Annotated in this window: 50 protein-coding genes (1 of these 50 running past the window's edge); 14 read left to right on the top strand and 36 right to left on the bottom strand. The window is 38.4% G+C overall.

Features of this window, described 5'->3' with window-relative positions:
• From IEU65_RS07985 to IEU65_RS07970, 4 genes are all read right to left on the bottom strand, one after another.
• A protein-coding gene (locus tag IEU65_RS07985; RefSeq protein ID WP_010280378.1) for an FtsX-like permease family protein crosses the window boundary here: on the bottom strand, window positions 1-1,567 show its 5' portion. The gene continues 398 nt to the left of window position 1, outside the view; only the first 1,567 of its 1,965 coding nucleotides appear in the window; the start codon lies at window positions 1,565-1,567; its stop codon lies beyond the left edge, outside the window.
• A 1-nt stretch (window position 1,568) separates the two neighbouring features.
• Complete coding sequence (locus tag IEU65_RS07980) at window positions 1,569-2,324, bottom strand: ABC transporter ATP-binding protein (protein WP_010280380.1); 756 nt, start codon at window positions 2,322-2,324, stop codon at window positions 1,569-1,571.
• Window positions 2,325-2,385: 61 nt separating this feature from the next.
• Window positions 2,386-3,312, bottom strand: a complete 927-nt coding sequence (locus tag IEU65_RS07975; protein WP_242455658.1) for a sensor histidine kinase — start codon at window positions 3,310-3,312, stop codon at window positions 2,386-2,388.
• Window positions 3,313-3,409: 97 nt separating this feature from the next.
• The gene (locus tag IEU65_RS07970) at window positions 3,410-4,087 is read right to left on the bottom strand and encodes a response regulator transcription factor (RefSeq protein WP_010280383.1); all 678 of its coding nucleotides are present in this window, start codon (window positions 4,085-4,087) and stop codon (window positions 3,410-3,412) included.
• A gap of 191 nt (window positions 4,088-4,278) precedes the next feature.
• Here IEU65_RS07970 and IEU65_RS07965 point away from each other — a divergent pair, with 191 nt between their 5' ends.
• Window positions 4,279-4,818, top strand: coding sequence for a GNAT family N-acetyltransferase (locus IEU65_RS07965; protein WP_010280386.1), 540 nt, complete (start codon window positions 4,279-4,281; stop codon window positions 4,816-4,818).
• An 83-nt stretch (window positions 4,819-4,901) separates the two neighbouring features.
• On the opposite strand, the gene IEU65_RS07960 is transcribed toward IEU65_RS07965, so the two are convergent.
• Entirely contained in the window at window positions 4,902-6,932 is a 2,031-nt protein-coding gene (locus IEU65_RS07960) for a KUP/HAK/KT family potassium transporter (RefSeq protein ID WP_010280388.1), read from the bottom strand.
• A gap of 249 nt (window positions 6,933-7,181) precedes the next feature.
• On the opposite strand from IEU65_RS07960, the gene IEU65_RS07955 reads away from it, so the two are divergent.
• The 3 genes from IEU65_RS07955 (at window position 7,182) to IEU65_RS07945 (ending at window position 9,773) form a co-directional block, all read left to right on the top strand.
• Window positions 7,182-7,724, top strand: a complete 543-nt coding sequence (locus tag IEU65_RS07955; RefSeq protein ID WP_010280390.1) for an NADPH-dependent FMN reductase — start codon at window positions 7,182-7,184, stop codon at window positions 7,722-7,724.
• Window positions 7,725-7,912: 188 nt separating this feature from the next.
• Entirely contained in the window at window positions 7,913-8,692 is a 780-nt protein-coding gene (locus IEU65_RS07950; protein WP_010280392.1) for an SDR family oxidoreductase, read from the top strand.
• A 100-nt stretch (window positions 8,693-8,792) separates the two neighbouring features.
• Window positions 8,793-9,773 (top strand): LacI family DNA-binding transcriptional regulator, encoded by a 981-nt coding sequence (locus tag IEU65_RS07945; protein WP_010280394.1) that lies wholly within the window; start codon window positions 8,793-8,795, stop codon window positions 9,771-9,773.
• 96 nt (window positions 9,774-9,869) lie between these two features.
• Here IEU65_RS07945 and IEU65_RS07940 read toward each other — a convergent pair whose 3' ends face one another.
• The 4 genes from IEU65_RS07940 to IEU65_RS07930 form a co-directional block, all read right to left on the bottom strand.
• Window positions 9,870-10,430, bottom strand: coding sequence for a hypothetical protein (locus IEU65_RS07940; protein WP_010280395.1), 561 nt, complete (start codon window positions 10,428-10,430; stop codon window positions 9,870-9,872).
• A 21-nt stretch (window positions 10,431-10,451) separates the two neighbouring features.
• The gene (locus IEU65_RS10480) at window positions 10,452-10,586 is read right to left on the bottom strand and encodes a hypothetical protein (RefSeq protein ID WP_010280396.1); all 135 of its coding nucleotides are present in this window, start codon (window positions 10,584-10,586) and stop codon (window positions 10,452-10,454) included.
• Window positions 10,587-10,772: 186 nt separating this feature from the next.
• On the bottom strand, window positions 10,773-12,035 hold the full coding sequence (locus IEU65_RS07935) for a glycoside hydrolase family 32 protein (protein ID WP_010280398.1): 1,263 nt from the start codon (window positions 12,033-12,035) through the stop codon (window positions 10,773-10,775).
• 16 nt (window positions 12,036-12,051) lie between these two features.
• The gene (locus IEU65_RS07930) at window positions 12,052-13,998 is read right to left on the bottom strand and encodes a sucrose-specific PTS transporter subunit IIBC (RefSeq protein ID WP_010280401.1); all 1,947 of its coding nucleotides are present in this window, start codon (window positions 13,996-13,998) and stop codon (window positions 12,052-12,054) included.
• A gap of 160 nt (window positions 13,999-14,158) precedes the next feature.
• On the opposite strand from IEU65_RS07930, the gene IEU65_RS07925 reads away from it, so the two are divergent.
• On the top strand, window positions 14,159-15,130 hold the full coding sequence (locus IEU65_RS07925; RefSeq protein WP_010280403.1) for a LacI family DNA-binding transcriptional regulator: 972 nt from the start codon (window positions 14,159-14,161) through the stop codon (window positions 15,128-15,130).
• A 61-nt stretch (window positions 15,131-15,191) separates the two neighbouring features.
• Here the strand turns inward: IEU65_RS07925 and IEU65_RS07920 are convergent, their stop codons facing one another.
• The 11 genes from IEU65_RS07920 to IEU65_RS07875 all read right to left on the bottom strand — a co-directional run bounded on the left by IEU65_RS07920 (window position 15,192) and on the right by IEU65_RS07875 (window position 32,720).
• Window positions 15,192-15,926 carry a GntR family transcriptional regulator gene (locus IEU65_RS07920; RefSeq protein WP_010281803.1) on the bottom strand — a complete coding sequence of 245 codons (735 nt, stop codon included), beginning with the start codon at window positions 15,924-15,926 and terminating at the stop codon, window positions 15,192-15,194.
• A gap of 118 nt (window positions 15,927-16,044) precedes the next feature.
• Window positions 16,045-17,478: a 6-phospho-beta-glucosidase gene (locus IEU65_RS07915; RefSeq protein ID WP_010281804.1), complete on the bottom strand. Its 1,434-nt coding sequence runs from the start codon at window positions 17,476-17,478 to the stop codon at window positions 16,045-16,047.
• A gap of 13 nt (window positions 17,479-17,491) precedes the next feature.
• A complete protein-coding gene (gene celB / locus IEU65_RS07910) occupies window positions 17,492-18,847 on the bottom strand; it encodes a PTS cellobiose transporter subunit IIC (RefSeq protein ID WP_010281805.1) in 1,356 nt (451 codons plus the stop codon).
• 24 nt (window positions 18,848-18,871) lie between these two features.
• Window positions 18,872-19,363 (bottom strand): hypothetical protein, encoded by a 492-nt coding sequence (locus IEU65_RS07905; RefSeq protein ID WP_010281806.1) that lies wholly within the window; start codon window positions 19,361-19,363, stop codon window positions 18,872-18,874.
• Between the two features lie 270 nt (window positions 19,364-19,633).
• Window positions 19,634-25,042, bottom strand: a complete 5,409-nt coding sequence (locus tag IEU65_RS07900) for a S8 family serine peptidase (protein ID WP_010281807.1) — start codon at window positions 25,040-25,042, stop codon at window positions 19,634-19,636.
• Window positions 25,043-25,322: 280 nt separating this feature from the next.
• Window positions 25,323-27,548, bottom strand: coding sequence for a beta-glucosidase BglX (bglX, locus tag IEU65_RS07895; RefSeq protein ID WP_148422862.1), 2,226 nt, complete (start codon window positions 27,546-27,548; stop codon window positions 25,323-25,325).
• Window positions 27,535-28,497, bottom strand: a complete 963-nt coding sequence (locus IEU65_RS07890; RefSeq protein WP_010281825.1) for a PTS sugar transporter subunit IIC — start codon at window positions 28,495-28,497, stop codon at window positions 27,535-27,537. Before IEU65_RS07890 ends, bglX begins: the two co-directional genes overlap by 14 nt.
• Window positions 28,497-28,826, bottom strand: coding sequence for a hypothetical protein (locus tag IEU65_RS10510; RefSeq protein WP_308738173.1), 330 nt, complete (start codon window positions 28,824-28,826; stop codon window positions 28,497-28,499). Before IEU65_RS10510 ends, IEU65_RS07890 begins: the two co-directional genes overlap by 1 nt.
• 113 nt (window positions 28,827-28,939) lie before the next feature.
• Window positions 28,940-29,803, bottom strand: coding sequence for an AraC family transcriptional regulator (locus IEU65_RS07885; RefSeq protein WP_010281827.1), 864 nt, complete (start codon window positions 29,801-29,803; stop codon window positions 28,940-28,942).
• Between the two features lie 155 nt (window positions 29,804-29,958).
• Window positions 29,959-30,444 (bottom strand): Rrf2 family transcriptional regulator, encoded by a 486-nt coding sequence (locus tag IEU65_RS07880; RefSeq protein ID WP_010281828.1) that lies wholly within the window; start codon window positions 30,442-30,444, stop codon window positions 29,959-29,961.
• A 59-nt stretch (window positions 30,445-30,503) separates the two neighbouring features.
• On the bottom strand, window positions 30,504-32,720 hold the full coding sequence (locus IEU65_RS07875) for a YhgE/Pip domain-containing protein (RefSeq protein ID WP_010281833.1): 2,217 nt from the start codon (window positions 32,718-32,720) through the stop codon (window positions 30,504-30,506).
• A 216-nt stretch (window positions 32,721-32,936) separates the two neighbouring features.
• Between IEU65_RS07875 and IEU65_RS07870 the strand changes: the two genes are divergently transcribed.
• The 3 genes from IEU65_RS07870 to IEU65_RS07860 all read left to right on the top strand — a co-directional run bounded on the left by IEU65_RS07870 (window position 32,937) and on the right by IEU65_RS07860 (window position 36,744).
• The gene (locus tag IEU65_RS07870; protein ID WP_010281837.1) at window positions 32,937-34,220 is read left to right on the top strand and encodes an MFS transporter; all 1,284 of its coding nucleotides are present in this window, start codon (window positions 32,937-32,939) and stop codon (window positions 34,218-34,220) included.
• Between the two features lie 36 nt (window positions 34,221-34,256).
• Window positions 34,257-35,666: a glycoside hydrolase family 32 protein gene (locus IEU65_RS07865; RefSeq protein ID WP_010281841.1), complete on the top strand. Its 1,410-nt coding sequence runs from the start codon at window positions 34,257-34,259 to the stop codon at window positions 35,664-35,666.
• A gap of 115 nt (window positions 35,667-35,781) precedes the next feature.
• Window positions 35,782-36,744 (top strand): LacI family DNA-binding transcriptional regulator, encoded by a 963-nt coding sequence (locus IEU65_RS07860; protein ID WP_148422866.1) that lies wholly within the window; start codon window positions 35,782-35,784, stop codon window positions 36,742-36,744.
• An 18-nt stretch (window positions 36,745-36,762) separates the two neighbouring features.
• On the opposite strand, the gene IEU65_RS07855 is transcribed toward IEU65_RS07860, so the two are convergent.
• The 6 genes from IEU65_RS07855 to IEU65_RS07840 all read right to left on the bottom strand — a co-directional run bounded on the left by IEU65_RS07855 (window position 36,763) and on the right by IEU65_RS07840 (window position 39,766).
• On the bottom strand, window positions 36,763-37,242 hold the full coding sequence (locus IEU65_RS07855; RefSeq protein ID WP_010281845.1) for a glutathione peroxidase: 480 nt from the start codon (window positions 37,240-37,242) through the stop codon (window positions 36,763-36,765).
• 75 nt (window positions 37,243-37,317) lie between these two features.
• Complete coding sequence (locus IEU65_RS07850; RefSeq protein WP_010281849.1) at window positions 37,318-38,178, bottom strand: fructosamine kinase family protein; 861 nt, start codon at window positions 38,176-38,178, stop codon at window positions 37,318-37,320.
• 83 nt (window positions 38,179-38,261) lie between these two features.
• A complete protein-coding gene (locus IEU65_RS10475) occupies window positions 38,262-38,396 on the bottom strand; it encodes a hypothetical protein (RefSeq protein WP_010281853.1) in 135 nt (44 codons plus the stop codon).
• A 265-nt stretch (window positions 38,397-38,661) separates the two neighbouring features.
• Window positions 38,662-38,982 carry a hypothetical protein gene (locus tag IEU65_RS10400; RefSeq protein ID WP_242455657.1) on the bottom strand — a complete coding sequence of 107 codons (321 nt, stop codon included), beginning with the start codon at window positions 38,980-38,982 and terminating at the stop codon, window positions 38,662-38,664.
• Window positions 38,951-39,313, bottom strand: a complete 363-nt coding sequence (locus IEU65_RS10395; protein WP_010281862.1) for a hypothetical protein — start codon at window positions 39,311-39,313, stop codon at window positions 38,951-38,953. Before IEU65_RS10395 ends, IEU65_RS10400 begins: the two co-directional genes overlap by 32 nt.
• A gap of 204 nt (window positions 39,314-39,517) precedes the next feature.
• Window positions 39,518-39,766: a GlsB/YeaQ/YmgE family stress response membrane protein gene (locus tag IEU65_RS07840; RefSeq protein WP_031941091.1), complete on the bottom strand. Its 249-nt coding sequence runs from the start codon at window positions 39,764-39,766 to the stop codon at window positions 39,518-39,520.
• A 310-nt stretch (window positions 39,767-40,076) separates the two neighbouring features.
• On the opposite strand from IEU65_RS07840, the gene kdsA reads away from it, so the two are divergent.
• Together kdsA and IEU65_RS07830 are read left to right on the top strand one after the other, a co-directional pair.
• On the top strand, window positions 40,077-40,928 hold the full coding sequence (gene kdsA, locus IEU65_RS07835) for a 3-deoxy-8-phosphooctulonate synthase (protein ID WP_010281869.1): 852 nt from the start codon (window positions 40,077-40,079) through the stop codon (window positions 40,926-40,928).
• The gene (locus tag IEU65_RS07830) at window positions 40,912-41,868 is read left to right on the top strand and encodes a KpsF/GutQ family sugar-phosphate isomerase (protein ID WP_010281873.1); all 957 of its coding nucleotides are present in this window, start codon (window positions 40,912-40,914) and stop codon (window positions 41,866-41,868) included. The genes kdsA and IEU65_RS07830 overlap by 17 nt, the downstream gene beginning before the upstream one ends.
• Window positions 41,869-41,917: 49 nt before the next feature.
• Here IEU65_RS07830 and IEU65_RS07825 read toward each other — a convergent pair whose 3' ends face one another.
• From IEU65_RS07825 to IEU65_RS07800, 6 genes are all read right to left on the bottom strand, one after another.
• Window positions 41,918-43,588, bottom strand: a complete 1,671-nt coding sequence (locus IEU65_RS07825; protein ID WP_010281877.1) for a glycerophosphodiester phosphodiesterase family protein — start codon at window positions 43,586-43,588, stop codon at window positions 41,918-41,920.
• A gap of 14 nt (window positions 43,589-43,602) precedes the next feature.
• Window positions 43,603-44,919: a chloride channel protein gene (locus IEU65_RS07820; protein WP_031941092.1), complete on the bottom strand. Its 1,317-nt coding sequence runs from the start codon at window positions 44,917-44,919 to the stop codon at window positions 43,603-43,605.
• Window positions 44,920-45,102: 183 nt separating this feature from the next.
• Entirely contained in the window at window positions 45,103-45,582 is a 480-nt protein-coding gene (locus IEU65_RS07815; protein ID WP_010281885.1) for a DUF1440 domain-containing protein, read from the bottom strand.
• A gap of 157 nt (window positions 45,583-45,739) precedes the next feature.
• Window positions 45,740-46,699, bottom strand: a complete 960-nt coding sequence (locus IEU65_RS07810; protein WP_010281889.1) for a nucleoside hydrolase — start codon at window positions 46,697-46,699, stop codon at window positions 45,740-45,742.
• A 1-nt stretch (window position 46,700) separates the two neighbouring features.
• Window positions 46,701-47,633, bottom strand: coding sequence for a ribonucleoside hydrolase RihC (gene rihC / locus IEU65_RS07805; protein WP_010281894.1), 933 nt, complete (start codon window positions 47,631-47,633; stop codon window positions 46,701-46,703).
• 20 nt (window positions 47,634-47,653) lie between these two features.
• On the bottom strand, window positions 47,654-48,877 hold the full coding sequence (locus tag IEU65_RS07800; protein WP_010281897.1) for a NupC/NupG family nucleoside CNT transporter: 1,224 nt from the start codon (window positions 48,875-48,877) through the stop codon (window positions 47,654-47,656).
• Window positions 48,878-49,021: 144 nt separating this feature from the next.
• Here IEU65_RS07800 and rbsR point away from each other — a divergent pair, with 144 nt between their 5' ends.
• The 4 genes from rbsR to IEU65_RS07780 all read left to right on the top strand — a co-directional run bounded on the left by rbsR (window position 49,022) and on the right by IEU65_RS07780 (window position 52,728).
• The gene (gene rbsR, locus IEU65_RS07795) at window positions 49,022-50,023 is read left to right on the top strand and encodes a ribose utilization transcriptional repressor RbsR (protein WP_010281901.1); all 1,002 of its coding nucleotides are present in this window, start codon (window positions 49,022-49,024) and stop codon (window positions 50,021-50,023) included.
• Between the two features lie 148 nt (window positions 50,024-50,171).
• The gene (gene rbsK, locus IEU65_RS07790) at window positions 50,172-51,119 is read left to right on the top strand and encodes a ribokinase (protein ID WP_010281905.1); all 948 of its coding nucleotides are present in this window, start codon (window positions 50,172-50,174) and stop codon (window positions 51,117-51,119) included.
• Between the two features lie 2 nt (window positions 51,120-51,121).
• Window positions 51,122-51,814 carry a ribose-5-phosphate isomerase RpiA gene (gene rpiA / locus IEU65_RS07785; RefSeq protein ID WP_010281914.1) on the top strand — a complete coding sequence of 231 codons (693 nt, stop codon included), beginning with the start codon at window positions 51,122-51,124 and terminating at the stop codon, window positions 51,812-51,814.
• Window positions 51,814-52,728 (top strand): DMT family transporter, encoded by a 915-nt coding sequence (locus IEU65_RS07780; protein ID WP_010281929.1) that lies wholly within the window; start codon window positions 51,814-51,816, stop codon window positions 52,726-52,728. The genes rpiA and IEU65_RS07780 overlap by 1 nt, the downstream gene beginning before the upstream one ends.
• A 53-nt stretch (window positions 52,729-52,781) precedes the next feature.
• Here the strand turns inward: IEU65_RS07780 and IEU65_RS07775 are convergent, their stop codons facing one another.
• The 4 genes from IEU65_RS07775 to IEU65_RS07760 form a co-directional block, all read right to left on the bottom strand.
• Window positions 52,782-53,978, bottom strand: a complete 1,197-nt coding sequence (locus IEU65_RS07775) for an SAM-dependent methyltransferase (RefSeq protein ID WP_168441515.1) — start codon at window positions 53,976-53,978, stop codon at window positions 52,782-52,784.
• Window positions 53,979-54,190: 212 nt separating this feature from the next.
• Complete coding sequence (locus IEU65_RS07770) at window positions 54,191-54,439, bottom strand: hypothetical protein (protein ID WP_188352243.1); 249 nt, start codon at window positions 54,437-54,439, stop codon at window positions 54,191-54,193.
• A gap of 2,285 nt (window positions 54,440-56,724) precedes the next feature.
• Complete coding sequence (locus IEU65_RS07765; protein WP_010277757.1) at window positions 56,725-57,093, bottom strand: hypothetical protein; 369 nt, start codon at window positions 57,091-57,093, stop codon at window positions 56,725-56,727.
• Window positions 57,093-57,362 carry an AbrB/MazE/SpoVT family DNA-binding domain-containing protein gene (locus IEU65_RS07760; protein WP_010277753.1) on the bottom strand — a complete coding sequence of 90 codons (270 nt, stop codon included), beginning with the start codon at window positions 57,360-57,362 and terminating at the stop codon, window positions 57,093-57,095. Before IEU65_RS07760 ends, IEU65_RS07765 begins: the two co-directional genes overlap by 1 nt.
• Between the last annotated feature and the right edge of the window lie 309 nt (window positions 57,363-57,671).

Here is a 57,671-nt window from a genome sequence, read left to right as displayed (position 1 = left end):
TTTTTAGCACTGACATAGTTTCTGATTTACTGTCAACAATAATATTTTGTTCACCCTTAAATGTTTTTAAGAACTTGTCTTTTTGCTTGTCTGAGCCTTTGATATCAAACAAAAGTTGGTTAGTATACGAAATAGATTGTTTATTCTCACCCAAATCATTGAATGCTGAACCAATTTTGTCTGTCACAGTCTTAGACGGTATCACAATAATCATTGAGTGAGTCATGCTAGCTTGCATACTTGGCACGCCATCGATTTTAGATAAATGTTTTTTGACATGATAGCTTTGATTCAAGAATTTGATCGTATTATTCTTAAATGTACCTTGCCGATCATAAGCATAGACTTCGTTTGCCGCTAATGTCCCACCATGTTGATTTGTCAACTGATTAAATTGTTGGATTGTCATAAATAGAAAGTCTGACAAATTATCAGCTCTTGTAACTGTTGTACCACTTAACGGCATGGCATGACCACTGCTGGTTAAATAACCCGTGATTGGATTACTGATTTCCATGTGATACATTTTACTGAGCACCACATTATTATCAGCAGCAGCTTGTTTCACCTTATTTTCCGATATGCTTTGATTAGCCACGTTAGTCATCATAACATCACGTGGAAACTGTTTATTGACATAATCTTGCTGTCCTACAAACATTGATACCGTCGTGACAATCACAACTAATGCCATTGTAGTGAGCAACGAAATACTTGCCAAGCCGGTGGCATTTTGTCTCATCCGAAACAACATATTAGAAACAGTAATGAAATGATCTGTTTGATAGTAGTAATTGGTGTGCTTTTTCATTGTTTTTAGCACAATAGTAGATGCCACAATAAATAGCAAATATGTCGCTATTACAACCATGATTACAGCTAAGAAAAAAATTCTCATTGCCTTTAAAGGGGAGTTGACAGTTAGTGAAATATAGTACCCCCAACCCATCAGTACAATCCCCAAACCAAATAATAGCCAATGACTTTTAGGTTCACGATCACCCTTTTGTGACGCTTGAAGGAGCGATATTGTTTTCAACCGCCAAATCACCAAAATATCACTTAATAGCAGCAGCATAAATACTAAGCCAAAGAATATCGTGACGAAAATGATTGCACCTAAAGCAATGTTGAGTTGAAAGTTATTGCCCCCAACTAATTTAATAAACAGCAATAATAATAGTTTACTAAACAGCACACCAGTCACAACCCCAATCACTGTGACAATCATGTAGTTGATCAATTGTTGTCGCCAACTAATTTTGATGAGATCTCTTTTTTGCATCCCTAAAATGCTGAATAGCCCAAATTCCGATTGTTTGCGTTTATTTAAAAAGCTGTATGTATATAGCAAAAAAATGACAGACAACAGACCAATAACGATTTGTCCAAACATAAGCAACTCTATGACTGAGCTACTCGCTCTTAGTGTTTGGACACCTTTTGAATAAATCAATAATTGAATGACCAAGTTCAAAGCCACCGCAGCAGTACCAGCCAACATAAATGGTAAATATTCTAACTTATTTTTGACAATTGATTGCCAAGCTAATTTCCAATATAACATGTCACATTGCTCCCCCAAACAAATTTGTTGTGGCATCATTAATCGTAATTAACATTTCTTGATCATTACGATTACCACGATAAATTTGATGAAAAACCATCCCATCCTTGATAAATAAAACGCGCTTAGCACAGCTTGCCGCTAACGCTGAATGCGTCACCATCAGAATTGTCTGATTACTTTCATTGTACTTCCTAAATAGCGACAAAATTTCAGCCGCATTTTTTGAATCCAGTGCCCCAGTTGGTTCGTCACCTAGTAAAATATCAGGATTGGTAATCAAAGCGCGGCCAATCGCCACTCGCTGCATTTGTCCGCCTGATAATTCAAATGGATATTTATTAAGCAAATCTTGAATACCTAATTGTTCCGATAATCGGTGCAATTTTTCTGCTTTATTTTTTGTTCTGTTTGCCAAAACGAGTGGTAAATAAATATTGTCTCTGACTGACATTGTATCTAGTAAGTTAAAATCTTGAAAAACGAAGCCCAAGTGATCACGTCGATAGCTTGCCAATGCTTTATCAGATAAGGTAGTTAAATCCTCGTTATTAAGCATAATTGTCCCTGTTGTTGGCTTGTCTAATGTTGCAATACAGTTTAACAACGTTGATTTTCCGGAACCAGATTCACCCATAATTGCAATAAATTCACCAGCTTCAACTTCAAAATTGACGTCAGCCAATGCCGTAACCGTATTGTTTTTAAATTTACCTCGATACTCTTTTTTGAGATGCTCAACTTTTAGTAATGTCATAAAATGAATTCCCCCTTGTTATGTCTATATTCATTTTAAATGAAAAAAGAGGTGATTTACCTTACACCTCGCCATTTAATCTTACAGTTTCGTAAGATTGTGTTTTTGTCTGTTTAAAGTCAATGGTGACCTTAGTACCTTTTCCCACAACAGACGCAACTTTAATATCATGCCCGAGTTCGGATAGTATTTCTTTCACCATAAACAGACCTAGCCCACTACTGTTATTTTCAAGCCGACCATTTAGTCCCGTATAACCTTTGTCAAATAATCTCGGCAAATCACTGGCTGCAATGCCAATACCAGTATCTTCAATCACTACTTGATGCTGATTAACAAACATCACTTGAATGCGACCTTGTGGTGTATACTTAATCGCATTAAAAACAGTTTGTTCTAAAACAAATTGCACCCATTTAGGATCACTCACAACTGTAAAATCATCGCCCACCATTGAAACCGATAGATTTTGGCGGATGAAAAACAATTTATACGCTTTAATCACATCACGCACAATTGCCTGCAAATGGATAGGTTTGAATGTCAAGTCTTGATGTAAATTCTTGAGACGAATAAATTGTAACATCATATTCAAATATTGATTCACAATGAGCAATTGGTTACTCGTTTCATATTTTTCAATCGTATCGGTTTGATTCATCAAATCCAACACAGACAATGGCACTTTAATTTGATGTGCCCACATGGCATAGTAATCTTGAATGTCTTGCATGGCGTTAGCCTGAGTAGCTAACGCTTTTTTCTGCTGAAGTGCCTGTTGTTTGAGCAAATTTTGGTACAAATGAGTCACGGAAGAAATTGCTGGTAAGCTTAAATTATCGACCGACAAGCAATCATCTGACAAAATATTTTTTAAAGTTTTTCGTGTTTGGAACCATCGCCAAAACAATAACAATGTCATACCAAATAAAAAATACAAGCCCACATAAAGTGCATCAATTACAGCATCAATATCTAGAGAGCGCATCACAACACTCCAAAATAAAGCCCCAAAAATGAAAACAAAAAGCAGGTAAAAATACCAATAATCCAGCAAAAATAACCAAATTGATTGCAAACATTTTTTAATCATTTAACGACAACCCTTTCCCTTTAACCGTGACCAAAAATTTTGCAAATCCGATTGTTGCAGTTTTTTGACGTAAACGTGCCAAAGTCACTGACAACGTATTGCGATCAATAAAAATATCATTGTCCCATAAATTTGACATAATATCTTCGCGAGACACCACTTGATATTGATGACTAAATAATAAGTGTAACAACTTGGTTTCATTTCTAGTCAAAGTTACTGAGTGTGTTCCCGTTCTGAGTTGATCATCAATAATATCTAAACTAAAATCTTGAAATTTTAGAACGCTTCGATCAGACACAAACGTATATTCACGACGCAAAAGCGCATTAATTTTAACAATCAACAATTCAATATTAAATGGCTTGGTGACATAGTCATCACCACCAAAATTCATCGCCAAAATTTGATCTGTGTTGTCATCACGACTGGATAAAAATATAATTGGAACCACACTATCCTTTCGGATTGCTTGTGTCCAAAAAAAGCCATTATGATACGGTAAATTAATATCCATTAAAATTAAATGCGGCGCAAATTGATCAACTTCTGTTTTGACATGATTGAAATCATGGCACGCTTCAATTAAAAATCCCCAACTTGATAATGATTTTTTTAATAAATTAACAATTTCATGATTATCCTCGACTACAAATATTTTAAAACCCATGGCACTCCCACTTTTTTCATCTTATTGCAAAACGCCGGGCTTGTATTTCGCCGACATTATTGTTAAATTATAGTTATCGTTTTTACTATACCTATTGTAATATATGATATACCAAATTGTGACCTTTCCGGTCATCTGTTAGTTATCATTTATCACAAATAACCCATACCACAGGAGAAATTATCCAAAGCATGACACCCATTGTAACAGAACGACTGATTCTTAAACCATTGCAAATAGATGACTACGAAAGTTGGTTTAATGGTTTTTCTAATCGCTATCCTGCCCAAAGTCCTTATGATGAGGGCAAGTTAGACATGAGCATTTGTACAGCAGATTGGTTTGCCGACTTAGTTGGTAAGCATAATCGATTACGTGAAACTGACGATATTTTGATTTTGGCTATCTTTGATAAAAATCACAATCACATCGGCATGATTGATGTTGCAACGCTAGCTAGAGCAAATATGGCCTGGGGAGAATTAGGCTACTTTATCCATAATCAACTATGGCGTCAAGGCTTTGCCTTTGAAGCGTTATCTGCACTCATGCCCTACCTTGCTGACACAGCAGGATTTCATCGTATTGAAGCTCATGTTGCATTGGAAAATTATCCTTCTCAAAACTTACTCAAGAAATTAGGCTTTTCATTTGAAACAGTTCGAAAAGGCTTCATGTTAGAAAATAATAAGTGGACCGATAAAGCAGTCTTTTATCGTAATCTCAATTAAAAAAGAGTGGCACATTGAACGTGTCACTCTTTTTTAATTGAGATTGTAGAACTAGTATCCCGTTTACAGCAAATTAAATTGATTCAATCATTGTCTTTTTTGACGACATTCTTCAAATCACTTTGAATTAATTTGACTTTTTTATTATTATCCAAAAATAATGGTACAGTTTCTTCAATAACATCACTTAACTCAAGCCCATAAAAGCTACTTGGTTTAACAGTGTGGCCTTGCAACCATAAGCGACCACCAATCAAGAAACGATCCCAAGGATGAATGTTTGGTAAACGCAATAAATCAGCTGAATATTGATTAGCAATAACATACTTAAAATCACTCACACTACCGTGCTTATCAATCGCATATCTTGGAAACTGAGGTTTTAGAACTTCTTTTTTAATTAAGTCGTTAGCAATTTGTTTGATATACAGATGAATTTGCGGCTCAACTTTAAAACCAAGCCTGAATGTGACATGCACCATATTTGTTGTCCCCATCATATCAACTGCGTAACTTTTTTCATAAGGATCCGTTGCTTCACGAACGGTGACAAACCAGTAAACAGCAGCACGCTTGGGCTTGGATCCTATCAATGAGTAAATAACGGATCGCTTCAACATGTAATTTTGATGGACGTTAGCAATATAAACAAGATTTGTCGCAAATAGCGGCTCATTTTCATCTTCAGATAAGTTGACTAACTGTTTACGATAATCTCGCAAAGACAAATAATCATCTTTTTTGGCAATTTGTTCACGACGTTTATTACCATAAAACCAAACGGTCATCATTATCAAAATAGCCAACATGATAATCAAGGTGGCATATCCACCGTGTAAAAACTTACCAAGACTAGCAATCAAAAAGACAACTTCAATGAAGCCAAACACAATCGCAAACAAGCTTGCCACAAGGCTTGACTGATACTTCCTCACAAATTCAAATAGTAGCACTGTTGTCATCAACATGGTAATTGTAATTGACAGACCATAAGCTGCCTCCATATTGTGCGAAGTTTGAAATACCCATACAATAATCAAGCCTATCACACACAAAATCCAATTTACAGTGGCAATATACATTTGACCACGAGCGTCACTAGGATAAAATGTCCTTAGTCTTGGGATTACTTTGAGATTAATTGCCTCACTAACTAGAGTATAGGCACCAGAAATCAACGCTTGCGATGCAATTACTGCCGCTAAAGTTGCTAATATAACCCCGACAAGCCGCCAAGAATGAGGCAAAATCTCAAAAAACGGATTTGAGGCTTGCTTCAGAAGGTTTGCTTGGCTGCTATGGGTCATAATCCACGCCCCTTGTCCCATATAATTTAAAATCAACATTGTATAAACAAACGGCCAGCTAATATAGATATTGTGCTTACCAACGTGACCCATATCTGAATAAAGTGCCTCAGCACCAGTGGTAGCCAAGAAAACACTTCCTAATATAAAAATACCAGTTTTATTTTCTGGGCTCATAAGTACCTGTATCGCATAAACGGGCGACAGTGCTTTCAGGATCGATAAATCACTAAAAATATTAATCAAGCCAAAGAAACCAATAAAAAGGAACCACACTAACATAACCGGCCCAAATAAATTACCAATCTTCTTGGTACCTGCCCGCTGAAATGTAAAAATAATCACCAAAATAACTGTTACGGTAACCATGACAATAAATTGATCATTTGGAAAGGATAAAATGCCAAATCCTTGCCCTTTTAAACCTTCAATTGCTGTTGTTACGGTAACGGCAGGCGTCAGCGTCCCGTCTGCTAACAAAGCTGATCCACCAATTAAAGCTGGAATCAACAGCCATTTTTTATTGACACTTTGAACACGACTATAAAGCGCAAAAATGCCCCCCTCCCCATGATTATCAGCACGTAATGCAATCAAAACATATTTAATGGTCGTAATCAACATCAGTGTCCAAAACACCAAAGAAACCGAACCAATAACAAACTCATTTAAATGCTGAGTACTTCTTGCACTATTCAAGATGGAATTCATCGTATACAATGGCGACGTACCAATGTCGCCATAAACGATACCCAAAGCAATTAGTGCGCCCGCAGACGACCATTTAGTCTTTTTTTCTAAATCCATTTGTGATTCCCCTCTTAATTATGGATACTTTACTAATTTACGATTTGTCAATATTATAACAGTATTTATGATTGGTAGACCAATAACATTGTCATAGTTTGATATGTTACTTGTGGTCATTTAGTTTGTATTAAAAAGTCAACTACTGTCCCTGTACTGCTTTTGTCGTGAAAATAACCAGAAAATGCTTGCAAAATCATATTACAAGTTTTATACTTACTTTTAGTAACTAGAAAGAGGTAAACACCCATGACAAAATTTGGTATCGTAATTGGTTCAATTCGCAAAAATTCTTATTCAAAAGGTGTCGCAGATGCACTTGTTGCTGGACTTCCTGAGGACGCAGACGTTACTTATTTAAATATCAGTAATCTACCCATTTATAATCAGGACTATGATGAAAACTCACCAGAAGTTTACACAGCATTTAGAGAACAAGTGGCAGCACAAGACGCATTCATCTTTGTCACACCAGAACATAATCGTAGCATTCCAGCTGCATTGAAAAACGCATTGGATATTGCATCACGACCTTGGGGGCAAAATTCTTGGGCAGGAAAGCCTGCATTAGTCGCCTCACAATCAATTGGTGGGACAGCTGGTGTTTTAGCACATCATGTCTTACGTCAATCATTGGTATTTTTAGATATGCCAACTCTACAACAACCAGAACTTTACATTGGTAACACAGGCAATTTAGCTGATGAAACTGGTCAAATTACAAATGACGACACAAAAGCGTTCTTGGCAGGCGCTGCCCAGAAGTTTGTGACATTTGCTGACAAGTTTTAATCATCATATCAAGCCAAGCAAAAGCTAACCCTTACAGGGTTAGTTTTTTTGATCACTACCAAATGATACACTCGACCAAATCAATTACTTGAATAATAACGAACATCATAGTATGATTTGTTTATAAGGTTTACGTAAGCGTTTACGTAACTATAACTCACTGCTACTTAATAAAAAGGAGAATGGTTATGCACACAAAAGATTTTGGACTCGATACTTTTAGTCTTGCTGGTAAAACTGCCTTAGTTACTGGTGGTGCATCAGGATTAGGTCGTTATTATACGGAGGCACTGAGTGCGGTAGGCGCTAATATTTTAGTCATTTCTCACAGTGAAAATGGTTGGTCTGAAACAAAAAAAGTGGTTGAATCGAATGGTCAGACTGTCCACTTCCTAAAACTGGATATTACAAGCAAAAATGTTGGGGATGCTGTGACAAATTTTGTTAATGATCACGGTAGTAAGTTAGATATTTTAGTTAACAACGCTGGTCTTCAAATACGACACGAGTGGCAAGCATTTCCTGACGATGATTGGGACGCTGTCATCAATTTGAACCTCAACGCAATGTATCATATTTCAAAAGCTGCTGCGTTGATAATGGCAAAAGCTGGTGGTGGTAAAATAATCAATATCGGTTCAATGCAATCATATCGTGCTGGTAAATTCATTTTCCCATACACAGCCAGCAAACACGGTGTGATTGGCTTAACAAAAGCATACGCAGATGCTTTGGCTCCGGATAATATTCAAGTCAATGCCATTGCACCCGGATATATTGACACACCAATGACCAAGGCTTTGCAAGAAGATAAAACACGAAATGAAGAAATTTTGAATCACATTCCTGCAGGTCACTGGGCCAATCCTAAAGAATTAATGGGAACAGTTGTCTTTTTGGCCAGCCATGCATCCGACTATGTAACCGGTGTCACACTGCCAGTCGACGGTGGTTATCTGCTCCGTTAATTTTGAATAATACTTTTCAAACTTATCACAACGTTATGGTAAACTTAAAAAAGCAATACATTGTTTTGTGTATTGCTTTTTTTAAACGGAGATTATTTTTATGACAAATCAACAAAAACTGACCATTAGCGACATTGCCAAACTGGCTAATGTGTCGATCGCAACTGTTAGTCGATACCTCAATGGTCAACTGAACCAAATGTCTGAAACTACGGCTCAAAAAATCAAAAAAATAATTACTGAAACTGACTATATTAGAAATTCGGCTGCAGTTCAACTCGCAAAAAAACGATCAAACTTAGTCGCTGTTGTTGCCTCTAACATCGATGAGTATTTTTCGTCTGAATATTTTAAAGGGATTGTTTCAATTTTAAGTGCTTTTGGATATATCGGTGTCTTGCTGGATTCTGATTCCAATCTAAAAACAGAAAAAGCACATTTAGAGTCCGTCTATAATCAAAATTTTGCTGGGATTATTTTACAACCACTGACAACAGATAGTGCAGTAATTCGTAAATTTTTGAACAATAATATGCCAATTGTCCTAATTGATCGTGAGTTTGCTGATTTAGAAATGAGCTCGGTAACAACCAATAACTTTGAAATTGCAAAGTATGCTATGTCCCAACTTTCTCCTGATTCTTTTTCTAGTGTGACTGTGATTACCGAACCGGTGAAAAAACTGTCGACACGGGTAGCACGTGTTGCAGGTATTAAAACCGTGTTTGATCAAGTTAATGTCATTGAAACGCAGTCCGAGCATTTTGATGTGAATAAGCTATCAGAAACAGTTGATCTAAACAATCCCAAAAATTTACTAGTGGTTTTGAAGGAACGCTTATTGATTCAGTTATTGACACACCCTTCTTTTTTAACGCAAGCGCATCAGACGCAAAATATAACTGGCTTCATCGATACTGCGATGCCCCGTTATCTTGCACCGAATTTCAAATTCATTCAGCAATCACCCTATTTGATGGGGGCTTCTGCTGCGGAAATACTCATCAAACATCTATCGTCAGAAAACAATGATTACCACCAGACTATTCAAAACATTATCATCCCCTCACACTACAAATAAAGAATTATCAAAATGTCATAACAAAGCATTTCTTCTCCCAACAGGGTCGAGAAGAAACATAAAAAGCCGACATCAGTAGCCTGCTTTGACCAAAACTTACACGCGCGCATTGCTACCAATGATTTGTAACGGCATGAAAAATTTCGTCCGTTTGGCCAACTCTTCAAATAACTGATTGTCTAATTCACCTAATTGTGCCAAATGTGTCATTAAACTCATTTCATCAACGAGATGAAATTTTTTAAAATTTAGGGTTGACATAAATTTGCCCAACGCTTGAATATCATCATTTAACATAAAAAATGGTTTTTCATTGGCTACTAAGTGAACATAAAGCGTATAACGAGAAGATAACAGTGCCAAAGGCGCATTCCGAACTGCAGAACGGTAAATACCTATTTCTAAAAATGTAATCTGATCGGTTGAAAAAGTTGCAAAAACATGCTTGGTTTCATCGCCAATCTTAATCTCATCATTTTTCAATTCAAGTACTCCGATTGGAAATGGATTAGAAGCTAACACTTTTGAAAATAAGCTATTTGATTGTGGCTGTTGCGGAAATAATTCACCATCTATATTAAAATCAATAAATGTTAATTTTTTGTCAATATTATTGGGTATGTCCATCATTGTTATCTGTTGCATAGTATGTGTCATGTGTTTTCTCCCTGATAGCCATTACTTATTGTGACGATTACGCCATGCCCTGATTCCCAGCATCACCATTGTCACTAAAACAACAGCAAACAAAAAATAACGCATTAATTCGCCAACTCGAAAGCCTTCCTCGTATGCACTCACCAAAAATAACATAATGTTTCTCCTGTTCTCTCATTAAAATATCACCAATAATGATATTTTATGACATATAATATCAACTCAACTACAATTATGTAATCGGTTTCATAAAATGTCAAGATATTCTTGTACACATTGTATAGTTAAAAAGGACATCAGTTCTCATTCGAGCTGATGTCCTTTTATCAATAATGCTAACCTTCAAAAATATCGCGCCGTTAACGTTAGTTGATCGTTATCCGTGTAAACCTCAATAATATCTTTATCAACTACCAACAGCACTTCATCCAAATTACCGGTCACTTCACGACTTTCATATTGGTCACTTTCCCATTGCTTACGCGTCATGGTTAATCGATTTTCTTGACGTGATAAGGTTAAATCATCGCCGAAATTTATCAGCCAGTCAGCTTGTGTGTGCAACGCGTATGCGCCCACACCACTAACGTCTTCTGGCTTTACAGATATCGGCTGCACTAATTCAGCGATTGGTGCTTGGGTTAATTTGTTGTCATCAGTAACGTGCAAAACTCTTGGTAATGACAAGACATGAACCCAGTTGTCCTCTGCGATAGTCGGCACCTTGCTTTCACGCTCTGGGGTCATCATTCCTGCCCATCCCCACATAATACGGCGGCCATCTGGGGCGTTTAATGTTTGGGGCGCATAAAACTCAAATCCACGATCGACTTCTTCAAATGATGTTTCAGGTGTGAAATGAGCCGTTTTTTCATCAAAATGTCCCACCACATAACCAGTGTTATGAATATTTTCGTACCGGTGATTAATTTTATCCGGCGCAAGACCCTGTGGCGAGAACATGAGCACTTGTTTGCCATCAACTTCAATTAAATCAGGACACTCAAGCATGTAACCACGCACCTCAGTTAATTCACCGGTAATCAATGAGCCTCTAAATTGCCAGTTTTCAAAATTAGTTGATTCGTAAACAATAATGTCACCAATATTATTATCAGGACGTGCACCTAATATCATGAAAAAGTGTCCATTTTGACCTTGCCAAACCCTTGGATCACGTACATCTTTTGTAAATCCTTCAGGATGAGGAAACAATTGACCTAACCTAGTGAAATTAAGCCCGTCATCACTCACCGCCCACATTTGATGTGAGGCGACACTATGCCCAGCTTCGTCACGTACATTACCGGTATAAAAAACATACAACCGATTATCTTTAACAAATGCTGTACCAGAATAGATGCCAGCAGCATCTTCAGCCAATGACGGCTTCAAGGCTGTCTCAACACGTTCCCAAGTGATTAAATCTTTAGAAACAAAGTGTCCCCACTCTTTATACTTGTGATTACAAGCCTTTGGATTCCATTGAAAGAAAACATGATATTTTCCTTTGAAATAAACCAAGCCATTGGGATCATTTAGTAATCCCTGTGTTGGATATAAATGAAATTCCTCTCGGGAAATTGTATCGTTCTTTACTAACATTGAAACCTTCCTTTTGTTATTGTGCCTTAGGTACGATTGTCAAAATATCATCTGTCGTAATCACTTGATTTCCATATGGTGCATCAACGATTACCTGCTCAAAATTATTTGTGTTTGTCACTAAGACCATTGTCGTTACGGGATAGCCAGCGTCTTTAATAATAGCTGCATCAAACGTTCCTAGTTTATCACCTTTCGAGACAGTTTGTCCTTGTTTGACAAAGCTCTCAAAGCCTTTACCATCTAAATTAACGGTATCGATACCAATATGAATTAAAATTTCAACCCCATCTGCTGTGGTTAAGCCATAGGCGTGTTTGGTGGCATAAGCAACAGTAATTGTACCATCTGCCGGTGCGACTATTGTCCCATCAGCTGGTTCAATCGCAGCACCTTTACCCATCATACCACCGGCAAAAACAGGATCATTGACAGTCGCCAAATCAACTAATTGACCAGAAACTGGGGCACTAATTTCAAAACCATCAACAGTTGAAGCATCAGCTGAAACATCTGTGGTTGCTTGTGATGCATCATTATTTTGATTTGGCATGTGTGACTTACCATACGTTAATGTCACAACAAACGAGACAATGAAAGCAACTGCTACTGCTAAGAAGAAACCAACCCATTTATTAGCTGGAATAGCAATAAAACCAATCAAGCCGGCAGGACCAAGTGATGATGACATCACGTGGAATAATCCCATAACCAAAGCCGCAATTCCTGACGATCCTAACGCAATAAAGAATGGGAACTTATACTTCAAATTGACACCAAACATCGCAGGTTCAGTAATACCAAGCATTGCCGAAGCACCTGCTGATGAAGACAACGCACGAACTTTTTCATTTCCTTTACTCAAGAAGTAAATGGCAAATGTAGCAGCGCCTTGCGCGACGTTTGCCACAGTAGCAATTGGGAAAATAAAGTCGCCACCCGTTTTTGCAACGTTGGCCAACAACTGCGTCTCAATTGCTGGGAAACTCTGATGAAGTCCTGTAATCACGATAGCTGAGTAGAATGAACCAAAGACACCATAGCCAATAAAGCCAAATGTTGTCACTAACCACGTCAACCCGTCTGTAATACCGTTAGATACTGTCCGTAAAACTGGACCAAGCACAATAAAAGTGATAAATCCTGTAATAATTAAGGCTAACATTGGCGTGAATGTAAAATCAATTGCGCCTTTCAAGTGCTTATGGAAAAACTTTTCCAATGTAGCCAGAATGAAAGCAACACCAATCACTGGCAACACTTGTCCTTGATAACCTGCCTGTGCGACGGATAAACCAAACAAATCCCAAGTTGGCATTTTTCCTGTCGCAACTGCTTCAGCAACATTATAACCATTAACCAGACTTGGCATCACCAACATCATGCCGGCAGCGGCACCAAGAATTTCATTACCACCAAATCGGCGTGTCGCTGTGATACCAATCAAAATTGGTAAAAATGCAAATGGCGCTGAAGCCATCAAGTTGACCATCTCAGACACTCCCGTAATGCTGGGATACATGCCTACCAATGATTTTGGGCCAAACATATTGGGCTGCGTTAAAATGTTGTTCAAGGCCATCAATAAACCACCAGCCACCAACGCTGGAATCAATGGCACGAAAATATCAGATAAGACCTTAACCAAATCCATTAAAGGATTCTTTTTACCAGAAGCCACAGCTATTTTTTTGAGATCGTCAGTTGAAGCCTGCTTAACACCAGTTAATTTAACAAATTCATCATAAACACCATTAACATCTCCTGGACCAACAATGATTTGATATTGACCATTGGCATTAAATGTTCCTTTTAAATCTGGATCATTATCCAAAGCAGCTTGGTCAATATTTTTAACATCCTTCACTACCAAACGTAGTCTCGTCGCACAATGTGCTGCGGCTACGATATTGTCCTTCTTGACTGCTTGCGCAACACGCTCAGCCACTTTCCTATAATCCATATTCTACTCCTTTTTTCAAATACTGATGAGATATTTGGAACCGTTTCCATTTCCTTAACAATTACATTGTAACCGCTTTCAATGATTAATGCAATCTTTTTTTTTAAATTAATTTTTAGAACTGAAATATTGTCTTGCGTATTTATGGTACGATAACCTTATGGAAAAAAAGATTACAATTGCAGACATTGCCAGAATGGCTAACGTCGCAAAAAGCACCGTTTCACGTTACTTAAATGGTGGCTCTGTAAGTGAAAAAACACGTCGCAAAATCGACACAATTGTTTCAGATTATAATTACCAGCCTAATGCTTTGGCGCAAAATTTGAAATTAAAAATTAACCACACTGTCGGGGTCATTGTCCCCCGTTTAGATTCAACAGCACAGGTGGAAATGTTGCGTGGTTTGGATGCTGCCAATGATGAGGACACTTTTTTAATTGTCAACACTTATCAATCGGTCGCGCGCGAGTTAGCGGCGATAGAAAAGTTGCGTAACCAGCATGTCAGTGGTCTAATCATTTTAACCGCTAATATCACTGATGACATTCGTGACGCACTGAAAGCTTTTGATGTACCAGTCGTCATTCAGGGTCAAGATGAAGGTGATTTTCATCGCGTCTTAATGAATGACCGTCAAGCCGGTGACATAGTTGGGCAGTATGCCATGTCTTTAACCCCCAAAAAAGTATTATTGCTGACAATACCTGAACAACAAGATTGGTCCATTGGCCATGAGCGTTTTACTGGGGTTTATCATGCTTTAGCAGACTACGACGTCACCACTATTCATACCAAATTTAACATTGACGAGGCTAGAAATGATGCATTACGTGTCATGTCTGAGAATACGTTTGATTTGGTGATTGGTGCCACTGATCGAATGACAATTGGTGCATTACAAGCTGGTATTGCCACTCATCAATCAGCCAAATATATTGGATTTGGAAAATCTGATTTAAGTACAACTGTCACCCCTCATCTCACTAGCTTTGAATATGACTTCTATGAAACAGGTAAGCTAATGTATAATCTGTTGAAAAATGTTCGTGAAAATAACCCTTCAGAAAAGCAACGTCTTGTGTTTGATGGACAGTTAGTTGAACGTGAATCAACACAAAATTTTTATTGATTATTCCAGCAAAAAATGCTATGCGCAAATCATGGTTTGCGCATAGCATTTTTTGTATTCATTAAATCTTTTTAAATAAAAATAATTTAGTGTCTCGAGCATCATACCCTAACTTTGAAAAGGCAAAAAGTTGTCCAGAACTCAAATAAGAATCATCTCGCACACTCAATGTGGGGCTTTGCTCAGGCCTATCAAAAAAAGCTGCCATTTCTTGACTCATTGATCCAGCTTCAATAATAGTATCTTGAAAGCCGACTTTTAAAGCATCATTTTCTTCTACAAAATTAAATAATGAGCCGTAAAGCGCTGTTTCTGGAATTTGATGAACAATGTTTCGCAAATAATAAGACTGCTCAAAAATAAATGGCTTATCGTCAGCATATCTAAATCGTCGCACACTCCACAGCGGGATGTTCGAATCTAATTGAGTGCCGATGGGTAGAAAAGCGGCTTCTGCAACTGTCGTGGCCTGTATCGTGGCATGCTTAGTTGTTAAATGACGCCCTTGACGCGCCATTTCATCAGTCATACCGACAGGATTTTGTAACGAAATGGCATGATTGTTCATTCGTGGTCTCACAAATGTACCAATACCATGCGCTTGGAAAGTATAACCCATTTGGCTTAGCTTTTTCAGCGCTTGTCTTAGTGTATACCTTGTGACTTGATAGGTTGCCATTAATTCAGGCTCTGGAGGCAATTGCATTGTGCCGGAACCGGTCGGTAACTGTTGGATGTCATCCATTATTTTTTTGACTAATGTGTCTGTTGCAACAGAACGCTCTCCCTTTGCCATAAAATTTTCCTTCCAGATTTCGTATTTTCTGACGCACTATCATCCATTATGCCTGAATTTAGCGTAAAACAAAAGACTTATTGTTCGGAGAGGTCGCCACAACAAGTCTTTGCTCAACTTAATTCAAATTATCACCATTTGTTGTAATCACCTGATTAAACCATGCGAAGGAATCTTTTTTCAATCGTTTTAAACTACCCTCGCCGGCATCATTTTTATCAACATAAATCATGCCATATCGCTTATCCATTTGTCCGGTCCCTGCTGATACCAAATCGATGAAGCCCCATGGCGTGTAGCCAATCAGATTAACACCATCAACATTGATAGCCAACGCCATCTGCTCAATGTGTTGGCGTAGGTAGTCAATACGATAGTTGTCGTGAATTTGACCATCTTCAACCTTATCAAATGCACCCAATCCGTTCTCAACGATAAAGAGTGGCAATTCATAACGATCAGTCAGCCAATTTAGCATATATCGTAAACCAACAGGATCAATCATCCAACCCCAATCTGAAGCAGCCAATGTTGGATTTGGAATTTCTGTTTTGTCATCTCGTGTTGTAAAGTCAGCACGCTCATCAGCGACTGCTTGCACAACGTGGGAAGCATAATATGAAAAGCCGAGGTAATCCACTGTACCAGCCTGCAAGACATCTAAATCAGATAATGTGATATCTAAATCAAACTGTCGTTGTTTGAAATATTGACGTAGCCAAGCAGGATAGCGCCCTTTTATTTGAACGTCAGCGTACCAAGTATTGACTTGCATAGCGCGTTCTGCCTTCATGATGTCTTTTGGATCTGGACTAGCCGGATAGGCTGGTCCAAGTGCCAACATGGCACCAATTTGGAAGTTAGGATTAATATCATGGCCAATTTGAACGGCCAAGGCACTCGCAACCACTTCATAGTGACTAGCTTGATACATCACACGCTCAACATCTTCATCTGGTTTAACCACAATACCAGAATTTGTAAACAGTGACCATTCATTCATCATTGCTGATTGATTATTGATCTCATTAAAAGTCATCCAATATTTGACCTTGTCACGATAGCGTTGGAAAACCACGCCGGCAAATTTTGTGAAGAAATCAATCATCTTGCGATTACGCCAGCCGCCATATTCAGTCACAAGATGATAAGGCATTTCAAAGTGAGACAGAGTAATAACAGGTTCAATGCCCTTACTTAATAATTCATCAAATAAGTCATCGTAAAATTGAAGTCCCGCTTCATTGGGTTCATCTTCGTCACCATTAGGGAAAATTCGTGTCCAAGCAATACTGGTACGGAATGCCTTTAAGCCAAGTTCGGCAAATAAAGCAACATCCTCTTTATAGTGATGATAGAAATCAATTGCCTCATGATTAGGGTAGTTTTCATCAGGCAAAACGCCATCTGTAATCCGTCGTTTGGTCTGATTATCGCCAGCCGTCATGACATCAGCTATGCTAATGCCCTTACAGTCTGCCTGCCAACCACCTTCAAATTGATGCGCCGCCACGGCACCGCCCCACAAAAAATCTTTTGGAAATGTACTCACAATTATCCTCCTATTAAGCATTCACTGCGTTTGTTTGTTCATCACGTACTAACTTGCCATCATAAAACTTGATAAATGGATACCAAATGACAAAGGCCACTATGACACAAACTAGTGCTAAGACGGCTGCCCGCCAATCACCACCTGATCCAATAAATCCTGACAAACCACCCGGCGTTGGCCAAGCAACCTGCGCAATCGGTGGATTAACCAGATGGAATTTGATAGCAAAGTATGCGACTGACATTGACGCCATTGGTGCTAAGAAAAACGGAATAGCTGTATAAGGGTTATACACAACCGGCATACCAAACAAAATTGGTTCGTTAATATTGAAGAATGACGGCACAATGGCAGCTTTTCCAAGCGCACCTAGTTGTGCTGATTTGGCAAAGAAAGCAATGAATATTACCATACCTAGTGTCGCACCAGATCCGCCAATAGTAACAAACGAGTTATTAAATTCACCGGCAAAAGGAATATTGGCCCCAGCTTGGTTGGCTGCCATATTTGACAAGACAATTGGTGTCAAAAATGACGTGACAATTGTCGCACCATGAATACCAACAATCCAAAGTGCGTGCATCAAGAAGTAAATGACTAACAAACCAATCCATGTGTTCGTTAGATTCGTCACGAAACTAAATGGTACGGCAATGACTTTGAAAATATCAGTATTCAAGGCAACCAGTATACCGTTAATAATAATGACTGTGAATGCAATTAGTGCAGTTGGAATTAATGCCATGAATGAATTAACAACACCTGTTGGCACAGTATCTGGCATTTTAATCGTCCAATTTTTCTTCACACAGAACGTATAAATTTTCACAGCAATGATTGACATGATAATAGCTGTGAAGATACCAGTCGTACCCAAACGGGTGACACCACCACCCATTTCCCAACCATCAATAATTTTGCTGTTTTTGCTAACAACATTAATTAATGTCATTGCACCATCCTTGAAAATAATTTCAGGGACACACATTATAAATGCCATCAGCGATAGTAATACACCGTTTAGTGGATTAACGTTAACTTTTTCTTCTTGTGCTTGAATTCTTGTGTATTCATAACCAAAAACAATACAGAAGTAAAGGGCTAAAATTCCCATCGTTGCTGTGTTAGCAATCATGTACAAGCTTGTTAATTTGTCAAATGACGCCGACCAAATGCCTGCTAAAGCAGGAAAGCTTTGGGGGATAATACTTACAATCAAAAACATTGAGCCAACAATTGTAAACGGAATGGACGCCATACCTGCCGCCATAACACCACGAACAATTCTCAACTGTGCTAACTTACCCATCGGTCCCATCAAATGCTTACTTAGAAACTGGAACATTTTGTTATCACTGTTATCCATGATTCACTCTCTTTTCTATTAAACTCATTGCAAACTTACTTTAAAGTCTTGAAGTAGCTTAAAATACTTATCTTGGTCTTGTGAAATTAAACGTGCCCGCCATTCCAATAACAGACATAAGCCCATACCAACCAGTAAAATAATTAAAATAACTGATTGGCTTTGATCATTGATAAATGGCCAAAATGTATGGTTAAATCCAAATAACATCACTATCACTAGTGCCATATTACTTGCCAATTGAACCCAATATCCCGCAATGGTTAGGGTCAATTTATGATTAGGTCGCCAATATTTACCCGTCTGTTCCACAGCAACCGCAATATTTATCAATAGCAACGCTGCAGGCAGTAACCAGTAAAATCCTGTTCTACCAAACAATAAGAACATCCAGTACATATTGGTGAAAAAGAAACCTGCTGTCACATATCGAAAAATTAAAAAGCGATTGAAAGCCATGCTTTTGATGCTTAGATTTTTTCGCCCACGATCCATCATTTCTGACTTATCTTTCACAGTCAATCTCCTTTCGAAAAATACTTTAGCTATTCGTCGACATTAAAAATTGTCATCACCATATCCCCCAGTAAGTTAACTCATTCGAATGACTTAATTATAACATCAGTAATTAAAAATGTAAACGCTTTCTTTTCTTTTAAAACAGTGTTGAGACAATTTTGAACTCCCAAAAAAGCACCTAACCGGAGTAACTGTTTGCCAGCGACATCCGTTTAGATGCTTTTTATATTTTTGATGATTTCAGTCAATTATTAAACTTTGCAGATCTTAATCATGTTTACGTTTAATGGTCACTATTGTCATAAAAATTAACGAAACAACCATACCTGCAACCACCACAGACAAAGTAATCAATCCAGCTGTGTCTGGTAAAGCAGCCTTACCAACATTATTGGCTTTTTTAGCCGTTAGTGCGGTTGCGGATGCTGAACTTGACGAATTGAACGGTGTCAAATCAGAACCAGTCTTACGATTACCAGATACGTTGCCACTTTGACTCTCGCTGCTGCCGTTTGAACCAGAACCAGAACTATTACCATTGCTCGACGATTTTTGATCTCCGGAAGGCTTTGCGCCTTTATCAGCAAACAACGTCACCGTCATAACACGACCAACATTACCAGCCTTATCAATTGTTCTTGCTTGAACAACTTGTTTTTTAGCAATAGTCAATGACTTCTCATAGGCTTGCCAAGTTTTGCCTTCGTCTAAGCTATATTGGAGTGACGTGCCCGCAACATCGGGATTAGGCAATTGATCCGTCATTCCTAATGACACAATAGCTGTCTTATGCGCAGCATCATATTGTGTTGAAATAGTAGCTTGGGATTCAATTTGAGGTACGATGTTGGTTACAGATGTTGTAACAACTGCTGATTCATTCCCATAATCGTCCACAGCTTTAAATTCAACCTTAGTATTTGCACCAATGACAACATGATCGTTGTATTCTATCCAAGATTTACCCTGATCGAGACTATATTCTGTATGAATACTATCATCGCTTGGGGCATCTGTTGGTAACTTTGCCGCTTCAGCTGTCAATGATACCGACTTGTTTGTTGGCGCTGTTGTGCTTGCACTAATAATCGGCTGGTCTAATGTTCCTTTATAATAGCGAACATTGACCTTTTTACTGGTTTGATTACCAACAGCATCACTAACCGTAATATCAGCGATATTGTCACCAGTCGTCAAATCTAACGGTACATTAAACTGACTCATCTGCCCGTTGTTACCTTTACTAAAAATAAATGAAAACTTTTGATTTTCAATCATATCGCCATTGATGTTAATTGCGTAACCATCATAATTATCATTCGCACTACCACTTAACTGATATGGCGACTGATTAGTTTTGATTTGATATGAGCCATCTGAAAGGCGTTGTAACGAGCTTTCATTAAACAAACTCAAATCAGGTAATGTTGTATCAATATAGAATTGCAGACTATTATCGACAATGTTTTGTCCTTGATATTTCACCTGAACAGGTACAGATACCTTTGTATTTGGCGCTGCTTTTATCTTGGTCTCAAAAGTCAATGTTTTCGGATCATAGTTGACTACTGTACGCTTAGGACCCGCAGTTTCACCTATCATCAAGCCGTTATCGTCAACTGCGTGTTTCAAATGACCACTAATTGTCAACGTCTGTGTATCTTTATCGTACGAACTCGTTGTTGATGACACAACGTTCAAACCATAATTCAAGTCATTATCAAACGATATGACAGAACTTGGGTCACTAATGAATTGTGCATCAGCTGAACTATTCACCGTAAATTTAACGACGTCATCAACATTGCCATCTTTATCCGCTGCTTGTGCAACGAGTGTATTGTCACCAAACTGTAGTGGCACATCGGCAGAAAATGAGCCCTTATTGTCGCCAGTACTCTTAACATCCTTAGTAATGTTAGTAATCTGATTGGTAGACAAGTTACCTACTACCAAAGTGTCTAGCGAATCTATATCGTCTAGAGTACCACTCATATTAAAGGTTGTTTGGTCGGTTGACAAGTTTTCATTCGCATGATCTAAGTGGACGACTGGTTCAGTTACCGAAATTCTTGTTTGAACAACTCGAATCACATTTTTCCCTGCTTCATCCGTACTGAATACAAATTTACCATCTTCTGGCAACGGGATACCATTCTTGCTATCTGTCATATCAAACACTTGAGTCTGTGGGTCAACCTCAACCAGCTTACCATTGACGTAAAAGTTTGAAGGATATGATCCCATTAAGGTTATCGTGTTATAACGACGGTGATAGATGGCTGAATTAGTTGTAATGACTTCGTTATCATTGAGATCATAAAGAACGAGACCATAAGTTGTTTTATCCGGTGCTTGTACAAGTTCTTCAGCATTTCCAAAGTTTCCGGCGTTGTCATAAGCGCCAATTTGGATATTATTTTTGCCAGCCTGAAGCGCCGAAACTTGATCAGCATTCAAAGTCACATCAATTGCTTGCTTCAATGTATGACTGTCTGATAATGGTTGGTCATAAGTTGCACTAACACCGTTTATTGCGACAACAACTTTGCCAAATGAAGCGATACCACTCAGTTCATCCTTTACAGTCGCTTTCAGATGATATGCGCCATCGCTGCCAACCGACAAACTTGATTTATCAAAATCAATCGTTGGTGCAACTGTGTCCAACTTGATTGGCAAGGTCTGTGACTGTTTGTCAGTACTTCCCGATTCAGATTCAGCGGAAATTTTATAATAGTACTGACCATCTGTTGCTGTATCGTACTGACCTGTTTTAGCATTCCAAACCGTGCCATCCCACCTCAAGCTATTTCCAGTATAGCTGGTATAGCTTCCGGTAGATGCGTCATAGTAAGTCTTAGTTACCTCAGGATCGATATAGAGAGTTCTAATTGGTTTTTGGTTTGCATTTTTATCATCATCCGGATCATTTTTATAAATTTGCGCAGTCAGATTTTTTGCATTACGCCACAAACTCACAATAGGCGTCGCTGTATCTTGACTGTCATCAAAATTCGGTGAAAATGCGATATTACTTGGGGTAATATTATCACCTTTGGCGTTCAAACCTAAAATATTTTGTTCACCATCCATGAAATAAGAAGTACCATAGTAAGAATTTCCCGTCCAAATGGGATCATCAAATATTTTTTGACTATTCCATTGTCCGTAATAACCAAGATATGGCACAACTAAGTTTTGAGCACTTGTCGTCACACCATTATTTTCGGCTTGGAAGCCAACATAGCCTTCCACATAGGAGTTTGTTACCTGTTGTGGCAACGTAAGTTTTACTTTAACAGTCACTGTATCGTTCGCTGCAACAGTAATTTTTTGATTGCCATCTAAAACACTTTCACCTTTGTGATTAGTAGCCGACGCCAAATTAATGGCAGCACCACTTAATTTGTCATCATAAGCATTTTGCTGGCTAGTAGCACTATTTGTCCAAACACCACCGTAGTTGTTGAAAGAATAGGTGGCCTTATCTTTATCATTGTTAGTTAATTGAACCGTCATAGTCTGTGTGTTACTAGTGATTTCTTTCAACGAAATCGACGCATCACCGGACGTGGTCGTCGCAAATACTTTGTTATCGACTGCTTTGTCAACTTGCACTAATCCCGCACCTTGACGACGTGGCGAGACAATCGCGTCAGGATGGTCCTTATCATAGAGCGGCACAGCCGTGTTCATCAAATCAGTTTTCACATATTGATTAATATTACTTGCTGCAACACTTCCTGCAAGTGATTGTGTTACCAACGCCGATACACCGGCTGTAAATGGCGACGCCATTGACGTGCCACTCATTTCTTGGTAACTATTATTATTTGCAGTTGACCAGATTTTACCTCCTGGTGCAGTAACATCAGGTTTTAATGTCAAATCAGGCGTTGGCCCATAAGAACTGAAAGTAGACATTTTGCCAGTGCTAGCATTTGGCGTTGTCAAATTTTTGACTGCAAAATTATAAGTTTGATTGCTGTGGTCCTTAACGTAGGCTAACAGTGATTGCCCACCATCATATAAAATAGCCATTGTCGTAATTGACGTGTTCATTGAAAAATTAAGCGCCGTTTCATCAGGTTTATTATTAATAATAATTAAACCAGCTGCCCCAGCATTTAAAGCATTTTCCTGCTTTTCAGTGAAGGCAATACTGCCTCGCATGACAACAGCAACTTTGCCTTTGACATCACTATCAAAGTCTTTAGCGTTACCAACACCAGGTAAACCGTCACTACCGTTTTTAGCCAAATAAAGAGCTTTGCCATTCAGTTTAGTTAGATCAGCTTTATCCGAAAGCTGTGTGACAAGCGGATCTTTGAGTATTTGCGCCCCAGCAGCTGTCGTCAAATCTAACCATGGTGAGACCATTGTTGTATTTTCAGATGACGCTACCGTAATTGCATCAGCCGCAACACCCGGCGACCCGACTGTACCATTATCATTTGTCAAACTAGTTGATTGATTATTCGTAGCATCAGCAGATGTTGACAAACCATTGTTTCCAGCTGAAATAACTGGTACAACGCCTTCTTTTGCTGCTTGATTAACTGCTTCTTGTTCTGGATCGTCTTGATCCTGGTTGCCACCAACTGAACCTAAGGACATGTTGATAACATTAGCCCCTAATTTAACTGAATCCTCGATTGCCGACACAATGTCATCACTATACGCACCACCACCATTGTTCGAGAAAACCTTCATGTCTAGCAACTGTGCGTTTGGCGCAACACCGACCACATATTTAGTGGTATCAGAACCAGTTTCAGCGGTTGCCTTACCATTTGCCGCCGCAATACCCGCTACGTGCATGCCGTGCATTTCTGAGGCCCCAGTATCGTAGACTGTATCACTAGTCCCATCAGCATAATTATAAGCGAATGGCACTTTGTCGGAATACCATTTACCATATCCAAGCTTTTGGATTGCTGCACTCGATTCAGACTGTGTTAATTTTTCAGAACTATTATTATCCAACGTCAAATCTTTGTGCGTTGGGTCAATGCCTGAATCGATTATGGCAATCAGTGTGCCCTCACCTTTTAACTTATACTTTGACCAAACTTGTGGTACGTTAGCAATTTCATTTGCTGATTGATCTTGTGGGGCATACACATTAGCAGGTGTGACTGCTTTAACCCCTTTAATCGCTTGAATGGCACTAATGTCACTCACCTTAGCATTGATTGAAAAACCATTAAGCAAATAGCCAAAGGTCTTTTTGGGCTTATTGCCTGTCAATTTTGCTACTTGATCACGAACTGGTTTCTGAGCCTCAATTGTCGATTGCGTGGCCTTATCAATCAGATTGATTGACTTTGTCGATCCTGTTGGTGATGCCGTTGACTGACTTGCCGCTTTTTTATCCAGTTCAACGATTACTGTGACAGTTTTGTTCTGCAATTCTGATGAGGAACTAGGAACTGTTAATCCTTTTGCTTTTAATTGTGCTTTGACTTTTTTCTCAAAAGTCGTTTTCTGATTCTTTTTTGCTTCCGATGCTGCGCTGTCTAGTGTCTTTTTAAGTTTGGCCTTTGAAACTGTATCAGTCAATCCTTTCGTCACATCACCAAAAACAGTGATGGATTGTGGATTAATAACCAACGAACTTAAAATTGTGCTCACTAAAAACAGCGAAGTCGTTTTCTTTCTTACAACTCCCATTACTCTCCCTTTCTTAAATGAAAATTAAATATAAAGTATATGTTATATTAAAGAAAGAATAATTTCAATTAGAAAAGGCGTCCTAATGACGTATAATTTAATTTTTCATTGATATGAACCGTTATAATAGTTATTTAAATTAAAAAATATTGTCAAATTTTAAATTTTTGCTATATCTTTGTCTAAGGTATTTCAATCACACCCTCAATTATGAATAATTACATTTGTATCAAAAAAAAGATTTGAATGGTTAAGCAATTCAAACCTTTTTTCTAATATTTCACGCTCGAAGAACAAACCTAGCTTCGGCTAAATGAAGGCTATCGTGGCCAACATAAACTTTGAAGTCTCCTGGATCAAAATTATAATGAAGTTGATTATCAAAATACTTTAACATTTCTACATCAATGTCGAAAGAAACTGTTACCTCACTTCTTGCAGGAACTAATACTTTTTTGAAACTTTTCAAACGTTTTTCCGGTTGCACTACTTTGGCGAATAAATCCTGTATATACATCTGAACTGTTTCAATGCCATCTCGATCACTTTGATTTGATACCACAACTGATACAGTCAGTTTTTCACCTTCATGCAATACATCACCACTCAGCTTCATGTCAGTATAATTAAATTGACTATAAGATAAACCAAATCCAAAGGGAAACAAAGGATTATTGGTGGAATCAATATACCGGGAAGTAAATCGGCTACTATGTGTCGATTTTGTCTCAGGACGCCCCGTCGTGAGGCGGCTATAATAGATCGGTAGCTGACCCACACTATAAGGGAAAGTCATCGAAAGTCTGCCAGAAGGGTTTGTTTTGCCCAAGATTGTATCAGCTATTGCATGACCACCTTCTGTTCCTGGAAACCATGCAACAATAACCGCATCGACGTCATCAATAATATCGGTTAAAACCAACGGTCTGCCATTAATTGTCACTAGGATAATTTTTTTACCTAATTTTCTGATGGCCTTGATCAATTTTTTTTGGTTTTCTGGTAATGTTATATTTGTTTTACTGCCACCCTCACCACTCTCAAATGTATGCTCACCTGCTGCAAAAATAACCACATCTGATTTATTGGCAATTTCGATAGCGCTATCAAATTCCATTTTAGCTTGTTTTTTGGTTAAAATGTTCTTGCTAATGACGTCATCGCTTAATCCCAAACCACGTAACATTTCGACATCATCAGTAATATTGGTGCCCTTTCTAACTAACAGACGATCAGAGGGTACCACTTCACGAAATGCATCAGCAATTGTTACTGTTTCATTCCGGTCGGCATGAACTGCCCACAAACCTAGTAATTCTTGTTCATCTGAATATGGTCCAATTAAAGCAATTTTTTTACTTGTGTCTAGAGGCAGGATGTTTTTTTCATTTTTTAATAATACCATTGCTTTATTCGAGACTTCTCTAGCTAACTCTCTTTTTTCTGAAGATAAAATGGCATTTGATTCAACTTGCTTATCAGCACCTCGATAAGGATCTTCAAACAAGCCTAATTTATTTTTTAACTGCAATACTTTTAGAACAGCAGCATTGAGTTTAGATTCATCTACTTGACCATCTGTGATAATGCTATCTAAATTATTAGCATAGGCTGAAGACTGCATATCAATATCAACACCAGCCACAAATGCGTCTTTGGCAGCCTCAGATTGATTAGAAGAATACCCATGTGCTATGAGTTCATTGACTGCCGCATAATCACTGATAATGATACCCTCAAATCCCCATTTTTCACGGAGGACGTTATGCAATAGATATGAACTAGCTGTGACGGGAACACCATTTATGGTGTTAAAAGACGTCATCACCATTTCGGTGCCAGCATCTACTGCTGCTTTATATGGCGGTAGATAGTCTTGAAACAATTTCATTTCTGACATATCGACACTATTATATTCTCTACCAGATTCAGCAGCACCATAGGCAGCAAAGTGTTTGACACAAGCCGCTATTCCTGAATCTTTGCCTAGATTATGTTGAAATCCCTCTACCATTGCTGCAGCCATGCTAGCGTTCAACACAGGATCCTCGCCAGTCGACTCCAAGCTTCTTCCCCACCTAGCATCCCGCACAATGTCTACCATTGGCGCAAATGATACGTGAGCACCACTGGCATAAGCCTCTGACGCCGTATTTTGATATGCTGTTCTAATTAGATTTGGATCCCAAGTTGCACCCATCCCAAGTGGAATAGGATAAACTGTTTTCAACCCATAAACAATATCTGCCATAAAAAGCAAGGGAATTTTATGGGAACTATTTTCAAGATATGCTTGCTGTATTTTTCTTGTTTTTTCAGCACCCACCACATTTAAAACGGATCCAACTAGTGGTACCATTTCTGGATTCAAGCCCAGCTTTTGAACTGGTCCAGTGACAATATTCTGTGTTGTGTCAAAAAATTCACCAGATAATTGCACCAGTTGACCGACTTTTTCGGGCAATGTGAGACTATTTAATAATTTTTTTAGGTTAGTTGGCGACATGATTTACCCCCTCCATTTCTGCTTTATAAGTTTGATTATCTAAGTGTTTAAACCATGGATACCAGAGTATTGTAGATAGAACCAATTGAAGGAATAGTTGCAGAATAATGATGGAAGCGTGTCCTTCAATTCCCGCATGGAAGCCTAATGGCAGCCCAAAAATCGCTTGCGAACCGATAAATCGAGCAACAATCCCTAATTTAATTAATACATATGATATGCCAAGTGCAATTGCATTGTTAAAAATAAATGGAATAGCTAAATTAAAATTCAATACTAAGGGTGTTCCAAAAATAACCGGTTCAGTGATACCAAACAATGCCGGTACAACAGCAATTTTACCCAGTTCTTTATATCTTTTACTCTTAGCAAAAAGCATTAATATCACTAATCCAAGTGCCAAACCGCCCCATGTAATAATGTTGAAAAATCCTAATCCGATAATATTAGGCGGTGTGACGCCTTTCGCAACTGCATTAAGATTTTCAACGTCCATAGATAACCAAATTGGGGTTACTAACGGCAATAATACATTAGTACCATGAATTCCAAAGAACCACATAATTTGCATCAGTAAGCTAACCAAAATCATTGCCCAGATGTTGCCACCAATTCCTCTTAACGGCTCTTGAATAATGGAAAAAATCATTTGATGAAAGCTTCCAAATGATGATATGGCAAATAGGAAAGAGGCTAAACCAAATATAATACCTATAAAAATACCCGGAATTAATGCTGCAAACGATTGTGAAACCATTGGCGGTACACCCGCTGGCATTTTAATTGTCCAGCCGTGTTTCACAATATAAATATATAAACGGCCAACGATTAATCCAATCACCATTGCTGAAAAAACACCTTGTGATGAAAGCCACGTTACCGGAATAGCAGTAACGGCCACATGATTAGATGTATAAGAACCTAATGGTGTCATGATCAAAAATGACATTAGAGATATAATACCTGCTCGGTACCATCATCTTGATCAGACATAAAATTTTGAACTAGATATTTAGCCATCAAAAATGATAAATACAGTGCCATAGCACCAATCGTAATAGTGCCAATACCATTTAAAATATTTGATAACGGTTTGTAATTTAAATCTTTGGTATATATCGATAGCAGTGTCGCCAATGATCCCAAAATTATGGGTGGTAATAGTGCCATCATAGCGCCCATAATTGTTTGCAGATACTTGTTTTTCCCAATTTTGTCTAAAGTCGGAGACATATTGTTAAATAGACCCGTTACTTTTTCCTTGTTAAATTTCATCATGCGCCTCTCTTTCGAATTGACTATTTATTTTACAATTTAATTGTAAGCGCTTTCTCGATGGCTAACCTGCTGTTTTATCGCTTAAAATATGTAAATATTTGTCATTTTGGCCATCACATTATTGTTGACATTTTCCGATATTCACTAGGTGCAACACGGTAAACTTCAATAAAAGCATTGTAAAAATTACGATAACTCTCAAACCCACAATCAATAGCAATTGTTGTGAGATCTAAATCAGATGTCATCATCTTTTCAAAGGCAGCATCTAAACGAATAGAACGGAGATAACTTGTAAATGACGTCCCCATTCCTTGTTGAAAAAATTTTGAAAAATAACTAGTGGAAAAATTGAAATCGTTTGCGGTAGAAGCCAAAGTAATCTCATTAACAAAATTGTCATGTAAGTAATCAATCACTTTAATCAATCTGGTCCGATCAAAAGTCAATTTTCTTCTAGCAGCAATGGTTTTATCGGCATAATGTTCACATAAAATTGACAATAAACCATATATATCAGACATAACGTGTAGATTCATTAATAACTCGTGCGTTTTGTGACCTTCTTTGAAATATCGGCTGCATATCGCCATTTGCTTAAAATAAGTCAACACAACATCATCATAATCACTTTTCATAACTGTCCTATTAATTTGAAAAACAAATTCATTTGGATATTTACCAAAGGTCACATCACGTAAAAATTGTATTGGTAACTGAATAATCATGACTTGACTATTTTTGAGTCCCTGCGTAGCATGAACGGTATTTGTGTTAATCACCATGAAATCATTTTTTTGTAAAATATATTCTTCAGTAATCAGCCAAACTTTCAATTGACCAGATAAGCAATATATCATCTCAACACTTTGGTGCCAATGTTTCGGGATAAAGCGGCCGTCATTTTGCTCATTAAAACTAAAAATGCGAAACGGTAATCCATTTGTTGTTTGAATACTTTCATGACTATATGTCATACGATCAATACCTCTTGTTTCTTTGTAAACTGACAGTTTTTATGTAACCGCTTTCATTTTGCTTCATATTATCATGATTATAATTTGTCGTCAATAATAACCTGTCGAAACAAAAAAGGACCAGCTGGTCCCTAATCTCTTACATTTTAAACCCATCACACAAAGGCCGTTTGACTTTGTGGTTCATAATTACGCCAATCAATGCCATCGCTACCATCTTCGCGCAACTTCAGCAAGTCGAGAATTGAATACTGCTTCAATCGCTTTTTGAAATCTTGCTCGGCATCAAATATGATTGATAGGACTTCTTGTGTACCTGTTTCAACCGCTTTTTTGGCTGGGAATACTCTATCAGCTAGCTGTGTAGAATGGACAAAACTGTCCTTTCCCTCAATCGCTTCGTAAACGTCCAATAACGTGATTGACTTTGTGGCACGTGCCAAACGAAAGCCCCCCTCCTTGCTGGCAATTGCTTCCACAATATTGGCAACAACCAATTTTCGCATGGTCTTTTTTAAATAGGAATCTGAAACTTCAAGATGCTTACTCAAAATGTGACTTTTAACTGGCAGTCCATCTTTTTGTAGTCCCAACATGACTAATACAACTAAACTTTGCTCAACAGCACTAGACATTTTCATAATGATATTTCTCCCAACTTTTTATGTACAAAGCCCCACGAGTGAGGTTTATAAGTCATTTATTCCGCAGCTGATGATTGTGGAAATGACAATTGATTATGCTTTAGTTTCATTTGGTAAACACCCCATGTCAGAATCATGGAAACAATACCCAAACTCAACAATACGGTTAGATCCAACGCCACACTGCCACCAATTGAAATTGTTTCACGTAGTGCGTGAACCGAATACGTCATCGGCATCCAAGGGTGAATTGCATTAAAGAAGCCATTTGAGAGCTCAATTGGATAAGTTCCGGCACTGGCACTCAATTGCAAAACCATCAAAATTAGCATTATACCAGATCCTAGTTTACCAAATGCAACATTGAACAGAATTACGAATTGATTAAAGGCAAATGATGCTACCAAAGCTACTACGAATGTCATGACTGGTTTTTGAGTTTGCATACCGTCAACGATAAATAGCAATGCCGTCATCAACAGTGCTTGTGCAATCCAGACCGGTGCATTAACTGTTTGCTTGTCAGCCCACCAGAGGAAACCATTTTTCGGTTTCTTGCCAACAGTCATGAAATCAAATATCGCACTAAATGCAACCATACCAACAAACAGACCGACCGACATCATATATGGTGCCATACCAGTACCATTGTTAGCAACCTTAGATAAATCAGAATTATCTTTTTTAACTGGTTTTGACAAAGCAGTCACATTAGATTTTTGATTATGAATGCTTGATAATTTAACAGCACCATCAGCTAATTTTTGTGACAACGTTTGCGCACCTGTGTTAGCTTGCCCAAGAGCAACGATTGCTTGATTTTCACCTTCTAGTAACTGTGTGGTGCCAGAATTGAGCTGCGAAGCGCCTTGATTAAGGGTGCCACTATTAGCATTTAGTTGACTCAATCCGGCATTCAATTGACTCGCACCTTGTGCTAACTGTTGTGCTCCCGGAACAGCTTGCGTAGCGATACCGTTGCTAACTTCAGTGAGACTCGCATTAAGGGTTTTGATGGCTTGTTGCGCACCCTTAGTTGCTTGCGTACCTTTAGACAGAGCTTTCAGTTCAGGAAGTTGGGCTTGTAAGTTTTTTAGCTCTGGCAATGCTGCAACTAAAGGTTGCAGATCTTTGTTGATTTTTTGGGCTGCCTGACCACTTGCGGTTGCTGAAGTACCACTATCTTGTAGATTAGTATTTAAATCTTGCAGGTTTTTCATTACTGTTTGCACACTTGGATCCGCTATTAGTTGTGGGTTCTGTGCAATTAACTTTGATAAGCTATCAGAAATATTTTTTAAATTTGCCCCAGACTTTGTAAGACTTCCCCCCAATTGCTCCAAGCTAGTTGTCAAATTTTGTGCATTGCTACTAATGTCATCAGAATTCAAATCAATATTGGGTGCTTCAATCTCCCCCAATTTTTCCAATCCTTTCGTCAGCTCCGTCAATCCAGCATCCAACTTTGCCAAATCAGATGCCTTTGCTTGTTGCTTTGCATTAATTTCATCACTGACTTTTTGAAGTTGTGTGGCGAGTTGTTGCGCACCTGCCACTAACTGTGCAGAACCAGAATTAGCTGATGAGACACCACTTGTATACTGCGACAAACCAGTTACAAGTTGGGCAGAACCACTTTGCAATGCGGTCGTGCCTGTTTGTAATTGCTTTGTGCCATCTTGTAATTGAGAGATACCACTGCTCAATTGACTTGCACCCTCAGAACCAGTATTAAAACCGTCCTTGGAAGCAGTCGTGGCGGTTACAAGTGTTTGACTATAAACTTTTTGTAACGATTGTGACACTTTAGTTTGCAATTTCTCGGCTGCTGATGTTGTCATTTTTTCAGCAATAAATCCTTGACCTGTGTTGTGAGCAATTTTTATTTCTGGTTGCACGGGATTACTACTCAAAAGTGTGCCAGAATTCTCAGTGAAGTCACTAGGAATTGTGATGGTCATGTAGTATTTACCACTTTTCAAACCTGATGCGGCTTGAGATTTAGTGGTTTTAATAATTTTTAGTTGCTTACCATCTACCAAATTTTTGGTGAGGTTATTTCCTAAATGTTGCGTCTTACCGTTAATCTTTGCAGCGCGATCTTGGTTGACAATTGCCACCGGTAATTTGTTGACATTACCATACGCATCCCACAATGATGACAAGAAGATAACCGCATAAAGGCTTGGAATGAGTGCAATTCCAATTAGTAATAATGGCAAACCGCGTATTTTTCGAACACGTTGCCACTCCGTACTTTTCCAAAATTTCATGAACTTTACCGTTTCCTTTTTTTATCTATGGATAAATTATATAGCCGAAAGAAAGAATATGCAAGCTCTTTATTTTATTTGTAATATATCAAAAAAACAAACATTCAAAAATAAAACTGCCAATCGGTTGACATACTAAAAAATTGCAATTATAATCACTTATGTAAACGTTTACATTTTAGAACGCCATTTTAAGAAAGGTTAATGGATCTGCTAATGAATCATAATCAAAAAGGCACGCGCACCTTTAAAAACGCGTCTTATTTACAAAGTTCAACTAGCATGTTGTTGTTCTTTGCGTCATGGGGTATTTGGTGGAGTTTCTACCAACTATGGTTGACTTCCGACACAAATGGTCTGGGTCTATCTGGAAGTCAAGTTGGCACTATTTTTTCCGCCAATTCATTGATCAGTTTAATTTTGATGTTTGTTTATGGCACAATTCAAGACAAACTATTCATCAAGCGACACTTACTTATTTTTAACGCTGTTATATCTACACTAATTGGTCCATTTTTTATTTGGGTCTATGCCCCTCTCCTCGTCAATCATTTTGCAATCGGTATGTGGGTCGGTGCTGTCGTGCTATCGACAGGTTTTTTATCGGCAGTTGGCATACTAGAAGCGGTCACAGAACGATTTAGTCGTGTATTCTCATTTGAATATGGTCAAGCTCGTGCTTGGGGATCATTCGGATACGCTATTGTGGCCCTACTTGCCGGTGTTTTGTTTGTGATTAACCCTCATTTAAATTTCTGGTTTGGTTCATTATTTGGTGTGCTACTATTATTGGTTCTTATATTCTGGGTGCCAAAAGAAGAGCGTGATGCGAATCATGCTGTCGAAACGTTAGCCCGCGAAGATTCAGTACCAAAGCTATCAGATATGTTACGTCTTTTAAAAATGTCTGAATTATGGCAGGTGATTATTTTCATCATGTTCACTTGGACTTTTTATAATATTTTTGATTCACAAATGTTTCCTGATTTCTATACAAAGTTATTCTCAAGTGTAGCAGTTGGCCAACAAACATACGGCACGCTCAACAGTATCCAAGTATTCTTTGAAGCGCTAATGTTAGGTATCGTACCAATTGTGATGCAAAAAGTTGGTGTCAAACGGACACTCATGATTGGTGTCGCTATTATGTTCTTGCGAATTGGCCTTTGCGGATTTAACGCCAATCCATACGCCGTTTCCGCCATTAAAATGCTGCACTCTCTCGAAGTACCTATGTTTACGTTATCAATTTTCAGATACTTTACCCTTCACTTCAATACCAAACTATCTGCTTCTCTATATATGATTGGTTTCCAGATTGCAGCCCAGATTGGACAGGTCATTTTATCAACACCATTGGGCATTCTTAGAGATCGCGTAGGTTATCAAAATACATTCCATGTCATTGCTGTCATTGTCTTGATTGCTGGTGTTTACGCGTTCTTCATTCTCAAAAAAGATACACAACACGTCGACGGAACACCTTTGGCTAACTCGTAACGCCGCAACATCCAAAACATACTTTAAGGAGACAATATGTCACACACACTCGAAAAAAAATTCTCAACGGTAACCAATGATCGCTACCGCCCTGAATTTCATTTAGCACCAACCTATGGCTGGATGAATGACCCTAATGGTTTTGTATACTTTCAAGGCTATTATCATATTTTCTATCAAAACTATCCCTACAAACCTGAATGGGGACCAATGCATTGGGGGCACGCACGAAGCCGTGATTTAATGCACTGGGAAGACTTACCAATTGCATTAACCCCTGGCGATGCTGAAGATACAGACGGCGTATTTTCGGGAAGCGCCATTGTCAAAGACGGTCGCCTTTGGCTGATTTATACGGGTCATCATTACTACGGCGACAATGATCCTGAACATTTCTGGCAAAATCAAAATCTAGCTTATAGCGATGACGGTGTTCATTTTACAAAGTATGAGCACAACCCAATTATTGCTGAAGCGCCGTCTGATAGCACGCACCACTTTCGGGATCCTAAAATTTGGGAATATGATGGCAATTACTATGTCATTTTAGGCAATCAATCACAAGATGGACTCGGTCGTGCCTTAATCTATCAATCCGAAAATCTTTTTGATTGGCAATATCTAGGTGAACTCGACAAATCACGATCTGTCGCAACCGAAGGTGACATGTGGGAATGCCCTGATTTTTTCACCCTCAACGGTCGTCATATCCTACTCACCTCACCTATGAAAATTGAAACCCAGCCCCAAAAATTACGTAATCTCTATCAAACAGGTTACTTTGTAGGCCATTACGATTACGCCAAAAATCAATTTGACCGAGGCGAATTTCAAGAATTAGATAATGGTCATGACTTTTACGCCTCACAAACTCTTTTGGCACCGGAGGGTCGCCGAATCGTTATTGGCTGGGCGGATATGTGGGAAAGCGAATTTCCTGAAAAAGCAGATGGCTGGGCAGGTATGCTCACCTTACCTCGCGAACTTATCCTAGCCAATGACCGTTTATTGATGCGTCCAGTCACCGAAGTTCGCGCTTTACGGAAACAGTTATTAAGCAGTGGCAGTTTGTCATCAGTACAAACGCTATTAGATGGTCATTCAGCAACTGTTGAAGTTCAACTCAATCTCACCGCCCAAAATTTTAACTTACACTTCCAAAATAGCAAAAAGCAAGATATTATCACGCTCAATTTTGATAATGCTAACCAGCAATTCCGACTAACACATCAGGATCATCCTCAAGATAATCGGTTTGCAACAATTGCACAATCAACAGAAATAACACTTTCCTTATATATTGATAAAAGCGTCGTTGAAATATTCGTTCAAAATGGTGAAAAAGTATTCACAGAGAGATTCTATACTAATGACGCCCCTATCATCAAAATTGACGGCAAAAATTTGTTAGGTCAGTTCACAACCTATCAACTCGAAACACACTAAACAACATTCTCCTAGCAACATTATCAAAGTTTATTATCACTTGTAGTATACTTATAGTTAGTTTTATAATGCTTATCAAATTAGGGTAAGCATTTTTATTTTTTTAGGTGATGTGATGAATTACAAATTAGAAGATGTTGCTGAAATTGCCGGCGTATCAAAAACGACAGTCTCTCGTGTTATCAATAAACGCGGCTATTTGAGCCAAGCCACAATTGATAAAGTACACGACGCTATGGCTGAACTAAACTATCAACCGAATGCAGCAGCGCAACAATTGCAAAAGAAAAAAACAAATATCGTTGGTCTGCTTTTCCCGTCAATCGCCAACCCTTTTTTTGGCGAACTCGTCGAAACACTTGAAAAGAAATTATATCAAAAGGGCTATACAGTCATTGTCGGCGATGCAACTCAGGATGCCAAAAAAGAAGAGCATTATTTAAAGCAATTACTTTCCCGCCAAGTTGATGGTTTAATTGTCGGGACGCATAACTTTAACATTCAAACCTACAATAAATACCACGGATTACCAATTGTCTCAATTGAACGCATTCTTAATGATGAAATTCCTACGATTGCCGTGAATAATTATCAAGGTGGTGTGTTAGCAACGGATTTTTTGATTAAACAAGGCGCAAAGAAAATTATTCATACCACAGATCCGTTTTCCAACAATATGCCAAGTGACCAACGACATCAAGGTTATCTAGACACAATGGTCAAGCACCACTTAACACCCATTACATGGCAAATTGATTTTGAAAAGAGCTATGCACAAAAAACAGCCAATTTTACCAAAATGCTGCAACAACATGGCGACGTTGACGCCATATTTGCAAGTAATGATGTTGAAGCAACGCAAATGCTACCCCTAGTATCAAAAATGCCATCAAAACCTATCGTAGTAGGTTTTGATGGCACACGACTCATTCAAGCTATTTTTCCAAACATGCCAACCATTGTGCAACCAATTGAACAGTTGGCAAGTGTCGCCATTGAAGTTCTTGAGAAAAGAATTGCTGGTGAAGCAACTAAGACAAAATACTTACTTGACGTTACGCTTTCACCCCAACGCTGATTGATCACAAAATAAAAATTAAGCACCAAGCAATTTTTCGATATCTGTAATCATTTCTTTAGGTGATGTATTTGGCGCAAAACGTTCAACCACTTCACCTTTTTGATTAACCAAAAATTTAGTGAAATTCCATTTAATTGCCGATCCAAAAGTACCTTTCGTGTTTTCCTTTAAGTACTTAAACAATGGATCGGTATTTTTGCCGTTCACAGAAATCAAGTGGTGCATGGGAAACGTCACGCCGTATGTCAAGCGACACGCTTCAGCGGCGTCATGACTTGAGTCCAATTCTTGTTTGAATTGATTAGATGGAAAGCCCAGAACGACTAAGCCTTGGTCTTGATAAGTTTTATAAAGCGATTCTAATTCTTCAAACTGCGGTGCATAACCACATTTTGTAGCCGTATTAACAATGATAACGGGGTGCCCTTTCAAACTGTCTAATGAGTATGTTTCCCCATTTTCTTTGATCGCTTGAAACTGGTATATATTAGCCATAATTTCTCCTTAAATCATATTTTTTATTAACGTCATTATAGCATTAGATAAGTCAAACTAAATGCTAGGCGCTCATTAGTCATGTTGTTGATTGATGCTGACTAATTTTTGCTGTACTTGTGCCAAGTATCCGGCACCAAACTGTGACAGATGGAACATCAGATAGTACAGTTGATAAAACAATATGCGTCTTTCGTACCCCGAAGTCAATGGGTAAGTTGCTTGATAACCACGGTAAAACGCATCGGAAAAGCCACCAAAAACGGTTGTAATCCCAATATCAAATTCACGATCACCATAAAATACTGCGGGATCAATTAGAATGGGTTCACCATTTAACCCAAACATATAATTTCCTGACCAAAGATCGCCGTGTAATAGTGAGGGGTGCGCTTGATAATCCACCATCAAGCGTTCAAATTGCTTGATAGCCGCTTGAAATGATAGATCTAATTCCTCCGACCACAAACCTTGATCTCGAATCATTTTTCGCAAGGGCATTAAACGTTGCTGTACAAAAAATGTTGACCAACTTTTTTGCCAAGAATTGTCAGCTGTATAAGTCCCCATTGTGAATGATTCCTCAAATCCAAATTGGCCTTGAGGACTAGTTTGCTGATGTATTCTTGCCAAGGCGGTGCCTAACGCGAAAGCATCCCCTTGTGATTGATGCGCTAAATAAGACAAAACAAGATAAGCATTATCACCCCACTCTCCTATCCGTAAGACTTGTGGCGTTTTAACAAAGCGTGCTAGACACGCTAGACCATTGACTTCATGAATAAAGAATTCCTTTTTATGATTTGGTTGCAGTAACAAAAACACTGGTCCTGTACTGCTTTCTAAACGAAAAGCTTGATTGATGTCACCGCCCCCAACAGGTGTGACTTTTGAAATTGTTCCTAAATTAAGATGTGATAAAAACGCGGCATTCATACAAATCCCTCTTTTCAATTAAAAAATAGCAATAGCCATAATGATTAATTGGCTATCACTATTATGGTCTTATACTATCAAAATCAACCATGTATTTTGTCTTCTAAATCATCGCCTAATTCATCAATTCCTTTGGCGGCAAAAATTGTACCACCAACAATCAAACCACTGACAATAAGCGTGGAAGCAAGCATAAACTTCAAAATAGATTTCAACATTGTAAGTCTCCTTTTATAAACATGTGTTTGCACGGCACCTTAATTAGTATTTAAGACTTTTTGCGCGATTGCTTAATTTCATGATAAAGGCTGAATAACAGTTGACCAACAGCCAACAAAATTGATAATTTACTCCAAAATCCTGTACTCTTTTTTACTTTTGCCATACTGAATCCTCCTGGGAATGGAATTTTGGCATTACTAACATTACGAATATTATACTTCCGTTTATTAACCAATGCAAAAAATATGCTCTCTCGACGCTTTATTTTCCTTCACGAATGGCTTGTAGTCTGGCTGGCGTCACGACTCGCTGGGCGATTTGGTCCGTAACAGAACGATGTTGTTCATCGTAGTAAGTCGCAACAGATGTGTTTAAAGAGGTTGTAAATGGTTCCGAAATTGGTCTGGCAACTTGAATTTGGTCGCCATTGATATTAATTTTTGCTGACAAAATATCCGATATTCCAGCAAAACTGTCCGTTTGCGGTACATAACGCTGAATTTCGCCGTCATTTACACTTCCCGTCATTGCCCAGTAGTTTTGTGTGAAATCAAATTGGGCATTGGGCATTGGGCTTGCCATTCTGACCAGCAAATGCAGCCTGTATCAAAATCGCAATTTGGTGCGTTAAATCAAGTGCTGCCCAAGTTGCCACGTTACTACTGCTTTGGGCACTGCTTGAACTACTAGAACTTGCGCTACTACTACTACTCGATGATGTTGTACTTGAATTCTCAGTGCTAGTTGATGATTTAGCACGATGACTTGTTGATGTTGATTTACTAGATTGATGTGCTGATTGTGATTTTTGTATCGTGTGTGATTGACTGTAAGCATACACGCCAACGCTGACCATTAGAACGACCAAAATTGTAGCAATAACTGCACCAATATATTTAGTATGTGATTTCATCTTCTCCCCTTTTTTTCATATCAAATTAACTTTAAATCTATTTGTCACTCTCTCATCCAAAACATAACAATCTTTATAATATATGATACGCTTTGTTGTCAGAAATACTTATTATTTTGCTTGTCAGATCGTTAATACGCACAAAAAAGGGACTTTATCTAAAAAGTCCCTTTTAACATGATTTAAAATCAGAGCAGATTGACCTTATTTATTAGCTCTGCCAACTAACCATGAAACAATTAGCACTAGAATAACGGCGCCAATGATTGATGGAATTAGTGCCATGCCAGCCAAGCTTGGGCCCCAAGAACCCAACAAGCTTTCACCTAACCATGAACCAATTAAGCCAGCAATGATATTACTGATCCAACCCATTGCAGCACCGCGACTAGTAATCGCACCTGCAATGGCGCCAATGATTGCACCGACAATTAGCGTCCAAATTAATCCCATTTCAATATCCCTCTTTCTCAATATTTAATACCAAAAAATAGATTAACTTTCTAAGAAATGTTAATCAAATCCCTTGGTTAATGCTTTAAGAATAACAAATATAATATTTTATTGCAAATATTATGCTCATACCATTTGAAACGAAAATGTTAGATTGTCATTAGAAACCAATCGTTTTCGGACATGCTTTTCACAAACTCATGCTATAATATCCGTAATATTAATTAAGTAAAGCATGGCCATGCAAAACTCATCAATTAATAGCGAACCATCCAACAAAAATTTGATTTAAGTTAGGAGATAGAAAATCATGCCACAAATTAGTGATGTATTTCAAAATTACGGCTTTAAAAACGATCGTCTCACGCTCCTCGCCGGCCCATGTGCCATTGAATCCTATGAAACATGTGCTGAGGTCGCCGAGACGCTAAAACAAATTACCGATGAACTCGGGATAAATTACGTTTTCAAATCATCTTTTGATAAAGCAAATCGTAGTTCTATTGATTCCCAACGAGGCGCCGGCATGGCAGCTGGTCTGAAAGTTTTAGCCAAGATTAAAGAGAATTATCATGTGCCAATCGTCACTGACGTTCATGAACCTTATCAATGTGAACCTGTAGCTGAAGTCGCAGACGTATTGCAAATTCCTGCTTATCTAAGCCGACAAACTGACTTACTATTAGCAGCTGGAAGAACTGGGCGTGTTGTCAACATCAAAAAAGCACAGTTTATGGCACCGGAAGATATTCAAACAGCTGTGGATAAAGTAGCAACAAACGACCAGCATATTCTGGTAACTGAACGTGGCACTATGTTTGGCTATCACCAGCTTGTTGTTGATATGACAAGTCTCATTCAAATGCGTGAAACAGGCTATCCCGTCATTTTTGACGCGACCCATTCTGTTCAAGTGCCAAGTGGTTACGGCAATCATTCAGGTGGTAATCGTGATTACGCCTTTCCACTGATGCGCGCGGCACTAGCCATTGGTATTGATGGCATTTTTGCTGAAGTCCACCCTAATCCACCCGAGGCAATTTCGGACCAAGACAGTCAATTATACTTGTCAAAAATTCGTCCTATTCTGGAGAATGCGAATCGAATATTTCATGAACACCTTGAAATGAAGGCGGTGTATGCCCATGACGACTTACTTTGACGATGCAAAACACACGTTCAACACTGAAATTGACGCGTTAAAATCTGTCCGAGATACTTTGGACACGACTTTTGATAGTGTAGTGGCAGCTATATTACAGACCAAGGGACGTCTCATTTTTATTGCGATTGGCAAATCGGGTATTATTGCTGACAAAATTGCAGCCTCTTTTTCATCAGTTGGCGTTCCAAGCTTTTATATTGATGCTGGTACGGCCTATCATGGTGATCTTGGTCGTGTTGCTAGTGATGATTTAGCAATTTTCATTTCTAATAGTGGCGAAACCCAAGAAGTCATTCAAACGTTGATTGCTTTGCAAGTGATTCACCACAATAATCTTAAAACTGTGGCTATCACAGGGTCAGAAGATTCTACATTAGCTAATAGTACAGATTTACTCTTAAAAGTTGATATTGCTGAAGAAGCAGACCCTACTAAATTAGCGCCGACTAGCTCAACGACGGCCACATTGGTTATGGGTGATGCTTTGTTAATTGCAATTGAAAAAGAGAAAGCATTCAAACGCGAAAACTTTGCCCTGTATCACCCAGGTGGCTCCATTGGCAAGTTATTACTCCAAAATGTTAAAAATGCCATGCACACGAAGATTCCTTATGTGCATACATCGACACCAATCAATGATGTTATCTACCGTATCAGTGATTTTGCCGTTGGCATGACGCTTGTCAAAAACGATGATGAAAAAGTCATTGGTATTGTTACCGACGGCGACATTCGTAAAAAATTTTTGGACATTAGTCAAGTCAAAAATTCTACTGCCAAAGATTACATGACAGAAGGATTCATCAGCATTAACCAAGAAGCCCGCAATAGCGCTGCTTGGAAAAAAATGGCGGCACATAATATTTCCAACTTAGTTGTCCTTGACGATAATGAAGAAGTTGTCGGTATTATCACTATTCATGATGTTTTAGATTAACAAATTAAAACACGTATCACCCATTATTTTATGAGTGATACGTGTTTTTTTAAATAGCTGACTTTTGGAATAGTAATATACCACGCAATGCGTCACTGTATGTCGTGTGCTTAACCAGCTGTTTCAATTGCTGACGAACTTGTTTTGGATGATCGGTGATGAAACCGCGCACGCCAATCACATAGGCACTGGCAACATCCGCCGAATCATTGACCGTCCAAGCATATAAATCTTTTTTGTGTTGATTAATCGCGCGCACAACCGTTTGGTCAACAGCTGAATATTCAATCGCATAAAATTGATTCGTTTTTGTGCTATCAATCGTATTCTTAACTGGTGATAACAATCCAGTTTTGACTTTCAAATAGCGGCTCGCTCTTTTTAAGGCGTTCTGATTTAACGATTGAATTTCTGAATGATTCTTTTGAATTAATGGACCATATTTCGTCTCAAATTTTTGCAATTGCTCATTAGTAATTGTATCATTGATTTTCAACTCAACTAGTAATTTCTGATGATACAAATTGGCTGTTTTGAGATAATTTTCAAACGACGACAACTTGAATGTATGCCCTGCTTCTTTTAGTTTCAGTGACTTTAAAGTCGACCATTTTGTTTGATTGATTTTATACGACTTACCACTTGTGGTAGTTACTTTCGTATTATGACTCAAAACATAAACATCATCTTTTGTTGGCTGAATGTCCATTTCAACGTAATCTGGTTTAGTTGCACTTACTTTTTTCAAGTTTTCAACGACATTTGGTGTTTGATTCGGGTTGCTAATGCCTTTGTGAGCAATCACTAAGTAACGGCCATTCGGTTGGTCTATCCATTTACCAGATAGCCACACACTCAAAACACTAACAGCAATCAAAACCAATATTGTTTGCCAATGCCATGGCTGATTCTGAACATTAACCGACTGGTGTGAGTTGTTAGGATGAGCATAATCAGCCAGCAAGTCGACAAATTTTGCTGTAATGACATAAAAAATGCCAGTCATCACTACAATCAATACATTCGCACAAACATGTCTGATTGTGACTGATGCGTATGTATCAAGTAACTGCTGTCCGTAAATAACCCCATACAAACTGAAAACAAGAATAACCACAACCAACAATAAATTGCGATAAAACTTAAAGTCAAACTGACTGCGACGCCAACTATTTTTAAAGCTCAACCCAAAACTATCTTGACCAACGACAGTCTGGTAAATCAAAAATCTCATTTTCATGACAAATAGAAAATAAAGTATGTAAACAACAATACCAACGGTCAAAGCCAACTGACTATTCAAACTATCAAGAAACGTTTTAGGAATAGTTAAGTAGTAAGATAACGGAAATTTAAAGCCAAATTGATTTAAAGGAATTGTCAAAATCAACAACAATGCAGCATATAAATGAACGCGTCCCTTTAACAAACCCGATTGAAAACGAGACCATGTTATTTTTTGCCAAAGCCACAAGAATGCCCCCAACCACAAACTAACATACACAAACCACAGTAATAGATAAACAACACCAGTGACAGCATAATTAACCCAATAGTCACCAAGATAGTTAAGTAACATTGTCAAACCATTAGTTGGTATTTGATAGGTTTTAGGCTGATAACCTTGTACCCAATTAATTAGAAATTGCGCAACAACATTAAAGATAAAAATAATACTCACAATTATAACTGTTTGACGTGATATTTTTTTACTGTTCATAGTCAAATCCCCTTTCATTTAGGAACTGGTACTGTTTTCAATTGAACTATGGTGTTATATTTTTTTAATGTTTGACGAGAAATAACCATTGCAATGGTCACTCCAATCGCCATTGGCCAGAACACTGAGTAATTAAGGTGACAAATTTCAAGAATCATGAACATTGCCATGAAAGGTGCTTGTTGGGAGGCTGATAACAAAGTTACGGCACCTAAAACAGCGCACTGCCAAATCACAAGATTAGGCCATATCTGTGATAAACCGATACCGATAATTGCGCCCATCGCTGCACCGATGGCAATGGCTGGTGTTAATGTACCACCAGCTGCACCGAAACGGATTGTCAAGACTGTCACAACAGCTTTAAGGATTCCCACAGCAATCAAAAGCCATAGGACTTGTGAGCTTTTGGTCCAAATGGCCGTCTGTGCAAGTGCTCGACCGTTGCCCATGATTTCCGGAAAGAAATACGCGACCACACCAGTTAAGAAAGCTACCAAAGGCAACTGCCACAAAATTGGCGATTTTTTGACTTGATTTTTTTCAGCCCATTGACAAATCACACGGAATAACGCACCAGCAAATCCCGTGAATGGTGCAATAATAATAACTAAAATCAAACTAATAATCGAAAAATGCGCATCCCCAACTAAATAATACGGGTGAAATCCTTTTATTAAAGATCCCATTAACATGGCTATCATTGACATCGTCAGACTCACTAACACGTTGCGTAATGATAATTTTTTTAACAATATTTCAACACAAAATAGCATACCTGTGATAGGGGCAATATAAATACCGGCAAAACCAGCACCAGCTGCCGCTGCTATCAATAAACGACGATCAGCATCAGTTAAATCTGCCAGTCCCAAATGTGATTGGAAACGTATCCAAGTTTGGGCAAGCATAGCACCTGCTTCACGAGGCGCTAACTCTCGACCAATTGATCCACCAGTACCAACATAAACAATTTGCGTGCAAACATGGACAATTGTTTGTAATACTGGCATTTTTTGACCATCCAACGCTTTTTTAATGCCAACAGTTGGTTGTGTTTTATTTCTCAAAAAATACCACACAACGGCCACCAAAAGGCCACCAACCGTCACTGAGATAAGTCTTCGAAAAGCACTAGCGGTAGGCACTGGTGCTTGTGCTGTTTCCAAATAATTTAGAAATATTTTTTCAATCAATTCCAGTAATAGACTTAAACCTATCGCGCTAAATCCAACAATCACACCCAATATGACGGTAGCAATCGTTAATGATATATTCTCTCGTGTTGCCGATGATGATCCACTGTTCTTTTTTGTGGCACTAGTATCCATTTTATCTCTCACTTTTATAACTATTTTATCAGGCAATAACATAGTCTAGATTACCACTCACTGTGCTAATGCACAATGTACCATGGTTTCCAAACAACAAATAAAAAACGCGACTGTTTTAAATTCATCACGTTTTTGTAAAATGCCAGCTATTGGCACTTGAGCGTTATCAGTCACATGAACTTAACCTATCAATGCCACCATCACCAGATAAATACTCCAACCCCAGACGATGTGTCCCAAAAATTCCGAAAAGTGCTCTGCAAATGGTTGCTTGGCAGGTGACGGAATCGTTTTTAGTAGTGGCAGTAGCACAATATGAAAAATGAACCACACAACAACCCCATATACTGTTCCCTGACCAATCGCTACAACATGATTAAATGCCTGTAAAAAAGTAAACAGCGCAGCAAATGTGATCGAAAACCCAAAATGCATGAATAGCGCCACAAAATAGATTCGTTGATCTGTGGCATAGGTCCAATAAGCATGCGTAAACGATTTAGAAAACCCAAGTTGTTGTAAAAGCTGTTGGGGTGGATTAGTCTCATCTCTAGCTTGACTTCTAGGTGGCAAAATGGCTTCCCAACCAATTTTCACCATGCCAGACAGTAGCCCAGCAATAATACCAACAAAAACTGTGTCTCCTATGATATGCAACATCTTCTCTCTACCACCTTTAAAAAATTACGTTATCAATATTCCTTCTTAATTATAGCATAATACCTACATTTCCCTGTTCTGGGTACTTTTTTAGCTGGCGCGCTAGTCAAATCGAATGCAATAAAAAAGTACGGACGCGTCCGTACTTGAATAGATTTTAATCATTTAAAACAGCAATCATAAAGTCCATAAAGTCTCTGACAAAGCGTTCCGTCTTGACACCAACTGCCACTTGCGTTGTTGTGTCTTCAAGCAAACGCTCTCGATCACCGATTGTACGACCGTAATCACCCGATTCTTGATCGTATGTCACCCTCATATTCAATGGAATCGTCAGGACATAGCTAGGATCAATCGCCACTGCAACGGCTAGTGGATCATGTAAAGCAGCACCACGATGATCAATACCAAGTTGATCATAAGCTTCAATGTAATAATCCATCAAATCAGCATATATTATACCTGCTTTAGTGCCTAGATCACGCCATTTTTGAGTGTGCTTTTTCGTCAACAATGTCCGTAAAGTTACATCTAAACCAACCATTGTCAACCGTTCTTGCTCCCTAAACACATGATCTGCAGCTTCAGGATCCTGATGAATATTAGCTTCAGTAAATGGCGTCACATTTCCTGGCACTGTCAACGCACCGCCCATTAAGGTGGTGTTGCCAATCAGGTGAGCAATTTCTGGATCGATTGTCAACGCTTTTGACAAATTGGTCAATGGACCAGTTGGTACATAAACCAATTCATCCTTATATTGGTGCGCCATTTTGATCAGAAAGTCTATGCCACTCATTGTTTCAACTTGTCGTGGTGAATGTGTTATATCAATATTACCAACACCATTATCACCATGAATTGCTTTAGAAATTGGCATCACATCAAAACTTTGTGTTGTTGAAGAATGAGATTCGCCCAAAAATACTGGCACATTGTCTGCACCTAATAAATGTAACAAATCCAATGTATTTTGTGCGGCTGTTTCAACTAATGTATTACCATAAGAAGCGATCACACCAATCAAGTCTGTACGCGGATCACATACAGCCCATGCCAATGCTAAGGCGTCATCAACACCTGTATCTAAATCTAAAATCATTTTGACAGAAGCCATGTCATTCTTCTCCTTCGAGTTGTTTATTCATATTTGGTATTTGTGCAACAAACCATTTTTCAAAGGCTGCTGCATCAATGTCTGTTGCAACATGGACATTTTTTTTACCTTGCGACCAGCGATTTTGCGTGTCAGCCACAGTGGCGCCTGCTGCTGGTCCTTGTGTAATGACATCTACCCAATAATCTGTCAACGTGTAAAATTCTGGTGCCAATAAGTAGCAGATTGTATTTACATCATGCATTGGTTTACCATCAGCTTCAGTATCACCATAAGCAGTCATCAACTGATGTAACATTTTACCGCACTCGCCAAGTTTAGCAACGGCGTCAATCGTTTTCAAAGACAGTAATGCTTTTAACGTAACATCTAAACCAATCATCACAATGTCGATACCACTTTTAAAGACAATATCAGCTGCATCAGGGTCAGTAAAGACATTAAATTCAGCCACTGAAGACACGTTACCACCAGATAATGACCCTCCCATCAGCACGAAGCGTTTAATATGCGGTAAAGCTTCTGGATACCGTTGGATGAGCTGTGCAATATTTGTGTAAGATCCGGTTGCCACGACAGTGATCGGCTCTGTCGCAGCCAGCAACGTTTCAGCCATCGCACTCACTGCATCTTGTGCAATTGCCTGATTTTTTGGCGTTTCAAAATCATAACCTGGCATACCCGAAGCACCATGGATATACGAAGCATCAACAAACGCCTTTTTGAGAGGCTTTGATGCACCCCTGGCAACAGGTACTTCTTGCCGATTAAAAAATGTGGTTAATTTGAGTAAATTAGCAGTTGTCTTATCAACACTGACATTGCCAGCCACACTAGTCAATAACTTAATGTCAAAATTAGGATTAGTTAAGGCAATTGACAATGCCACTGCATCATCAATGCCAGGATCCATATCTAAAATAATCGGTATCATGATCTATTCCTCTACAATTCTTACCAAACAAACAAACCTGCTGTGGCAGCTGAAAGCAATGATACTAATACGCCAGCCAACAACATATATGGTACACGTGCACTAATATAGTCATTCTTTTCTTTATTAACAAGTCCCTTGAAACAACCGATAATCATACCAATCGTGCCAAAGTTAGCAAAGCTTGTCAAGAATACAGTCAAAACAACACGTGCATGCTCATTTGCGAAGAAGCCTTTACCAGCCATAATCGACTTTGATACTTCACCCATCACAACGAATTCGTTAGTCACTAACTTAGTACCCATGTATTGTGCCAAACGGAAAGCATCATCAACACTGAAACCTAACAACCATGCAAATGGGAACATAATCACACCGAAAATATTTTCCAGCGTTAACCAATGCAATCCTGTCAAACTAAACAATTGGTTAATCAAAGCTGCCAGAGAAACAAAGGCAATCACAGTAGCGGTAATAATTAAAATCAACTTACCAGCACCTAAGATTGAATCTCCTAAAAATGAAAAGAATGGTTCTTTCTTTTCACCTTTTTCAGTGACATTCACAATTACATCTTCTTCAGGCGTTACTTTAGTAGGATTAAGAATGGAAGCCACAATGATAGCGCCCAAAATGTTTAAGGGAATAGCAGTCAACACATAATTACCAGGCACCATTTGTGTATAAGAACCAATGATTGCCGATGTCACACAGCTCATTGACATCATTGCTAATGTAAAATTACGCCGTGCAGACATGCTGTCCAACTGATTTTTTGAAACAGCCAAAACTTCTGTATTACCCAAAAACATCATTTCAATTGAGAAAAATGCTTCAAACTTTGGCTGTCCAGTGACAAATGCCAAACCCTTACCAATCCATTTAATCAACCATGGCAACAAACCAATATATGTCAAAATATCAAACAATGGCACAACGAGCAAAATGGGTAGCAAAGCTGAGGTTACGAAGTTTGGGCCACCATTATTTGATGTCAACCACTCAGGTAATGCGAATGCAATACCTTTTGACGCAACAGATACTAACCAGTTAAACCCATCAGCTGCACCCTGAACAGCAATTTGACCTGCCTTGAACTGCGTGAAAAACCAAGCCAAAGCAATTTCTAAGGCTAACACAACACCAACTGAACTCCAAGGAATATTCTTCCTATCATTAGAAAACAGCGCTGCAATGGCAATGAAAACAAAAATACCAAGTAAATTTACGATTAAAAACATAATCAGTTCCTCTCCTGAAAACAATAATTTTTAAGTAAAACGTTTAACCAAAAACAGTGTAGCATATTTATTTTAAAATTGGAAGCATTTTCAAAAAATTAACTGGTACAATAGATACTAAGTATGAGAACAAGGAATGAGAAGATGCATAAGATATCCATTAAGGACGTGGCAAAAAAGGCCAATGTCTCAATTACAGCTGTTTCACAAATCTTAAATAATAAGGGGGATCGCTTTTCAGCAGAAACAATCAAAAAAGTGTTACAAGCTCGTGATGAGCTGGGATACGTACCAAACAGTGCCGCTCGTAATTTAAAAGTGCGGCATAGCCGCTTGATTGGTATTATTGTTCCCTCATTTAGAATGCCCTTTTTTGCTGATATCATTCAAAGTATGCAGGACAACGCGCCTGAAGATGTGAATCTTGTATTCATTGGCTCTACTGCCGACAACTTGCAAAGTTCAATTTATTCATTAGTTGAACGTGGCGTTCAAGCATTGATTTTCGGTCGCCCGATTCCTAATCGCGATGTTGTGAATGCTTTTTTAAAAAAACGTCATATTCCTTATTTGGTATTAGACCAGAATGCCGATATCAACGCTCAAGACATGGTACAAACCAATGAATTTACCGGTGGTAGCTTAGCAGCAAGCCATTTACTGTCGTTAGGTCACCGTGATATTGCCCTCATATTACCCAATGACCTAACCGACAATATGCGTCAACGGCGTGCTGGGTTCCTTGATACGTTGTCGGCTGCCAACGTGACACCTATTTCAGTTATTTCAGCAGCGCTCTCTAAACACGGTGGTTTGGCAGTTGTTCACCAATTAATACAAAGCCAGGCAACAGCTGCTTTTATATTAAATGATGAAATGGCAATCGGTGTCTTACGCGGTCTAACTTGGCAAAATGTTAAGGTGCCTGAGGATATATCAATTGTTGGCTATGATGATACTGACTACGCTGAATTCGTGGTGCCTTCATTAACCACTATCGCCCAACCAGTCGCCGAAATTGGGCAATCAGCGTTGAATATGATTTTGCAACGTCTCGCCCATCCCAATCTTCCTTACCAAACAGCATTTTTCGACGTTAAATTAGTCATCCGAGAATCCACTGCCCAACTATCAACAGATCAATAAACCCCTTAGTTATATCATGTCCCCTGAATGCTAAAGCAACATTCAGGGGCTTTTTTACGTGCTTGACTTAAACAATCTTTTAATTTATAATAAAGTCCTAACTCAGGTAAAACGTTTAACCTCATTTTATCTTAAGGAGTAAACTATCATGACAAATAAAGTTGTGATCATTGGTAGTCTCAATATTGACACCATTCAAATGATTGAACGCATGCCGCAACAAGGCGAAACAATTGCAGTGCAAAATCAAGCTAGTACCTTTGGTGGTAAAGGCGCAAATCAAGCTGTAGCGGCTGCACGTCAAGGGGCTGATGTTACTTTCATCGGCGCAGTCGGTGATGACGAACGTGGCCGTGCCTTTAAGCAACTATTGGATGACGAAGGTATCAGTACAAAGTATATTTTTACTAAAAAGCAACCAACCGGTTCAGCAACTATTATGCTGGAAAATGATGGTCATAACACAATCATGGTGTACGGTGGTGCCAACATGGCACTTAGCGTTGCTGATATTCAGCAAGCCAAAGAAGCCATTGCTGAAGCTGATGTTGTTGTCGCACAACTAGAAGTTCCTACAGACGTTGTGGCTGAGGGATTTGCCATTGCGAGACAACATGCCGCACTGACTATTTTAAATCCAGCCCCAATTACGTCACATTTAGATGATACAATAATTCTAAATACTGACTTAATCATCCCCAATGAAACCGAGGCAGCAGCACTTGCAGGCACTGAACCAACAACCGCCCCTGAAAAATTACCTGCACTCGTTGATCAGCTAAAATCAAGGGGATTACACAACACCATCATCACCTTGGGTGGCGATGGCGTGTTCTATAACGTCAACAATCAACACAATCAATTACCCATTTTCAAAGTCAAAGCTGTGGATACCACGGCGGCTGGAGATACCTTTATTGGTACGGTTGCCGCTAACATTTCTACCAAAATGACTGATTTAGATATGATTGTTACACGCAGTTGCTTCGCAAGTTCGCTGACCGTCAGTCGCTCAGGCGCAATTGTATCCATTCCCAACAAACAAGAAGTTGACGCAGGACTTGCTAACCAAGCGAAAGTGATGACTAGAGGCTAATAATGACTGATAAAGACTTACAAAAAAAACAAGCTGCTGAGGCGGCCTTACAATATATTAAACCAAACATGATTGTCGGATTAGGTACAGGATCGACTGTGTCATATTTCCTAGAGGCGTTGGCAAAAGCAGATATCAATATTGTCGGTGTCACAACTTCACAAGTTACTAGCCAGCACTGTGCGGAGCTCAACATTCCCATTGTTGATATTGACGAAGTCGATCATATTGATGTGACTGTCGATGGCGCTGATGAAGTTGATACCTATTTGAACGGGATCAAAGGTGGCGGTGCTGCCCTCTTAATGGAAAAAATTGTCGCCAAAAACTCTAACGAAAATATATGGATCGTTGACGAAAGTAAAGTTCACGCAACTTTAGGTAGTTTTCCACTACCTATTGAAGTGATTCCTTACGGTAATGGCCAATTATTCCGTCAATTTACCGATAGAGGATTCTTTCCTAAATTAAGACGTCAAGCAAATGGTGATCCTTTAGTTACTGATGCGGGTCACTACATTATTGATTGCCATTTAAATAACATTAACAATCCGTATGCTTTAGCTGAATATTTGGAAGGACAAGTTGGCGTTGTCGAGCATGGTCTGTTCCTTAATATTTGTGATCGCGTGATCATCGGTGGTGAAACTGTGACAATTAAAGAGCGACAAAAGACGAATACGGAGCAAGTTTAATGTTATTTTTAATCATTGCTTTGGGCGCCGGATTAATTTTAGCCGCACAAAACGCTATCAATGCCGAGTTAAGCGCCTGCCTTAAATCTCTAATCGCTGCCAGTTTTCTTGGTTATGTAGTTGGGACCCTATTTCTACTCCTGTTGACCATTATAATTGGTGACTTTTCTAAAATTGCTGACCTCTTTTCAGCACCACTTTGGTTACTCACCGGTGGCTTGTTTGGCTTAATTTTTGTCACAAGTTGTATCATACTTTTTCCAAAAATTGGTGCGGTTGAAACCGTCATGTTGCCCACACTAGGTCAAATTGTCGCTGGCATGTTATTTGAAACAGTTGGCTGGTTCAACGTTGATATTATTCCCATGACGCTGCTTCGCATTGTTGGTCTGATGGTCTTATTATTAGGAACTTACATCGCTGTCGTCTTAGCCACTAAAAGAAAAACACTCGCCAGCCGTACTCAAAACAATCAAGCATCCTCACGCTTGGTCTTGCGTTTATGGGCGTTTGGCGCTGGTGTCTTATGTACTGTCCAATCAACTTTTAACGGACAACTTGGCAATCTAATTGACAGTCCAACGGTAAGTGCACTTTGGGCGTTTGTGATTGGTCTCATCGTACTCGTTTTCCTCAAGCCCAACACATGGCAAGTTCTCGTTCGTGGCATTAAAATGCCACAATCTTGGTCAGCCGGTGTTGCTGGTGGTACATTTGTGACGCTAATGTCCCTCCTAATTCCTAAATTAGGCCCTGGCTTAACCGTCAGTATTTCAACACTAGGCGTTATGGTTGGCGCAATGTTAGTGCAACAATTCGGACTGTTCAAATCATTACGTCAAAACGTCTCAATGACTCAGGTTATCGGCATTTTAATTATGCTGAGCGGCATTATTTTAATAAAAATGTTTTAAAAAAACTGTTCAATTCTAACGTGTTACTAGCGTTAGAATTGAACAGTCTTTTATTATTTTACACCACTTGCTACATCCGCATGATAAATGTATGAACGTGTCATTGGTAGATTAGTGCTCGAGGCACCTTTCGTCAGCAAATACTGAACAACATCAATATTGCCTGATTCAAATGACGCTGCACAAGCTTGCAAATATAAATCCCACATACGATAGAAACGCTCACCGTATCGAGATGTCACACTTCCACTGACATCGTGAAAGTTATCGGTCCAAATTTCAAGTGTTTTTTGATAATGTCGGCGTAGCGGCTCCAAATCATCAACCTGCAAATGAGCATCCATAATATGGTCAATATTCTCCGCCAAATTAGGAATATAACCACCCGGGAAAATGTACTTATTGATCCATGCATCGACACCAGCACCTTTATGTTGGCCAGTGATACCATGAATCAAAGCAGTACCATTTTCAACAAGTAATTGGTCAACTTTTGAAAAATAGGCCGCCAGGTTTTCTTTACCAACATGCTCAAACATACCAACCGAGGTAACATGGTCGTACTGCTCTTTTAGCTCGCGATAATCTTCTAGGTAAACAGTTACTTGACTCGTCAAACCTTCTGCTTTAATTTTGTCTGAGACAAAATCATACTGTTGCTGACTAAGGGTCACACCAGTAGCTTTTAGACCGTACTCTTTGGCAGCTGTGAATAACAGAGTTCCCCAACCGCAGCCAATGTCTAATAGTGTTTCACCTTCTTGGGCATGCAACTTGTTGAGAATGTGACGCACTTTATTCATCTGTGCATCTTCTAAAGTATCACTGTCACTGGCAAAATAAGCACAAGAATACGTCATGGTTTTATCCAACCACATCTCATAAAAATCATTACCAATGTCGTAGTGACTTTGAACATCGTTTTTGCTGACCTTTTCAGAATGTGAGTGCTTAGGAATCAGTTTAGAGAACTTGCTATTATTGAAAAAGCTATCTTGTGACCGGTAAGCCAATGTAACTAATTCTTGTAAGTTACCTTGAATCTCAATTTTGCCATCCATGTAGGCTTCACCAAAAGTAAGTGAAGCATGGGCAACAATTTCTTTAATCGGAATGAGCTCATGCATAATGATTTTGGCAATTGATTCACCTTCACCAAAATGCACTGTTTCCCCATCCCAAAATTCAACGTCGATTGGGGCGTCAAAACTGGACTTTAAAATTTGCTTGTAAATCGCTTTGTCAATCATAAATTCCCCTTTTCTAACATAAAGCTATTTTAGAAAAGCATGAATTCAAAGTCAAATCAAAACATTATCACAACACCAATTCTTAAAAATTTAGATATCAATAAATAACACAAAAAACGACATTTTTTCCGGTCTTAAACGAGGCGAATAGCTTCCATTACGATATAAAATTCATTTTTTGTCAACAATTTTTAAACGACAAAATCAAAGCACTAGGCATCGTAAACCAAATCAAGATTCATAAAAGCAAATTTATGCCGTAACGCTGTCACAATTTTTTGTTTCTGTTGTGCTAATCCTTTTAGGTTAATATCGCCGTTAACTGTGCCATTAATTAACACTTTCACTCTATAAGCCATTCCTGTTTTATAAATGACACATGATTTTACTAAAATATCATCTGCTAAAGTTGTTCGAACAATATGCTCTACTTTTTGTTGAACTTGCTCATTTCGAAGCACGCCGCCACTGATTTCAATAAAAGCAAGTTTAATGACTTGAAAGGGATTATTGAGCCCTATATACCAAGGCTTTATCGAATAAAGTGTACAAATAATGTACAAATAGAAAAAAACACCGACCAGATTAATTTCCAGTCGGCTTTTTTGTGTAATATATTTTCTGTCAGAGGAGAAAGAGAATACTCAATTAATATATTCGCCCTAGATTATATGAACATTGAAACCCAACGGGAATACATTTTTTATCAGTTCCCCCATTTCCTGTTGGGTTGCCCAATTATGCGCTCTATTGATTATATGAATATTAAATAGAAAAAAAGACCCGCACCAGTTAGCGGGTCAATGTATGGATCATCAATACTCCGGAGTATTATGATACACCCAGTCTATTACTTTTTCCTATTTTAAGCAAATAAAAACCCAACAATCTGCGCTGATATCAGAAGGATGGACGTTAAACTTTGATATCGATTGTTGAGCTGACTATATATTATCACTCTTACTTTTTGAAAGCAAATAAAAAAGAAACACATCAGATGTGCTCCTTAAACATAAAAGAAATGTAGCAGTTTTCGGAGAAGCTACGTACTACATTCTATCGGACTTACTTTACAATAGCAAATAAAAACCCAACAAGTTGAAAACAATTTCAGAATGGACGCCTCCATTATTAAAAAGTGATTGTTGGGCTACACTTATTCTACCCCTATTTGATTGCTGTGTGAATTAAAACCCAACAACCAAGCATTTCACTTAAAAGACGGGCACGTCATGAAATGGTCGACGATGATTGCTGGGTAGTGTCAACATAAGACTTACTTATTGTAAGCTATTTGAATTTTAATTGCAAATAAAAACCTAACAAACAGTAATGTGTATACTTACGACCGTATTTGTTAGGCTATTTGTATAGTATCACTCTTACTTTTTGAAAGCAAATAAAAAAAGAAACACATCAGATGTGCTCTTTAAATCTAACAGAAGTGTAGCAATTTTTCAGAGAAAGCTACGAAATATATTGTAAATCACTTACTTTAAAATAGCAAATAAAAACCGGTTACAACTAATGAGCGGTAGTATAGTGAATTTCTCAGCAAGAAACAATGGTACATAAAGGTTTCAAAACTAAAAAATAAAGAAGGAGCACTTGCTGAGTGCGGCCAATCTCTCATGACTACAAAAATATTTTACTATATGAAATAAAAATTTACAACAAAAAAACCCCAACAGGGACAAGCCAAATTTTAAAGAGTAAATATGATCTGCGTAATCACGCCAGTAGTAAGTAACCTAGAAAGAATACGCCTGTTGGGGCAACAAACACAGTCGTAGTCATTAAGACTACAAAATTATTCTAATTCATAATAAATATTTTTGTCAAATAAAAAATCAGGTTAGCGTAAACTAACCTGATACTGGACGCGTATTTTCTTTGGGGAGAAAATACATTATAATTTCAATGGCAAGAAATTACTCTTTTATTTTATATAAACATGTAAAATATTGCAAACAAAAAGCCCGACAAGGTATATTCGTTCAACTCATGATTTCACATATTTTGTAAAGAAGATTTTTAAGAAAGCTGTCGGGCTAAGTAGTCACCTACTATGCTTATATATTATCACTACATACTTTAAATAAGCAAACAAAAAGCTCAACAACACGTAAACATAAAAACCAAAAGCGATAACATTCAAAAGAGCAGTTGTTGAGCTGTGTCATTATAATACCATGTAATTGATTTTTGGGTAATAAAAAAGCTCAACAGTGTAACATCAATTAACCTGCCGAGCATGTAGTCCACTCTTGAAAAGACCACTCGTTTATTTTAACACAAATAAAAACCCAACAACCTGTAAACGGTATGCTGCGAACAGCAAGATGTTGAGCCTGTTATTATTCTACTACGTCACCTTAGAATTGCAAACAAAAACCCAACAAATTGAAAACGATCCCATAAGGAAGAGCTCGTGAGAGCATGAAACCGATTGCTGGGTCTGTAGTCCACTCTTGAAAGAACTACGACTCTATTTTATCACAAATTAAAACCCAACGATCATTGTGCGATATCGGTAGACATCTAGGTCTAGTTCCGATAATGATTGCTGGTTAGTGTCAACATAAGACTTACTTATTGTAAGCTGTTTGAATTTTAATTGCAACCTAAAACCCAACAAACATATCAGATTCGAAATTGGGGTAACTCATCATGATTTTGTTGGGCTATTTAATGGTATCACTTGTGCGGGTTGAGGGCAAATAAAAAAGGATCCCTGTTATGGTGGTTATCCTTTGAAAGGTATCTTTCCTGTATCAACTAAGTTCTTAACAAAACTATGCAATCCTACTTTATCATTAACCGTTAACTTAGCAACCGGCTTGTTTCTCAATATATAATCAGTTGTAATGTTATACGTTCTGTGGCAGTCAACATATGACTCTTTTTTTAATCCTGCTTGTTGCCACTCTATAATAGGATAATATAGCTCTTTGATTTTTTCTGGTTTTTTATCGTAATCACTGGTAACTTTTAGTAATTTAATATATCCATCCGACATGCTTAATACTAAAGCAGGTCTAGTTTTTGAATCACTTTTGTCTTCATACGGTATGTTTACCACGTAAACTTTCATCCTGGGATCTAATTCACTCATTAACCATTAACCATCCAGTCATGGAAATTAGGTGACTTCTTTTCATCGTATTTTCCGTTTTCGTCAATATCAACCACCTCCGTAGGATAGCTAGCAAACAAATCGTCCCAATCTAACTTGCTAGGTTCTTTTGAAACGATTAGTTCCTGATTGTCGTTCAAGGTAAAAGTCAATTTATCTCCCTTTTCTATGTTCAACTTTGTTCTGAACTTAGCTGGTATGCTAACTTGACCCTTTGCCGTTACTGTTCCGATTCCTGTATTTGTCATGTTTTATCCTCCGAAGTAATACATATTACGTAATACGTATTACCTATACATGAATTATATATTGTTTGTATATTTTTTGTCAAATAAATTTGCCGTTTTGCTAATTTATAATTATCATCAAGACACAAAAACCGCCCAACCAGAAATATGATACACTCCCTTATGCTCTTATACTAAAAAAATGGACTATTTTTATTCAGTCCGTAAAATGAAAGTATAGGAGTATTTTTATGTCAATTCGTTATTCACAAGATTTTAAAGATTCACTGGTTAAACTTCACCAAGAAGGACGTTCACTTAAGTCATTAG

The organism is Leuconostoc pseudomesenteroides KCTC 3652 (genome assembly GCF_014634745.1).
Taxonomy (GTDB): domain Bacteria; phylum Bacillota; class Bacilli; order Lactobacillales; family Lactobacillaceae; genus Leuconostoc; species Leuconostoc pseudomesenteroides.
The sequence above is the reverse complement of the archived record's forward strand: the minus strand, read 5'-3'. Positions and strand labels throughout refer to the sequence as shown.

Excerpts from the sequence above, each read along its gene's own strand:
- IEU65_RS07980 (WP_010280380.1), bottom strand. The coding sequence starts at position 2,324 with ATGACATTACTAAAAGTTGAGCATCTCAAAAAAGAGTATCGAGGTAAA.
- IEU65_RS07975 (WP_242455658.1), bottom strand. The coding sequence starts at position 3,312 with ATGCGCTCTCTAGATATTGATGCTGTAATTGATGCACTTTATGTGGGC.
- IEU65_RS07970 (WP_010280383.1), bottom strand. The coding sequence starts at position 4,087 with ATGGGTTTTAAAATATTTGTAGTCGAGGATAATCATGAAATTGTTAAT.
- IEU65_RS07965 (WP_010280386.1), top strand. The coding sequence starts at position 4,279 with ATGACACCCATTGTAACAGAACGACTGATTCTTAAACCATTGCAAATA.
- IEU65_RS07960 (WP_010280388.1), bottom strand. The coding sequence starts at position 6,932 with ATGGATTTAGAAAAAAAGACTAAATGGTCGTCTGCGGGCGCACTAATT.
- IEU65_RS07955 (WP_010280390.1), top strand. The coding sequence starts at position 7,182 with ATGACAAAATTTGGTATCGTAATTGGTTCAATTCGCAAAAATTCTTAT.
- IEU65_RS07950 (WP_010280392.1), top strand. The coding sequence starts at position 7,913 with ATGCACACAAAAGATTTTGGACTCGATACTTTTAGTCTTGCTGGTAAA.
- IEU65_RS07945 (WP_010280394.1), top strand. The coding sequence starts at position 8,793 with ATGACAAATCAACAAAAACTGACCATTAGCGACATTGCCAAACTGGCT.
- IEU65_RS07940 (WP_010280395.1), bottom strand. The coding sequence starts at position 10,430 with ATGACACATACTATGCAACAGATAACAATGATGGACATACCCAATAAT.
- IEU65_RS10480 (WP_010280396.1), bottom strand. The coding sequence starts at position 10,586 with ATGTTATTTTTGGTGAGTGCATACGAGGAAGGCTTTCGAGTTGGCGAA.
- IEU65_RS07935 (WP_010280398.1), bottom strand. The coding sequence starts at position 12,035 with ATGTTAGTAAAGAACGATACAATTTCCCGAGAGGAATTTCATTTATAT.
- IEU65_RS07930 (WP_010280401.1), bottom strand. The coding sequence starts at position 13,998 with ATGGATTATAGGAAAGTGGCTGAGCGTGTTGCGCAAGCAGTCAAGAAG.
- IEU65_RS07925 (WP_010280403.1), top strand. The coding sequence starts at position 14,159 with ATGGAAAAAAAGATTACAATTGCAGACATTGCCAGAATGGCTAACGTC.
- IEU65_RS07920 (WP_010281803.1), bottom strand. The coding sequence starts at position 15,926 with ATGGCAAAGGGAGAGCGTTCTGTTGCAACAGACACATTAGTCAAAAAA.
- celB (WP_010281805.1), bottom strand. The coding sequence starts at position 18,847 with ATGGATAACAGTGATAACAAAATGTTCCAGTTTCTAAGTAAGCATTTG.
- IEU65_RS07900 (WP_010281807.1), bottom strand. The coding sequence starts at position 25,042 with ATGGGAGTTGTAAGAAAGAAAACGACTTCGCTGTTTTTAGTGAGCACA.
- bglX (WP_148422862.1), bottom strand. The coding sequence starts at position 27,548 with ATGTCGCCAACTAACCTAAAAAAATTATTAAATAGTCTCACATTGCCC.
- IEU65_RS07890 (WP_010281825.1), bottom strand. The coding sequence starts at position 28,497 with ATGTCATTTTTGATCATGACACCATTAGGTTCTTATACATCTAATCAT.
- IEU65_RS10510 (WP_308738173.1), bottom strand. The coding sequence starts at position 28,826 with ATGATGAAATTTAACAAGGAAAAAGTAACGGGTCTATTTAACAATATG.
- IEU65_RS07885 (WP_010281827.1), bottom strand. The coding sequence starts at position 29,803 with ATGACATATAGTCATGAAAGTATTCAAACAACAAATGGATTACCGTTT.
- IEU65_RS07880 (WP_010281828.1), bottom strand. The coding sequence starts at position 30,444 with ATGAAAATGTCTAGTGCTGTTGAGCAAAGTTTAGTTGTATTAGTCATG.
- IEU65_RS07875 (WP_010281833.1), bottom strand. The coding sequence starts at position 32,720 with ATGAAATTTTGGAAAAGTACGGAGTGGCAACGTGTTCGAAAAATACGC.
- IEU65_RS07870 (WP_010281837.1), top strand. The coding sequence starts at position 32,937 with ATGAATCATAATCAAAAAGGCACGCGCACCTTTAAAAACGCGTCTTAT.
- IEU65_RS07865 (WP_010281841.1), top strand. The coding sequence starts at position 34,257 with ATGTCACACACACTCGAAAAAAAATTCTCAACGGTAACCAATGATCGC.
- IEU65_RS07860 (WP_148422866.1), top strand. The coding sequence starts at position 35,782 with ATGAATTACAAATTAGAAGATGTTGCTGAAATTGCCGGCGTATCAAAA.
- IEU65_RS07855 (WP_010281845.1), bottom strand. The coding sequence starts at position 37,242 with ATGGCTAATATATACCAGTTTCAAGCGATCAAAGAAAATGGGGAAACA.
- IEU65_RS07850 (WP_010281849.1), bottom strand. The coding sequence starts at position 38,178 with ATGAATGCCGCGTTTTTATCACATCTTAATTTAGGAACAATTTCAAAA.
- IEU65_RS10475 (WP_010281853.1), bottom strand. The coding sequence starts at position 38,396 with ATGTTGAAATCTATTTTGAAGTTTATGCTTGCTTCCACGCTTATTGTC.
- IEU65_RS10400 (WP_242455657.1), bottom strand. The coding sequence starts at position 38,982 with ATGGCAAGCCCAATGCCCAATGCCCAATTTGATTTCACACAAAACTAC.
- IEU65_RS10395 (WP_010281862.1), bottom strand. The coding sequence starts at position 39,313 with ATGAAATCACATACTAAATATATTGGTGCAGTTATTGCTACAATTTTG.
- IEU65_RS07840 (WP_031941091.1), bottom strand. The coding sequence starts at position 39,766 with ATGGGATTAATTTGGACGCTAATTGTCGGTGCAATCATTGGCGCCATT.
- kdsA (WP_010281869.1), top strand. The coding sequence starts at position 40,077 with ATGCCACAAATTAGTGATGTATTTCAAAATTACGGCTTTAAAAACGAT.
- IEU65_RS07830 (WP_010281873.1), top strand. The coding sequence starts at position 40,912 with ATGACGACTTACTTTGACGATGCAAAACACACGTTCAACACTGAAATT.
- IEU65_RS07825 (WP_010281877.1), bottom strand. The coding sequence starts at position 43,588 with ATGAACAGTAAAAAAATATCACGTCAAACAGTTATAATTGTGAGTATT.
- IEU65_RS07820 (WP_031941092.1), bottom strand. The coding sequence starts at position 44,919 with ATGGATACTAGTGCCACAAAAAAGAACAGTGGATCATCATCGGCAACA.
- IEU65_RS07815 (WP_010281885.1), bottom strand. The coding sequence starts at position 45,582 with ATGTTGCATATCATAGGAGACACAGTTTTTGTTGGTATTATTGCTGGG.
- IEU65_RS07810 (WP_010281889.1), bottom strand. The coding sequence starts at position 46,699 with ATGGCTTCTGTCAAAATGATTTTAGATTTAGATACAGGTGTTGATGAC.
- rihC (WP_010281894.1), bottom strand. The coding sequence starts at position 47,633 with ATGATACCGATTATTTTAGATATGGATCCTGGCATTGATGATGCAGTG.
- IEU65_RS07800 (WP_010281897.1), bottom strand. The coding sequence starts at position 48,877 with ATGTTTTTAATCGTAAATTTACTTGGTATTTTTGTTTTCATTGCCATT.
- rbsR (WP_010281901.1), top strand. The coding sequence starts at position 49,022 with ATGCATAAGATATCCATTAAGGACGTGGCAAAAAAGGCCAATGTCTCA.
- rbsK (WP_010281905.1), top strand. The coding sequence starts at position 50,172 with ATGACAAATAAAGTTGTGATCATTGGTAGTCTCAATATTGACACCATT.
- rpiA (WP_010281914.1), top strand. The coding sequence starts at position 51,122 with ATGACTGATAAAGACTTACAAAAAAAACAAGCTGCTGAGGCGGCCTTA.
- IEU65_RS07780 (WP_010281929.1), top strand. The coding sequence starts at position 51,814 with ATGTTATTTTTAATCATTGCTTTGGGCGCCGGATTAATTTTAGCCGCA.
- IEU65_RS07775 (WP_168441515.1), bottom strand. The coding sequence starts at position 53,978 with ATGATTGACAAAGCGATTTACAAGCAAATTTTAAAGTCCAGTTTTGAC.
- IEU65_RS07765 (WP_010277757.1), bottom strand. The coding sequence starts at position 57,093 with ATGAGTGAATTAGATCCCAGGATGAAAGTTTACGTGGTAAACATACCG.
- IEU65_RS07760 (WP_010277753.1), bottom strand. The coding sequence starts at position 57,362 with ATGACAAATACAGGAATCGGAACAGTAACGGCAAAGGGTCAAGTTAGC.